We start from the raw sequence: 56,112 nt of genomic DNA on the forward strand, positions 1-56,112 counted from the left end.
GGGTGCGGTCAACCAGTTGCAGATCGTCGGCGAACGCGCGGGCGTGCACGTGTTCGCGCCGCACCCCGGGGTGTCTCCGGACGGTGCGCACCTCGAGCAGATGACGGCGGGCGACCCGGTCGCGGTGGCCTCGGCCGGGTTGGCCGAGGCCAGGGCCAAGCACTACGACGTCGTCATCGTCGACACCGCGGGCCGGCTGGGCATCGACGAGGAACTGATGCGTCAGGCCGCCGCCATCCGTGCCGCGGTCAACCCCGACGAGGTGTTGTTCGTCCTGGACGCGATGATCGGCCAGGACGCGGTGACCACCGCGGACGCGTTCCGCGAGGGCGTCGGCTTCACGGGTGTGGTGCTGACCAAGCTCGACGGCGATGCCCGCGGCGGCGCCGCGCTGTCGGTGCGCGAGGTGACCGGCGTGCCCATCCTGTTCGCCTCGGCGGGGGAGAAGCTGGAGGACTTCGACGTCTTCCACCCCGACCGGATGGCCAGCCGGATCCTCGGCATGGGCGACGTGCTGACCCTCATCGAGCAGGCCGAGCAGGTCTTCGACGCCGAGCAGGCCGAGGCCACCGCGGCCAAGATCGGCAGCGGCGAGCTCACCCTCGAGGACTTCCTCGAGCAGATGCTGGCGATCCGCAAGATGGGGCCGATCGGCAACCTGCTCGGCATGCTGCCCGGCGCCGGACAGATGAAGGACGCGCTGGCCGCCGTCGACGACAAACAGCTCGACCGGGTGCAGGCGATCATCCGCGGCATGACGCCGCAGGAGCGCTCCGATCCGAAGATCATCAACGCCTCCCGGCGGCTGCGGATCGCCAACGGGTCGGGGGTGACGGTCGCTGAGGTCAACCAGCTCGTCGACCGGTTCTTCGAGGCCCGCAAGATGATGTCGTCGATGGCCGGTCAGATGGGCATGCCGTTCGCCCGCAAGAGCAACCGCAAGGCCGCCAAGGGCAAGAACAAGAAGGGCAAGAAGGGCGGCAAGGGGCCGACGCCGCCGAAGGTGCGCAACCCACTCGGCGCCGGGATGCCGGGCATGCCGCCGGGCTTTCCGGACCTGTCGAACATGCCCAAGGGCCTCGACGAGCTGCCCCCCGGCCTGGCCGACATCGACCTGTCGAAGCTGAAGTTCCCGAAGAACTGATGGCGGCACCTCCCGCGCTGCACATCCGGGCCCGGGCGCTGCCCGACGGTGAGCCCGTCGAATGGTGGGTGGTCTATGAGGGCTCGCCCGACGAGCATGGGCCGCGCGGCAGGCTTTCCGCCGAGCCGGTACCCGGCGCGGAGACCGTCTTCGGGGCAGACGGGTTCGGCGGCTGGGTGATGCCCGGCCTGGTCGACGCACACTGCCACGTCGGGCTGGGCGCCGGTGGCGCGATCCCGATGGACGAGGCCGTCGCCCAGGCCGAGACCGAGCGCGGCGTCGGCGCCCTGCTGCTGCGCGACGCCGGATCGCCGATCGACACCCGCGGCTTCGACGATCGTCCCGATCTGCCGCGCATCATCCGTGCCGGGCGTCATCTGGCCCGCCCGAAGCGCTACCAGCGCGGCTTCGCGATCGAACTCGAGGACGAATGGCAGCTGCCCGACGCGGTGGCCGCCCAGGCCCGCTGGGGGGACGGCTGGGTCAAGCTGGTCGGCGACTGGATCGACCGTGACCTCGGCGATCTGGCGCCGCTGTGGTCCGACGACGTGCTGGCCACCGCGATCGACGCCGCGCACGCCAACGGTGCCCGCGTCACCGCGCACGTGTTCGGCGAGGATGCGCTGCCCGGTCTGATCAGGGCCGGCATCGACTGCATCGAGCACGGCACCGGGCTGACCGAGGACACTGTCGACCTGATGGTCGAGTACGGCACCGCGCTGGTGCCCACACTGATCAACATCGAGAACTTCCCCGGCATCGCGGCCGCCGCGGATCGCTACCCCCGCTACCAGCGGCACATGCAGGCACTGCACGCCACGTGCGTCGATCGGATCGGTGCGGCCCGGGAGGCCGGCGTGCCGATCTTCGCCGGCTCCGACGCGGGAAGTGCGGTCGCGCACGGCCGGATCGCCGAGGAGGTGCAAGCCCTCAAGGGCATCGGCATGACACCCACCGACGCGCTCGGTGCGGCCTGCTGGGATGCCCGTGCGTGGCTGCGCCGTCCCGCGCTCGAGCACGGCGCCTCGGCCGATCTGGTGTGCTACGCCGACGATCCGCGCACCGGCACCGCGGTGCTGGCGAATCCCACTCTGGTGATGCTGCGCGGCGTCATCTACTGAGGAACCGCGGCCCCTGCGGTCGCTGAAAGCGCCATCGCCGAAAGCGACACCGACTGGCCAAAGAACACTTCATGCGGCATGCGCCCGTCCAACAGCGGGCATTTCGATTGGTATCTCGCGAATTGTGAGACTGTCAAGCTGAACTTGCGGTGTCGTGACAGGCAACAGGGGGCGCGCAATGAGCCGAGACATGATTCTGATTCATGGTTCATCAGAAGTTGGAGACCAGTTGGTCGAGATGCGCCGTCACTTTGAACAGCGTGGCTGGACCGTCTACACGCCAACCCTGCGCCACCATGCCGAGAGCATGCCAGAACAAGCCGAGCTGGTGGCCGGTGTGAGCCTGAGTGACTACGTCGCAGACCTGACCGAGCTCACCCGCACACTCGACATGCCTTTGATCGGGGGATTCTCGTTTGGCGGCTTGGTCGCGCAACTCGTGGCGCTCGTACCCCGCACCGGGGGCTGTTTTGCCTCGCGCCGTCACCGGCTCCGGGTATGCGTGCTCCGTTGGCGTCGGTGCTGGTCCTCGGTGGTCACTTCTTGCGGCCCTTCCCGTGGCGCCAACCTGTGCGCCCAATGAGTTGGGGGATGTGGCGTCGCTTCGTCGCGAACGCACACGACGAACACTCGGCGCGGGAGCTATACGACGCACACTTGCGGTGCGATTCGGGCCGTGCCTATTGCGAATTGGGGTTCTACTTCCTGGATCGCGGTCGTGCGGCGCGCATCGACTATGGGGCGGTAACTGGCCCGGTGCTCGTCACCGGCGGAACTCAAGATCGCATGATTTCCACCGAAGTTCCCCGGCAAACGGCCGCGCGCTATGCAAACGGCAAATTTGTCGAGGTCTGCAGTGCCGACCATATGCAGATTTTCGGCCCATCTCTTGCCGAGGTGCTTGACCACATCGACCAGTGGATAGATGAGAACAACTTGGCCACTCAATCGCATCCCTAGCGACCGAGGCATCGCCGTGCGTCTTTTGGTGGCGATGCCATCGCCGAAAGCGCCGTTGCCGAAAGTGCACCCACGGCCGTGCTCGGGTGCCCAATCACAGCCGTGGGTGCACGTTCGCGGTTCAGGGCTGGCGGAAACCCCAGTCGAACAGGCCGATCGCCTGACCGTAGAGGTCGCCGGTGCCGTACATCTGCACGACCACCAGTCGCCGGTTGCCGCGCTGGGCGGCACCCACGTAGGTCTTGCGGGCCAGGTTGGTGTAGCCGGTTTTGCCGGCCAGGTCTCCGGGGTAGCGGCTGAGCAGCTCGTTCTGGTTGTGCAGGGTCTTGCCCGGGAACTGCGCCGACGGCGAGCGCATGATGTAGGCGATCAGCGGGTACTTCAGCGCCGCCCGCAGGATGACCGCCAGATCGTGCGGGGTGGTCACCGACTCCCAGCCCGGGCCGTCCAGCCCGGACGGCGAGGACGCGCGGGTGCTGCGCGCGCCGAGCAGCGCGGCCTTGCGGTTCATCGCGGCGACCGCGACCGGCCGGCCGCCCAGCATGTCGGCCAGCATGTTGGCCGCGTCGTTGCCCGACACCATCAGGATCGCCTCGAGCAGCTGGCGGGTGGTGTAGGCCTGGCCGGGCGTCAGCCCCACACACGAGCATTCGACCTCGGTGTGCGACTCGTTGGCCCGCGCGAAGTTGTCGGGCCGCAGATGATCGAGCACCACCATCGCGAGCAGCACCTTGATCGTGCTGGCCGGTGCGTACCGGCCGTACGGGTCGCGGCTGGCCAGTACCCGGCCGGTGTCGAGGTCGGCCAGCAGCCAGGCCTGGGCCGGCCCCTGCGGAAGCGTCTGCGCGGCGGCGGGCTCGAGGTCGGGCTGCGCCGACGCGGGTGCGGCGGGAAGCCACGCGGCGGGCAGCGCCACGCTGAGGGCGAGCGCCAACCCGGCGATTCCTCGTCGCACGGTTGGCGAGGCTAGTCGCGCCAGGACTCGCCCAGCGCGCGATCAGATCTCCATCGGGTATCGGGGCCGCTGCCTGCGGCCGGCCTCAAAGTTGGCCGATGCCCGCGCCGGGGCCCAGCGCGAACCCCCAGTCGAGCAGACCGGCCGCCTGGTCCCAGTAGGTGGGCCCGCCCTCCCTGACCAGCCCGTGCATCATCACGACCACCAGCCGCCTGCCGTTGCGCGCAGCGCCGCCGACGAACGTCTTCTGGGCCAGATCGGTGTATCCGGTCTTGCCGCCGAACGTGCCCGGGTAGCGGTGCAGCAGCTCGTCCTGGTTCACCAGCACCCGGTCGCCGGTCTTGGTCGGGAACACCGCGGTCGGCTGCGCGGTGAGCTGAGCGAACACCGGGTTGGCCATCGCGGCCCGGAAGATGACCGCCAGGTCGTGCGGTGAGGACCAGATGTCGATGCCCGGACCGTCGATGCCCGACGGCGACCCGGCGTTGGTTCCGTAGGCGCCGACCAGCGAGGCCTTGGCGTTCATCTTCATCAGCGCGACGTCACGACCGCCCAGCATCCTGGCCAGGGTGTTGGCCGCGTCGTTGCCCGACACCAGCAACAGGCCCTCCAGCAGTTGGCGGGCCGAGTAGGTCAGCCCGGGAGCCACACCGGCGCAGTTGCACTCGACCTTGGTGTCGGACTCGTCGGCGACGATCGTGGTGTCCAGCGGGAGCTCGTCGAGCACCGTCAGCGCGAGCAGCACCTTGATGGTGCTCGCCGGGGCGTACTGGCCGTACTCGTTGCGCCCGGCCAGCACCCGGCCGGTGTCCATGTCGGCCACGACCCAGGCCTCGGCGGGTCCCTCGGGGACCGGGACCGAACCCGCGGGCTGGTTGATGCCGGTCACGGGCGCGGCCGCCGCGGTCGGCGCCGCGCCGTCCTGCAGGCCCGCGCCGACCAGGCACAGGGTGGCCGTCACGGCCGCGAGGAACCTTGTCATGTCGGGGGAGCCTAATCGGGTCCGCCGATCGTGTTCAATCGGTGCATGCTCAGCCTCGAGGAGATCTCCGACCGGTTCGAGATTCAGCAACTGCTGGTCGACTACTCCACCGCGATCGATCAACGGCGATTCGACGACCTGGACGCGGTGTTCACCGCCGACGCCTACATCGACTACCGGGTGTCCGGTGGCGTCGACGGACGCTTCCCCGAGGTCAAGGCGTGGCTGAAGGAGGTGCTGCCGAACTTCCCCGCCTACTACCACATGCTGGGCAACATCGATGTGCGCATCTCCTACGATCCGGCTGGTGACACCGCCACGTCGCGGGCGATCTGCTTCAACCCGATGGTGATGGGCGGGGATCAGGCCCAGAGCCCCGCCCAGATCTATTTCGTCGGAATCTGGTACGTCGACGAGTTCGTCCGCACCCCGGCCGGGTGGCGGATGAGCAGGCGCGTCGAGGAGAAGTGCTTCGACAAGCTGGTGTGAGGGCTCAGCGCACCACCCGGCGGGCCACCGCGCCGGCCGCCTTCTTGATCCGGTCGGACAGGTACACCGACACCGCGACGTTGAAGATGTCCTCGCGCAGCCGGGTCAGCGTGGAGGCGGTGATCAGCCAATGCCCGTCGACCTTCTCGTAGGTCTCGTGGTAGTGGCCGTAACCCCGCAGATTCACCCCGGGTGCGAGCCGGACCACGTCCTCGAGGGCCCACACCGCCCGTGCGGTGGTCGGCGAGGTGAGGTCGATCTCCGGGGCGTGCACCTGGTGCACCGTCGCGTTGTCCCCGAGGCTCTTGCGGGTGAACGCCACGAACTCCTCGGCGCCGACGATGACCTTTCCGCCGGACGCGGACGTGTCGCTGTGGAAATCATCGGAGAACAACGACCGCCAGGCCAGCCAGTCCTTGGTGTCGAGGAGGCGGCAGTATCGGGCCTTGAGCTTCTTGATCTCCTCGATCTCCAGCAGCGTCGCAGGCAGGGCGGTCCGATCTGCGGCGGGGTCCATCGGTGCAGCGTGACACCGGCGCCCGTGGATGTAAAGCGGACCTGGGGCCAGGCGGCGACGATTTCCGCCGGTGGGGCCGGTTCTGGCACAATTGGCGGCTGTCCGCGTACGACCCGCTCGAAGCGATCCAACCGCTGAGTGCTTGTACGCCGGTCACACACGTAAGGCAAAACCGGGTCCCGGCATCCCGCCGCGATCGCTGAATTGCAGCGTGGCAATCACAGGAGAACCGCTTCATCATGGCTGTCAAGATCAAGCTCACCCGGCTTGGCAAGATCCGCAACCCCCAGTACCGCATCGCCGTCGCCGACTCGCGCACCCGCCGCGACGGCCGCTCCATCGAGGTCATCGGCCGGTACCACCCGAAGGAAGATCCGAGCCTCATCGAGATCGATTCGGAGCGCGCCCAGTACTGGCTCGGCGTCGGCGCCCAGCCCACCGAGCCCGTGCTGCAGCTGCTCAAGATCACCGGTGACTGGCAGAAGTTCAAGGGTCTGCCCGGTGCCGAGGGCACGCTGAAGGTCAAGGAGCCCAAGCCCAGCAAGCTGGATCTGTTCAACGCCGCGCTGGCCGAGGCCGACGGCGGGCCGTCCAACGAGGCCACCACGCTCAAGAAGAAGAAGGCCCCGGCCAAGAAGGCCGAGCAGGCCGAGCAGGCTCCAGCCGATGAGGCCCCGGTCGCCGACCAGGCTCCTGCCGCCGACGAGGCCCCGGTCGCCGACGAGGCTCCTGCCGCCGACGAGGCTCCTGCCGCCGAGCAGGCCGACGCCGCGTCCTCGGACAGCTGAGCCCGACGATGAGCTCCGTTGTGGTCGACGCCGTCGAGCACCTGGTCCGCGGGATCGTCGACAACCCCGACGACGTGCGGGTCGACATGGTGACCAACCGGCGTGGACGCACCGTCGAGGTGCACGTCCACCCGGAGGACCTGGGCAAGGTCATCGGGCGCGGCGGGCGCACCGCGACCGCGCTGCGCACGCTGGTGGCCGGCATCGGCGGCCGCGGCATCCGCGTCGACGTGGTGGACACCGACCAGTAATTCGATGGACCTGGTAGTCGGGCGCGTCGCGAAAGCACACGGCGTCACCGGCGAGGTCGTCGTCGAGGTCCGCACCGACGATCCCGACCGCCGGTTCGCGCCCGGTGCGACGCTGCGCGGCCGCGTCGCACGCGGCAGCGCAGAGCACGAGTACGTCGTCGAATCGGTGCGCGAGCACGGCGGCCGGCTGCTGGTGCGGTTGGCCGGCGTGGCCGACCGCGACGCGGCCGACACCCTGCGGGGCACACTGTTCGTCGTCGACTCGGCGGACCTGCCGCCCATCGAGGATCCCGACGAGTTCTACGACCACCAACTCGAGGGCATGGCGGTCTCGACGACCGCGGGTCTGCCGGTCGGCACGGTGACCGAGGTGCTGCACACCGCCGCCGGTGAGCTGCTGGCGGTACGCGACGGCGACGGGCACGAGGTTCTGGTGCCCTTCGTTTCGGCGATCGTGGCGTCGGTGTCGGTGGCCGATCGGGCCATCGTGATCGACCCCCCCGAGGGTCTGCTCGAGCTGTAGGGATGCCGTTGTGCGCATTGATGTGGTGACGATCTTCCCGGCATTCCTCGAGCCGCTGCGGCAGGCGTTGCCGGGCAGGGCGATCGAGGCGGGCATCGTCGAGGTGGCCGTGCACGACCTGCGTCGCTGGACCCACGACCTGCACCGCTCGGTGGACGACTCGCCCTACGGCGGCGGACCGGGAATGGTGATGAAGGCCCCGGTGTGGGGCGAGGCGCTCGACGAGATCTGTTCGCCGGAAACCCTTCTGGTGGTGCCGACACCGGCGGGCAGGCTGTTCACCCAGGCGCGGGCGCAGGCCTGGACCGCCGAGTCGCACCTGGTGTTCGCCTGCGGCCGCTACGAGGGCATCGATCAGCGGGTGGTCGACGATGCCGCGCGGCGGATGCGGGTCGAGGAGGTCTCGATCGGTGATTACGTGCTGCCCGGCGGTGAGTCGGCGGCGTTGGTGATGATCGAGGCCGTGGTGCGGCTGCTGCCCGACGTCCTGGGCAATCCCGAGTCCCACCAGGATGATTCGCATTCGCAATCGGTCGGCGGCCGGCTCGAGGGGCCGAGCTATACGCGGCCCGCGAGCTGGCGCGGGCTCGACGTGCCCGATGTCCTGCTCTCCGGCGATCACGCCCGGATCAGCGCGTGGCGACGCGATCAGGGGCTGCAGCGCACCCGCGAGCGGCGCCCCGATCTGCTCGACGGGTCAAGCGATGAGAACTAGATCTTGCCGTCGGGGAACATGGTGCGCACCGCCTGGGTGATCGTCGCGCGCGCGGTGTCGGCATCGGTGGCCTGCATCGACCCGATCACCATCACGTAGCGGCGGTCCGGTCCGATCACGCCGGTGGAGAGGTGCATCCAGTCGGCGCCGACGCAGCACATCCAGCCCTGCTTGACCGCGACGGGATCCCCTGGCAACCCCTCGGGGATGCCGAAGCGCTGCGGATAGACACCCCCGGGCACCATCCCGTCGGGCGCCATCGGCGTCGAGTGGGCCAGGTCGTTCAGGATGATGCCGGCCTGCTGCCGCGGCAGCCCGCCGGTGCCGGCGAGCAGCATGTCGTAGTAGCGCACCAGGTCGGTTGCCGTGCTGGTGGTGTTGAACCACCGCCCGTTGCCCGGGGGTCGGGTCTGTCCGAGCCCGTAGCGGGCCACCACGCGGTCGATGATTGCGCTGCCGCCGCTGCGGTTCCAGAACACCTCGGCGGCGCTGTCGTCCGAGGAGCGCAGCATCACGTCGAACATCTCGCGGTCGTCCGGGGACAACGTGGTCTCGCCGTTGGCGACCTGCAGCAGCAGATCGTCGGCGATGAACAGCTTGACCACCGACGCGATCGCGATGGACATCCCGTTGCCGTTGGTCACCAGTTCGCCGGTGTTGCGGTCGAGCACCGCGGTGGTGATCTCGGCTCCCGCGTCGGCCGCCTCCGCGGTGGCCCGCTGCTCGCGGTCGGCCAGCCCGGAGAAGGTGGCGGCCGGCTGGTCGGGCGGGGCCTCCGGGAGCGGGGCCATCGTGCCCAGCGGGGCGACCACGGTCAGCTGAGGGCCCGACGGCGCCGGAGGGGGGCTGCCGTACACGGTCGCCTCGCAGCCGGCCAGGCATGCGACGACGCCGACCAGGGCCGCGGTGGTCCCGGCCAGCCGCACGGGCCGTTGCCTCACATGTCCTCCAGAAGTGCTGGGGCCGCTGGTGCCCGCGAGCTATAGGGTAGCGGCTGAATACCCCCGATGCGCTGGGCTTACGACGTGGCCGTGGCCACCTTGCGGGGTCCGTCCCGCCACCGCCGACGGCGGATTTCGGGGATCCGGCCTCCATCTGGCACAATTGGGCAGTTGTCTGTGCACGGCCGGGACGACACCGCAACGGCGTCGACGCCGTCGCTGTCGCTCCGCTGCACGACGCGCCCCAGACGCCCGAAACACCATCGGCACCCCACGCGCCCCCGGCGCGTGCCCGGAGCCGCCAACACCAAGGAAGTGTCACCGATGAACACGCTGGATTTCGTCGATCAGACTTCGCTGCGCGACGATGTCCCGGACTTCGGCCCCGGCGACACCGTCAACGTCCACGTGAAGGTCATCGAGGGCTCCAAGGAGCGCATCCAGGTCTTCAAGGGCGCGGTGATCCGTCGTCAGGGCGGTGGGGTCCGCGAGACCTTCACCGTGCGCAAGGAGAGCTACGGCGTCGGCGTCGAGCGCACCTTCCCGGTGCATTCGCCCAACATCGACCACATCGACGTCGTCACCCGCGGCGATGTGCGTCGCGCGAAGCTCTACTACCTGCGCGAGCTGCGCGGCAAGAAGGCCAAGATCAAGGAAAAGCGCTGAGCTCACCGGGTGGGCCGGTCCCGACGGCGCGCTCGTTACGCTGAACCCCGTGACCGGAACTTCCGAACCCGACGACTCGTCCGCCGAGCGCACGCTCGAGAGCCCCGATCCAGCGACCCCCGAAGCCGCCGACGCCGACCAGGAGTCGGGCACCGACGGCAAGACCAAGAAGAAGCGCGGAGCCGTCCGCGAGTTCGTCATCCTGGTCAGCATCGCGCTGGTGCTCTACTACGTGATGCTGACGTTCATCGCGCGGCCCTACCTGATTCCATCGGAATCGATGGAGCCCACGCTGCACGGCTGCACCGGCTGCGTGGGGGACCGGATCATGGTCGACAAGCTGACCTACGACTTCTCGTCGCCGAAGCCCGGTGACGTCGTCGTGTTCAAGGGACCGCCGAACTGGAGCATCGGCTACAAGTCGATCCGGTCGGACAACACCGCGGTGCGCTATCTGCAGAACGCGCTGTCGTTCATCGGGTTCGTGCCGCCCGACGAGAACGATCTGGTCAAGCGGGTCATCGCGGTCGGGGGTCAGACCGTGGAATGTCGCGCCGACACCGGGCTCACCGTCAACGGCAGACGACTCGACGAGCCGTACCTGGACCCCGCGACGATGAACGCCGACCCGGCGGTCTATCCGTGTCTGGGCAACGAGTTCGGCCCGGTCACGGTGCCCGAGGGCCGGCTGTGGGTGATGGGTGACAACCGCACCCACTCGGCGGATTCGCGCGTCCACTGCACCAATCTGCCCGAAGACGCGCAGCGCGGCCTGATGTGCACCGGTGACCCGATGGCGGGCACGATTCCGGTGGAGAATGTCATCGGCAAGGCCCGGTTCATTGCGTGGCCGCCTTCTCGGTGGGGTGGCGTGAACTCGGTGAACCCGCAGACCTGACAGGAGACCCGACACGTGCCCTCTGCGTGGCCCCCGAGAGCGGTTATCCGCAGATCCTCGGGCCTGCGCACCCTCGAATCCGCTCTCTACCGCGCCGGACTCGGCCCGGTCGCCGGCGTCGACGAGGTGGGTCGCGGTGCCTGCGCCGGCCCGTTGGTGGTCGCGGCATGCGTGCTGGGTCCCAACCGGATGGACAGCCTGGCCGCGCTCGACGACTCCAAGCGGCTCACCGAGGGCGAGCGTGCGCGACTGTTTCCGTTGATCAGGCGTTATGCGCTGGCCTACCACGTGGTATTCATCCCCTCGGAGGAAGTGGACCGCCGGGGGGTGCACGTGGCGAACATCGAGGGCATGCGGCGAGCGGTGGCCGGGCTGACGATCCGGCCCGGGTACGTGCTCTCCGACGGCTTCCGGGTGCCGGGGCTGCCGACGGCGTCGCTGCCGGTGGTCGGCGGGGATGCCGCGGCGGCCTGTATCGCGGCGGCCAGCGTGTTGGCCAAGGTCAGCCGGGACCGCCTGATGGTGGCCATGGACGACGAACACCCCGGGTACGGCTTCGCCGAGCACAAGGGGTACAGCACCCCCGCGCACGGCGCGGCCCTGGCCCGCCTCGGGCCGTCGCGCCAGCATCGGTATTCGTTCATCAACGTGCGGCGCCTGGTCACCGGGGACGGACCTGATGCATCGAATACCGCGAACCGGGAACCCGGAGAGCATGCCGAACCGGGGTGCGAGAAGATGAGCTCCATGAATCGGGTGGATTCCGACCTCGATCCCGACGTCTATGAAGGACAGCTGAGCCGATGAGTGCCGAAGATCTCGAGAAGTACGAAACCGAGATGGAGCTCTCGCTCTACCGCGAGTACAAGGACATCGTCGGGCAGTTCAGCTACGTCGTGGAGACGGAGCGGCGGTTCTACCTGGCCAACAGCGTGGAGATGGTGCCGCGCAACTCCGAGGGCGAGGTCTACTTCGAACTGCGCCTCGGCGACGCCTGGGTGTGGGACATGTACCGGCCGGCCCGCTTCGTCAAGCAGGTCCGGGTGATCACGTTCAAGGACGTCAACATCGAAGAGGTCGAGAAGCCCGAGCTGCGCCTGCCGGAGTAGCGTGGGGCCACGTCAGGGCTGACGGACCGCGATGCCCCTCAGCAGGGTGTCGCGGACGAGGATCAGCGAATCGCGGGTGCCGATCTCGTCGAGGATGTTCTCCGGGATCCACTGTTCACCGATGACACACCGGGCCAGCATGTCGGTGGTGCGGCTCAGCGCGCGGATCTCGCCGGACCGGATTCCCTCGGACAGTATCGATTTCATCTGCCGGACCCGGGTGGCGAACGACCAGGTGGGGCTGGGGGTGTCCGGTGGCGACTGACGTAGCCACGCCAGTTGGATGCGGAACTCGTCGGGAAACGCGTCGAGCGCGTTGATGTTGAGCCAACTGAGCGCGTCGAGCTTTTCCAGCGTCGTGGAATCCGAGCGCACGATTTCCGCCCACGCTCCGCCCACCTTGTGACTGAACTCGAGCATGATCGACATCAACAACTCGTCCTTGGAGCCGATGATGCGGTAGACGGTCCCCGTCCCGAGGCCGGCCGCCGACGCGATGTCGCGGATCGTCGTCATCTCGTAGCCGCGGCGGCCGAACTCGGCTCGCGCCACCGCACGCACGTGTGCCGCCTTGAGGTCCTGGTCGTCCTCGTGGTCGACCCAGCTCTGGATCACCCGCTCGGCGGCCGCGAACGCCTCGGAGCGGTCGAGAACACCGTCCAGCGGGACCTGCTGCGCCAGGCCGTGAAGGACGAGGCGGCACTTGAGATCGGCCATCTCGTCGGTCGACGCCTTGTGGCGGATGACGTCGAGGCCGACGTGCAGCATGCTCTGGCAGAGGCGGTCGGCCAACGTGGGCAGGTCCAGGTCGGGCCGGATCGAGCCGCGCCACCGCCCGGCCCTCAGCGTCTGCAGCATCGCGGCCTGGATCTTGGTCGGCGGGCGCCTGGTCAGCTCGACAAGCTCCGGGTCGGTGCTCGGGCCTTCGTAGAAGGACATCTGCAGAGCCGCCCGGTGCTCGACCGCACAGCGGGCGATGTCGCGGCCGAGATCGTTGATCTGCTCCTCGACCGAACGCGCATCGGGCTCGTCGAGTCGCGCCAGGGCGACGTCACCGATGCGGTCCAGGTCTGCGTGATACCGCCGGATGAGTTCGACGAGTATTGCTTCCTTGGAGTCGAAGTGGTGGTAGAGGCTGCCGGCGAGGATGCCCGCGGCATCGGCGATCTGCTGTAGTGAGGTTCGCAGGCCCGATGTGGCGATGACCGTGTTCGCCGTCTTGAGGATCTCGGTGCGACGCGTCGCGTCGGCCGGGGAGGAATCGGGCACGGCGGCAAGTCCGGCGGGTCGCCGGCGATTCTTCGAACCCGGTCGGGAGCGCCGATCGGCGGCGCCGGCGTCGGACATGCTCACCGGCAGATCCTATCTGTGCGTGGCGGTTGCGCAGGGACGCCGAGAACGGCGGGTGAAGTGGTCATCGGCCTCGGTCCCCGGCCGCATCCGGGAACGCGACGTCGGCGTTGCCCGGCATCGCACTGATGCCACGGCGATCGCAGACCTCGAGGACCTCGTCGACGATCGACTCGGGCACGGTGAAGCCGTCGGTCGCCGACATCTGCTCCAGGTGGTCGGAAATGTCCTCGGCGGTGGGTTCGGCGTCGGCACCGGCGAGCCATCCCGGGCCCAGGCCCATGAAGACCCGAGCGTACCGGCCGGCGCAGGCCGAATAGTTGCGGTGGGAGAACCGGCACTCGGCGCTCGCCAGGAACACCACGAGGGGAACAACGAGTTCGGGACGGATCGCGCGCAGGAAGCCGGACTCGGCCAGGAACCGCTCGTCGCCGACGGTCTCGGTCACCATCCGCGAGATGCCGGTCGGCAGAACGGTGTTCGACCTGATGCCGTACCGCGCACCCTCGATGGAGATGACGTTGGACAGGCCGACCAGACCTGTCTTGGCCGCGGCGTAGTGAGCCTCGGCGGGCTGGCCGAAGTTACCCGCCGACGACGAGATGAAGACGAATCGCCTGTAGCGCTGGGTGGCCATCACCCGAAACGCCGGCTGGCTCAGGTAGAAGCCGCCGTCGAGGTGCACCGACAGCATGCGGCGCCACTGCTCGGGGGTCAGTCGGTCGAACGGGACGCTGTTGAAGATTCCGGCGTTGCTGATCACGGCATCGAGCCGACCGAAGGCCTCGACGGCGGTGTCGACGATCGCCTGGCCACCCTCGGGGCTGTCCACCGAATCGTGAGAGGCGACGGCCCGACCATCGGCCGCGGCGATCTCCTCGACGACGCGGTCTGCCACCGCCGGATCGGATCCTGCTCCGTGCATCGTGCCGCCGAGGTCGGTCACGACGACCGATGCGCCACGGCGCGCCAATTCCATCGCGTAGAGCCTGCCGAGTCCCCGGCCCGCGCCGGTGACGATGACGGCCTGGCCGTGGAAATCGATCATGATGCAACGCTCCGCACGAGTTCCCCGCCGACGCAACGGAGATGGCCGACCGGGACACCGCTCTGGCTGATTGACTGCGACTCCAGCGGACTCTACGGTGGAACAGATATTTGGTCAAGAATCCCGCGGGTGTGGCGGGTGGAGGTCGAGTGGACGACGATTCCGACACCGGCGGGCTGGCGCCGCTCGCGCTGCTGGCCTCCGCGCTGGCCGGCCACCCGGTGGCGGTGTCGCCGACCGAACCGGGCGATCCGTCATGGACCGACGGGCAGACGATCTTTCTCGATCCCGGCGCGGCCCACCCGGCCAATTTGCAGTCGGTGGCCATCCACGCCTCGATGATCTGCGCCGGCAGCCTCGACGCGCAGATCATGGGTTCGATTGTGCGCCAGAAGCATCTGGCCCGGCGCTATCTCGTCGTCGAAGGTCATCGGGCCCTTGTCGCCAACGCTGCGATGTTGCCGCCGAGCCTGACCGGGATGGCCGACCCCGGCGTGGCCGCGCTGAGCGGATCGGCCGCGCAGTCATTGTGGATCGCACGCAACCGCGTCGACCTGGCCGAGCCGCCGGCCGGCTTCGGCGTGCTGCGACCCAGGAAGGTGCTCGCCGCAAGCGCTGCCGCAGCGAAGACAGACGAGCACCAGGTGGCCGGGCACGTGCCACGACGGCAGAATCGGCACCGGCTCGAGGAACTCGGTGACGACGCCGTCGACGACTCCGACGACCCGGACCTGTTCAGCAGCCCGGTCGGAGGCGGGGGTTTCATCGGCAAGTGGCTGAGCAGACTCCTGTCGCATGCCAGGGTCGGTGGTGGCCGGCGTGGAGGTCCCCCGGGCGCGGACACCCCGACCCACCGGACGAACTCGGCGAACCGCGGGGCGTACGCGGTCGCGTCCCTCGCAGCTGTGTCCGCCGGCGAGCCCGCCGACGTGACGACCGACGGACTGCGCTATCCCGAATGGGATTTCGGCCGTGGCAGGTACAAGCCCGATTGGTGCACCGTGCGGGAAGTCCCGCCACGAATCAAGGCATCGGCCACACCGCGCATCGACGGAGCCGTGGCCGTCCGGCGCCCGCTGGCGCGTCTCGGTATGGGCCTGCACCGTCGACATCGGCAGCCGCAGGGGGACGACATCGACGTCGATGCCGCCGTCGAGGCGCGGGTGGACGTGCGGGCCGGATCGGCGCCGGGGGAGGCGGTCTATCTCGACAGTCTGCGCCGGCAGCGGGACCTGTCGGTGCTCCTCCTACTCGACGTTTCGGGATCGGCCTCGGAGCCGGGGACCGCGGGCCGCACGGTCCATCAGCAACAGCGCGCTGCGGCGGCCCATCTGACGGTTGCGTTGCACGATCTCGGTGACCGTGTGTCGCTGTACGCGTACTACTCGCAGGGGCGCACTGATGTCAGCATGATCCCGGTCAAGACGTTCGACGAGCACCTCGACAGCCGGGTCATCCGGCGACTGAACAGCTTGGAGCCCGGTGCGTACTCGCGGCTCGGTGCGGCGATCCGGCACGGGTCTGCGGTGCTGGAGCGCCGCGGTGGCACATCGCGACGCCTGCTCGTCGTTCTCTCCGACGGTCTGGCATATGACCACGGCTATGAGCGCGGGTACGGCGCCGCCGATGCGCGCCGCGCCCTGTCGGAGGCTCGTCGGCGCGGCGTCGGGTGTGTCTGCCTGACCATCGGCGCCGGCACCGACACCGATGCCCTGCGCCGGGTGTTCGGCAGTGCCGCGCACGCCACGCTGGCCGCGCCCGATCAGCTCGCAGAGGTGATCGGGCCGATGTTCCGGTCAGCGTTACGGGCATGCGAGGTGCGTCGCCGTACCTCCCCGGCCACAAACGATTCCGGTGGGCGAAAGGTGTGCTGATGACGGACCGCTCGGACCTGGTCGATCGCACCGGCGCCGATGCGCAGGCAAGAACCGGCCGCCCGTACTACGCGGCGGTCGGCAACGAGGAAGCGGTGTTCAAGGCCGCCCACCGGCAGGGCCTGTCGCTGCTGCTCAAGGGCCCCACGGGTTGTGGCAAGACCCGCTTCGTCGAGGCGATGGCGCACGACCTCGGCCGCCCCCTGATCACGGTCGCCTGCCACGACGATCTCACCACCGCGGATCTGGTGGGCCGCTACCTGCTGCGCGGTGATGAGACGGTCTGGGTGGACGGACCTCTGACGCGGGCGGTGCGGGAGGGGGCGATCTGCTATCTCGACGAGGTGGTCGAAGCACGCCAGGACACCACCGTCGTGCTGCATCCGCTCGCCGATCACCGCAGGCAGCTTCCGATCGAGCGACTCGGCGTCACACTCGATGCCGCAACGGGGTTCGGCCTGGTGGTGTCCTACAACCCGGGCTACCAGAGTGTGCTCAAGGACCTCAAGGACTCCACACGCCAGCGCATGGTCGCCATCGAGTTCGGCTTTCCGGCACCGGACGTGGAGGTGCGGATCGTCGGCCACGAAGCGGGTGTCGACGAATCGGTCGCCGCGGCACTCGTGAGATTCGGCCAGGCGATCCGGCGCCTGGAGGCGGGCGGTTTGCGGGAAGTCGCCTCGACACGGGTGCTGATCGCCGCCGGACGCCTGATCGCAGAGGGCCTGACCCCGGTCGCGGCCGCCACCGCGGCGATCGCGGGACCACTCACCGACGACACGGTGGTGGGTCGGGGCCTGCGGGAGATGGTGGAGGTGTATCTCGGCGACGAAGTGCCGGTAGGTGATTGACGCTGCCCGGACGCGCCGCTATCGTCTGAACAAATATTAGGTTTGCTCCGCCAGGGATCCTCTCACCTGGTTCGATGGAGGTCAGATGTCCTACGAAAGTACGGCTGAACCCATCAAGGTCGGCTACCTGATGGACTTCACGCTGCCGCCGGGATTCCCCGAGGAACTGTTGGCGTCCTTCACCCAGACCTTCGATCTGATCTTTTCCGAGGCGGTCGAGCAGGGTTTGATGGACCGGCCGGTGCAGATGATCTACCGCGAGGTCGAAGGGCTGCCCAAGGGTTCGGTGAAGGCGGTGATCGACGCCTACGGCGAACTGGTCGACGAGGGCTGCCTGGTGGTGTTCGGGCCGAACATCACCGACAACTGCGTCGCGGTGCGCGAGGCGATCGAGGAGCGGTTCAGGGTTCCGGCGATCAGCGTCACCGGTACCGACGACTGGTTGGGTGAGTGGACCTTCGCGTTCCCGCAGGGTTCCATGACCGATGAGCCGATCTTCCTCGCCGACCTGATGGCCAAGCGGGGGCTCGCCGAGATCGGTGTGCTGGTGGAGCGCAGCCTCATCGGCGAGAGCTACCTGAAGAACCTCCGAAGCGCCTGTGCCCGCAAAGGTATTCGGATCGCCGCCGAAGTCTCGATCGCGCAGACGGCACAGGACATCAACGCCGCGGTGCAGACGCTGCACGAGGCCAAGGCCGAGGCGATCGTGCACCTCGGGTTCGGTTTCGGCATCGTTTTGATCAATCCGGCGCTCGAAGCGGTGGGCTGGGACCCGCCACGGTTCACCACGACCGCGTTCCAGAACGCCTGGGTCAACCCGATCATGTGGAACGCCTTCCTCGGCTGGATCGGCGTCGACCAGTACGACGAGGAGAACCCGATCGGCCAGGACTTCCTGGACCGCTACGCAGAGAAGTACGCCGGGAGCCGCCCCGAGTACTGCGTGACGGTGGTGAACCGCGATGTTGCCACCACCCTGGTGCAGGCTTTCGCCGATGCACATCCACTGAGCCCGCGTGGGGTCAAGGAGGCGCTGGAGCGGGTCAAGATGCTGCCGGCGGCCTCGGGTGCGCCGGGCACCCGGGTGTCGCTCGGAAAGTGGACCCGCCGCGCCTGGATGGGGGCCGGTTACCTGGTCGCCCGCGAGCTCGACGCCGACGGCGTCAACTCGCACCTGGTCGATCGCTTCGGAGCGGAGGGCTGATCGATGACCACACGAGAATCCAGGCCGGATGAGGTTCGAGCCGATGCAGCGGGTCCGGTCCGCACCGGCCCGAACTGGGGTCGGTGGATCGCGCTGTTCGCGTGGCTGGGATTCCTCGGGTTGTTCGCCGCCGTGGGGCGCGTTGCCGTCGACCCGCGGGTGGCGAACCCGAACGTCGAGGGGCGGCCCCGCCCGGTCGAGTTCCTGACCGGGTTCGATCACTGGCAGCTCGTCCCGCAGATCGGTGCGGCGATCATGGTGGTGGTGCTGACCGTCGTCTTCATCCGCGGCTGGCGCAGGAACCCGGGCAGCCCGGTGCTGTTGATGGTGCTGTGCACGACGCTGATCGTGTGGCAGGACCCGATCATGAACTGGGCGCCGTTCGCGGTGTACAACCCGATGTTGTTGCACTGGCCGGAATCCTGGCCGCTGATCATGATGTCGCCGACCGTCGAACCCTTCATCGTGTTCGGGTACGTGACGTTCTACTTCGGCCCGTACTTCCCGGCGATCTGGATCCTGCGCAAGCTGCAGGCGAAGTGGGGTCCACAGGCGTTCGCCTCCCGGCACCCGTTGATCAGCCTGGGCGCACTGGTGCTGGTGATCGGCTTCATCTTCGACGCCATCCTGGAGATCACCCTGGTGCGCACCGGGTTGTACATCTACTCCCAGGCGATTCCGTTCGGAACGTTGTTCCCCGGCAACACCTTCCAATTCCCGCTGCTCTGGGAGTCGCTGTCGGTCACCTTCGTGATGGTCCCAGCCGCCATCCTGGTGTACCGCGACGACACCGGAAAGTCGGTCGCTGAAAAGCTCGCGGCGAAGGCCAAACTGTTCCCGACGAAGCCGGTGCTCGGCACCTTCCTGGTGATGTTCGCGATCATCAATGTCTCCTACTTCGCATACGGGGCCTGGTTCTGGGCGATCAAGGCCTCCGGAGCGGCGACCTCGGTCGCCTGTCCTTGGCCGTTCCCCGAGGCGAAGGTGTACGACCCGCAGGGTTACTACGAACGGGAGGGCGCCGAAGGGCCCTACTCGGTGGGCAAGTGGGCCACCTGGCAGAGCGGGGTTCCCAACGGCCGCCCGGACGTCGAGCCGCCGCCGCCGGGCGAGGGTGCGTGCGCCACCGATGACTGAGGCCCGCGCTGTCGTCATCACCGGCGCGTCACGGGGACTGGGCTTCGCGTCGGCCGTGCGTCTGTATCGCGAGGGCTGGCGGGTGGTTGCGGCGATGCGGACACCCGAGCGGGGGATGCCGCTGCTGCGGGAGGCGATCAGGCGCGGCGGGGCTGCCGAGGACCCGGCCCGGCTGGTCGGTGTCCGGCTCGACCTCACCGACCCGGCCTCGATCGCGGCGGCGGCCAAGGAGATCGAGGCCGTCGTCGGGGCGCCGTACGCGCTGGTGCACAACGCCGGGATCTCCGCGGCGGGAACCGTCGAAGAGGCCGATGTCGAGCTGTGGCAGAACATGTTCGAGACGCACGTCATCGGCCCCGTTGCGCTCACCAAGGCACTGCTACCCGGGATGCGCGCGGCGGGGGAGGGTCGCATCGTGCTGGTGTCCAGCGCCGGGGGAGTTCGCGGACAGCCCGGCATCGCGCCCTACTCGGCGGCCAAGGGCGCGCTCGAGCGGTGGGGCGAGTCGATGGCCGGCGAGATCGCCCCGTTCGGTCTGGGGGTCACCGTGCTGGTGGCGGGTACCTACGACACCGACATCATCACCGATGCGGGCACCACGGACGACCGTGATTTCGGCGGGCCCTATGCACGGCTGCACACCACGATGAACACGCGGGGTCGCTTCGCGATGAGCTTCGCCCGGCCACCGGAGAAGTTCACCGACGGGCTGGTGCGCGTGCTGGAAGACGATCGCGCGTTCCGGCGCCGCGGTATCGGCCCGGATGCGTCGATACTGTTGGCGGCCAACCGGATTCTTCCGGCCTCGGGCATGCACCAGGTGTCCCGGATCGTCATGGGTATACCGCGGTTCGGCGCGATGCGGGACGGCGTGTGGCCGTTGACGGTCGCCCAGCGGGCGATGGTCCTCGCGACCAAGGTGCTGCCCCGGCCCGTCATGAACCGTCTGGCGGAGATTGCCACGAAACGAGCGGCTGCCAGACAGGCCGCCCAGCAGGAAGGCACAGGCAATGGCTGACACAGCGAAGGTCACCCACGAATCCCGGATGCTGATCGACGGCGAGCTGGTCGACGGCGCGGCGGGAACATTCACCAACGTCAACCCCGCCACCGAGGAGGTGCTCGGCGAGGTCACCAACGCGTCTGCGGCCGATATGCGCCGGGCGATCGACGCCGCGCGAGCGTCCTTCGACCAGACCGACTGGTCGACCAACCGGCAGTTGCGCAAGCGCTGCCTCGAACAGCTGCACGACGTCATCGCCGGCGAGCTCGAAGAACTCCGAGAGGAGCTCATCCTCGAGGTGGGGGCGCCCCGGGCCGTGACGTACGGGCCCCAGCTCGACGCGCCGTTCGCCGACGGGCTGAAATACCCGGCCCGGCTGATCGATACGTTTCCCTGGGAGACCGACCTGGGGGACGCGCTGGTCTCGGTGACCGGAGTCAACACCCGGCGCAAGGTCTGGCGCGAGCCGGTCGGAGTGGTCGGCGCGATCGTGCCCTGGAATTTCCCGTTCGAGGTCACCATCAACAAATTGGGGCAGGCCATGGCGGCGGGGAACACCGTCGTGCTCAAACCCGCACCCGACACCCCGTTCAACGCGACCCGGCTGGGCCGGCTCATCGCCGAGAAGACCGACATCCCGGCCGGTGTCGTCAACGTGGTCCCGGCGGCCGACCATCTCGTCGGCGAAGAGCTGACGATCTCACCGAAGGTCGACATGATCTCGTTCACCGGCTCGACGGCCGTCGGCAAGCGCATCATGGAGAAGGGCGCGGCCACCATGAAGCGGCTGTTTCTAGAGCTGGGCGGCAAGTCCGCGACGATCGTGTGCGACGACTTGGACGAAACAGCCTTCGCGACGGCTTGTCTGCTCGGCATCGGACCGCTGATGCACGCCGGGCAGGGTTGCGCGGCGCCCACCCGGATGCTGCTGCCGCGCTCCCGGTATGACGAGGGCGTGGCGATCCTGAAGGGCATCTACGAGAACGTCGCCGCGGCAGACCCGCAGGATCCGGGAACCATTTGCGGGCCGGTGATCTCGGCCAAGCAGCAGTCGCGGATTCTCGGCTACATCCGCAAGGGCGTCGACGAGGGCGCCACCCTGCTGGTCGGCAGCACAGAACCGCCGGCCGAGTTCGACAGGGGATTCTGGGTCAGCCCGACCCTGTTCACCGATGTCGACAATGCGATGACGATCGCGCAGGAGGAGATCTTCGGCCCGGTGCTCGCGGTCATCCCCTACAAGGACGACGACGACGCCGTGCGGATCGCCAACGACAGCGTCTACGGCCTGGCCGGCAACGTCGTATCCGCCTCACTGGAGCGCTCACTGGCCATCGCCGGCCGGTTGCGCGCGGGATTCATCGGCCTCAACGGCACCGTCGGCTACGGCGCCGACACCCCGTTCGGCGGATACAAGGACAGCGGTGTCGGGCGGCAGAACGGTGTCATCGGATTCGAGCAGTACACCGAAGTCAAATCGGTTGCCTACCCGGCCGAGCAGGCCTAGCAGCCCAAGGAGGAAGCTTTGCCCCAGCTATTCGACGACCTCGAGGACTTCGGGTCGTTCGACGACGCAGTGTCCGGCGACGTCCGCGATCCGTTTCCCGAACTGGCTCGCCTGCGGCGGGAGGAGCCGATCCAGCGGATCGACACGTCGGTGATGCCCGGCGAGGAGGGCAAGCCGGTCTTCATCGTGTACCGCTACGAGGACGCGCAGCAGATGCTGCGGGACAACGTGACGTTCTCCTCGTCCGGCGTCATCGCCGCCTTCGGACCGGTGCTCGGCGAACGCGTCATGCTTGGCATGGACGAACCCGTGCACGGCCGGCTGCGCAGCCTGGTATCGAAGGCCTTCACCCAGAAGTCGTTGGCGCGCTGGGAAGACGAACTCGTCGGGCGCGTCGGCAACGAGCTCATCGACAGGTTCGCGGCCGACGGCCGCGCCGATCTGGTCAAGCAGTTCACCTTCGATTACCCGAGCCGGATCATCGCGGGCCTGTTGGGCCTGCCGGAGCAGGACTACCCGCAGTTCCAGCGCTGGTCCATCTCGCTGCTGAGCTGGATTCTGAACCCCGAGCGCGGCCTGGCCGCGTCGGCGGCACTGTGCGACTACTTCGCCCCGATCCTGGAAGCCCGCCGGGCCCGGCCCGAGGACGACATGATCAGCCTGCTCGCCGATGCGCAGATCGACGGCGAAAAGCTGACCGACGAGGAGATCTTCTCCTTCCTCCGGCTGCTGCTGCCCGCCGGGGTGGAGACGACCTACCGTGCGCTGGGCAACCTGCTGTTCGGGCTGCTCTCCGACACCGCGCAACTGGACGCGGTCCGCGCCGACCGGTCGCTGCTGCCGCAGGCGATCGAGGAGGCGGTGCGCTGGAACCCGCCGCTGCTGACCATCACGCGGACGACGACGCGCGACACCGAGCTCGGTGGGGTGCAGATCCCGGAAGGGTGCTCGGTGCTGCCGATGCTCGGCTCCGCGAACCGCCAGGAAGATCGGTGGGACCAACCCGACGAGTTCGACATCTTCCGCACCCCCAAGAGCAATCTCGGCTGGGGCTACGGTGTGCACGTCTGCCTCGGCATGCACCTGGCCCGCCTGGAGATGCGCATCGCCGTCAACCTGCTGCTGGACCGGCTGCCGAATCTGCGCCTGGATCCCGACGGCGACGACCCGCACATCCGCGGCCAGGTCTTCCGGTCGCCGACCTCGCTGCCCGTGCTGTTCGATCCAAGGAGCGCTGCGTGAACGGTCCCGTCGACAACCCGATCGACTACGAGTCCGTCGACTACTTCACCGACGAGTCCCTCGTTCCCGACCCGTACCCCTACTTCGACCATCTACGGTCGAAATGCCCGGTGACAGAGGCGACCCCGTTCAACGTCCTGGCGGTCACCGGCTACGCCGAGGCACTGTCGGTCTACAAGAACCCCGCGTTCTCGTCATGTGTGTCGGTGGCCGGTCCGTTCTCCGGCATGCCGATCACGCCGGGGGACAGCGACGATGTGAGCGATCTGATCGAGCAGTACCGCGCCGCGGTACCGATGGCGGAGCACATCACCTCGCAGGACCCACCGTTGCACACCCGAACCCGGAGCCTGTTGAGCAGGCTGATCACGCCCAAGCGCCTCAAGGAGAACGAGGACTTCATGTGGCGGCTGGCCGATCAGCAGCTCGACACGTTCATCGACCGCGGTGCGGCCGAGTTCCTGGCCGACTACGCAAAGCCGTTCTCGGCGCTGGTGATCGCCGACCTGCTCGGTGTGCCCGACGAGGTCCACCAGGAGTTCAAGGAGGTTTTCGCCCTGGAGACGGTCGGCGAGCTGGGCAAGGAGGCGCCGACGACACACAATCCGTTGGAGTGGCTGAACGAGAAGTTCCACGGCTACATCGACGATCGCAGGCGTTCGCCGCGCGACGATGTGCTGACCGAACTGGCGCAGGCCAAGCATGAGGACGGCTCGACTCCCGACATCGAGGATGTGATCAACCTGTCGACGTTCCTGTTCGCCGCCGGAACCGAGACGACGACGAAGCTGGTGAGTTCCGCGGTGCGGATCATGGCGGACAATGCGGGGTACGAAGAGATGCTGCGCCGGGACCGCAGCAAGATCCCGGCCTTCCTCGAGGAGACGCTGCGGCTGGAGAGCCCGGTGCAATCCCACTTCCGGATGGCGCGCACCTCGACGACCATCGGTGACGTGGACGTCCCGGCCGGCACCACCGTCATGGTGTTGCCCGGGGCATGCAATCGCGACGGAAGAAAGTTCGATGCGCCCAACGAGTTCCAGCCCGACCGGTCGAACGTGCGCGAGCAGATCGCCTTTATCCGGGGTGCGCACTCCTGTCCGGGAGCCCCGCTGGCACGCTCCGAGGGCCGGATCTCACTGGAACGCATCCTCGACCGGATGAAGCACATCACGATCTCCGAAGAACATCACGGACCCATCGGGGACCGGCGGTACACCTATGAACCGTCGTTCATCATGCGCGGCCTCAGCGAACTCCACATCACGTTCAACCGCACCTGACCACACCCCTTTCGCCGAACTGGCATTCCGGCGGCGAAACAGCGAGTAGGGGCCTGCTGGAATGCCATTTCGGCGGAGATGATCGAACGAGGAGTCACATGGCCGGGAAGCTCGACGGCAAGGTCGCATTCATCACCGGAGCGGCGCGCGGGCAGGGGCGAGCGCACGCGATCGCGATGGCGAGGGAGGGCGCCGACATCATCGCCGTCGACATCTGCCGCGACATCCCCACCAATCCCTATCCGCTCGCCACGCCCGACGATCTCGCCGAGACCGAGCGGGCCGTCAAGGAGACCGGCCGCCGCATCGTCGCGCGCATCGCCGACGTCCGGGAACGCCACGAACTGCGGGACGCCGCCGACGCCGGGGTGGCCGACCTGGGCAGGATCGACATCGTCGTCGCCAACGCCGGCATTCTCCCGATGGCGATGGGCAAGCCGGACCCGATGCAGTTCGTCGACGCGTCCGACGTCGACCTGTTCGGGGTGATGAACACCGTCGCGGTCGCGCTCCCGCACCTTCCCGACGGAGCGTCGATCATCGTCACCGGCTCTACCGCGGGCATGATCCGGGGCACCACCGGCAATCCGAACATGGGACCCGGCGGGGCGGGCTACGGGTGGAGCAAGCGCATCGTCATGGAATACGTCGACGAGATGTGTCTTCACCTCGCGCCCAGGATGATTCGGGTCAACGCCATCCACCCGACGAACTGCAACACCCATCTGCTGCAGAACGACGGGATGTACAGCATGTTCCGGCCCGATCTGACCGCCGAGGGCAAGAAGGCCACCCGGGAGGATGCCGAACCGCTGTTCACGATCTTCCAGGCGATGCCGATCCCGTACATCGAACCCGAGGACACGGCCAACCTCGGCGTATTCCTGGCCAGCGACGACAGCCGCTACATCACCGGACAGCACATCCGGGTCGACGCCGGGTCGCTGCTGAAGTGGCCCAACGGGCCCGGGGGATAGCCGGTTTCGCGTATGCAAAAGGTGCCTTTCGGCCCTGGAGAGGAGCGGCAATGGGAGCGGTGATCATGCTGGGCACGTTGTTCGGCCTGATCGTGCTGATTTTCGCGCTGGTGCTGTATTTCGATCCCGAAGCGCGGGATCGGCATCGGTGACTGCCCGCTGCGACGAGCTCTCTGGAGAGGAGCCATCGATGAAGATCAGACGGCACCGATGAGCACCGGCCTGACTCCGGTGATGATCGCGGGGCTGTGCTTCGCCTATGTCGGCGGCGTCGCATTTCTCGCGGTGGGCGTGTACCTCAGCATCCGCCGGGGGCGTATCCATCCGCTGCTGCTGGTGTCCATTGCAGCGATCTCGTTCTCGTGGATCGAAGCGCCCTACGACTGGGCGATGTACGCGCAGTTCCCGCCGGCGCTGCCGCGGATGCCGTCGTGGTGGCCGCTGAACATGACGTGGGGTGGTGGGCTGCCGTCGGCGGTCCCGATCGGCTACATCTCCTACTTCGTGCTTCCCGCCGTCGTCGGTGCGGCGCTCGGCCGGCGACTGGTCCGGCGATTCGGCTGGCGCAGGCCGCAGAGCCTGTTGGTGGTCGGTCTGATCGTCGGTTTCTGCTGGGCGCTGTTCTTCAACGCGGTCGTCGGCGCCCGGCTCGGTGTCTTCTACTACGGCTATGTGATCCCCGGGCTGGCGATCTTCGAGGGAAGCAGGCATCAGTATCCGATCTACGACGCGATCGCGATGGGTGTGCAGATGATGGTCTTCACGTACCTGCTCGGCAGGACGGACTCGCAGGGCCGCAACGTGATCGAGGTGTGGGCCGACCGGCACTCGGCGAGCCGGCTCGGGTCGGCGCTGCTGTCGATCGTCGCCGTCGTCATTGTCGGGCACGCGTTCTACGCGGCGGTGTTCGCTCCGCACCTGGCCACGAAGCTCGGCGGCTTCGTCACCGAGGGGCCCTCCGAGCAGCTGTTCCCGGGAATCCCGAACCAACCGAGATAGGCAACACCGTGACCACCGACCCCGCCGTCGAGCTGTACTACGACCCGTTCGACTACGCCATCGACGACGATCCCTACCCGGTGTGGCAGCGGATGCGCGCCGAAGCGCCCTTGTACTACAACGAGAAGTACAACTTCTTCGCGCTGAGTCGCCATGACGATGTCGCAGAAGCGCTTCCGGACTGGCAGACCTATCGGTCCGGGCGGGGCACCACCGCCGACATCCTGTTCAGCGGGATCGAGGTGCCGCCCGGCATTCTGCTGTTCGAGGACCCGCCGCTGCACGACCTGCACCGGCGGCTGCTGTCGCGCGTGTTCACGCCCCGCCGGATGCTCGCCGTGGAGGATCTGGTGCGCGAGTTCTGCTCGACTGCCCTGGATCCCCTGATCGGCACCGAGGGGTTCGACTTCGTCGCCGATCTCGGCGCCTTCATGCCGATGCGCACCATCGGCTATCTGTTGGGTATCCCCGAGGAGGGACAGCAGCAGATCCGGGATCTCAACGACGCCCTCATCGCGGTCGCTGCCGAGCAGGGCGACTCCGGCGATATCAGCCCGACGGTCTTCCAGCAGTCGATCGCGATGTTCGCCGACTACATCGAATGGCGCGCGTCGCACCCGTCCGAGGACCTGATGACCGAGTTGCTCAATGCCGAGGTGGAAGAAACGGACGGAACCCGTCGTCCGCTGGAACGCACCGAGGTTCTGGCCTACACCGCGATGATCGCCGGCGCCGGCAACGAGACCACCGCCAGGCTCATCGGATTCATCGGCGAACAGCTCGCGTTACATCCCGACCAACGTCACGAACTCGCCGCCGATCCTTCGCTGATTCCGGCGGCCGTGGAGGAGACGCTGCGCTACGAGGCGCCGTCGCCGGTGCAGGCGCGTTACGTCGCCCGGGATGTCGAACTCTACGGGCGCGACGTGCCGGAGGGGTCCTACATGTTGTTGCTCAACGGTTCGGCCAACCGCGACGAGTCACGCTTCGCCGATCCCGATCGCTTCGACATCCACCGGACCGGAGGGCATCTGAGCTTCGGCCAGGGGCTGCACTTCTGCCTCGGCGCGGCGCTGGCTCGGCTCGAGGCCCGGGTGGCGTTCGAGGAAGTTCTCGCGAGGTGGACCGACTGGAACGTCGACTACAACAACGCGAGCAGAGCCCGGACATCCAGCGTGCGTGGCTGGGCGCGGCTTCCGGTGCACACTGGGTGACGCTGGGTCAGCCGGGTGCCGCCGCCCGCTCCGAGGGCAGATTCTCCTGGCTGGCCGCCCAGGACGCCAGCAGCTTGAGCCCGTCGGCGGTAGGGGTGCCCGCTGCGGCGGTGTAGATGTTGAGCTGCAACCCGGGCTCGGCCGGAAGCTCCATCGCCTCGAAGTCGAGATCGAGCTGACCCACCACCGGATGCCGCAGTCGCTTGCGGCCCGACCGGTGGAACCGGACGTCCTGCGAGGCCCAGCGCTGGCGGAACAACTCACTGCGGGTGGACAATTCACCGACCAAAGCGATCAGTTCCTCGTCGTTCGGGTTGCGGCCGGCCTCCATCCGCAGCATCGCCGCGGCGTCACGGGCAACCTGGTCGTAGTCGACGAAGAACTCCTCGGCCTCCACCGGATTCAAGTAGACGAACCGGGTGGTGTTGGCCAGCCGGCGCGGATCGGCCAGCACCGGCGAGTACAACGCGCGGGCCAGCTGATTCATCGCCAGCACGTCGTGGCGGCCGTTGCGGATCCAGGCCGGGGCGTCGGTGATCGCGTCGAGAACCTGCTGCAGTGCCGGGCGGATGGTGGCGGTGGTCTTCCGTTGGCGGCGGCCCCGCCCCGATCCCGACTCGCGGGCGAGTGCGAACAGGTGGTCACGTTCGGCTTCGTCGAGTTGCAGCGCCGAGGCCAGCGAGTCCAGCACGCCCTCTGACGCGCCCGCGAGGCTGCCGCGCTCCATTCGTACGTAGTAGTCGACCGACACGCCCGCGAGCATCGCCACCTCCTCGCGGCGCAACCCCTTGACCCGTCGATTGCCACCGTAGGCGGGCAGGCCGGACTGTTCGGGGCTCAGGCGGGCGCGCCGCGAGCTCAGGAACTCGCGGATCTCGCTGCGCAGGTCGATCGTGCCCATGACTCCACGGTAGGCGGGGCGGCCCGGCCGTGGGGAGTACTGCGGATACCCCGCGCCAAGGGTGTGCCGCGCGCTCGTCACGCGGTGTTCGACTCGAGCGCGACCGGCTGCTGTGGGAGCAGCCGAATGCCCGGCGTTCGGATCACGGCGACTGCGACGACGGCGGACACCAGGATCAGCACGCCGTAGCACAGCGCGATCACGTCCAACGGCAGGGAGACGGCCAGCCGGCCGGCGATCAGCCCCGGAATGGCCGCCCCACCGTAGGAGACCAGGAAGATCGTGGCCAACAGCCCAGCCCGGTCGGCGGGTGCCGCGTCGTCCAGCATTGCCCGGGTAGCGCCGGTGTTGGCCGCACCCATCGCGAGGCCGGCCGCGAGGCTGGCCACCAGGAACGGCCCGATCAGCTCGGCGTGCAGCGCGGCCAGAATCGCCGCGGTGGCGAGCACGAACAGCGCCAGGCCCCACCGCACCGCACCGGTCGGCCGCAGCCGGCCGGTGACTGACCCGCCGAGCGGGCTCAACACCATGACCGAGGCGAATACGACGGCGGCGGTCAGGTTGTTGTCGGTGCCGAGATGGTCCGCGGTCAGTGTCGGCGCGAAGGCCTGGAAGAACCCGCCCAGCGACCACGTCGCGACGAACACGGCGCCGATGGCGACCAGCAACCGGCCCCCACCTCGGGGGACGCAGATCCTGGGCCGCAACGACGCCGGCGCCCCTGGCCTGCGTGCCGCGGTTTCCGGGCACAGGGCGAGCAGGACGGCACAGACCACCAGAACAGCGGCCACGATGGCGAAGACCAGCACCCGCGGAGCGGGCGCGTACTGCACCAGCGCGCCGGAGATCAACGCGCCCAACGGGATCGCAAAGGGTGGCGCATTGCTGGCCACCATCGGGGCAAGCCAGCGCGGGCGTGACGGCGCGGTGTCGATGACGTAGGCCCCGACGGCGCTGGAGGCGATGCCGCAGGCCAGGCCCTGCAACGCCCGGGCGATCAGCAGCGCGGTCAGCCCGTCGATGCGCATGAGCACCAGGCAACCGGCCACGGCGCTGAGCACCGCGGCGGCCGCCATGGCGCGCCGACCCAGATGGTTGGACAGTCTGCCCAACGTGAGCAGCGACACGGCGGTGACGCCCAGGTAGGTGACGGTGGTCAGTGCCAGTCCGGAGTTCGTGGCGCCGTTCTCGACCCGAAACGTGTTGTAGAGCGGGATCGCCGTCCCGGAAGCGAGGAACACCATGACGAGCGTGGTTGCGGCGGTCGCGAACGCGACCGATTCCGGCAGCCGAGGCCACCCGGTCGACCTGCTCAAGCCGTTTCTGATCACGTGCCCTCTTCGTCGTCGGCGCCCTTCCAGCATCGACGTCCGCGCGGGGGCGGGGGAGTCACTGATGATCCAGGCACTGGCAGTACCCCGATAGAGAGGGACTCCCACCCCGGTGCGCAACGGCGTTTGATGAAGACATCGAACGAAGGAGGACGCGACGTGAAGCATGTGAAGCTGCGGGACCTGGAGGTATCACGCATCGGCCTGGGTGCCATGGGCATGTCGTTCGGCTACACCGGCGCCGGCGCCGACGACGCCGAGTCGATCCGCACCATCCACCGGGCGCTCGACCTCGGTGTCACATTCATCGACACCGCCGAGATCTACGGCCCCTACACCAATGAGGAGCTCGTCGGGCGGGCGCTGAAAGGGCGGCGCGACGGCGTCGTCGTGGCCAGCAAGTTCGGCATGATCTCGCACGCCGGCGGCGGTCCGGGCCATCTCGACAGCAGCCCGGCCAACATCCGCACCGCCGTCGAGGGATCGCTGCGCCGCCTCGGCACCGACCACATCGACCTCTACTACCAGCACCGGGTCGACCCCACCACTCCCATCGAGGACACCGTCGGGGCGCTCGCCGAACTGGTCGGCCAGGGCAAGATCCGGCACATCGGCCTGTCCGAAGCCGGAGTGGGCACCATCCGCCGCGCCCATGCGGTGCATCCGGTCACCGCCCTGCAGTCCGAGTACTCGCTGTGGACGCGCGACCCCGAGCCCGCCGTGCTGCCGGCCCTTCGCGAACTCGGGATCGGTTTTGTGCCGTATTCCCCACTGGGGCATGGCTTTCTCACCGGCACGATCCAATCGATGGATGACCTCGATGACGGCGACTGGCGCAAGACCAGTCCCCGGTTCATGGGGGAGAACTTCGACCGCAATCGCCGCATCGCCGACGAGGTCGCCGCGGTGGCGGCGCAGATCGGCGCCACCCCGGCACAGGTCGCCATCGCGTGGATATTGACCAAGGGGGACCAGTTCGGCGTGGGCATCGCTCCGATTCCGGGGACCAAACGGGTCAGCCGGGTCGAGGAGAACGTCGCCGCGGACGCCGTCACGCTGACCGATGAACAGGTCGACACCTTGAACAATCTGACGCCGCCGGTCGGAGATCACCACAACGAGGCGCAGATGGCGATGATCGACCGCTGACCGGAAGCGAGGAGACACCGTGAAAGCGGCAATCTTCAACGGGCCAGGCAAGATCGACGTGAGCGAACGCCCCCGACCCGACGATCCAACCGGGCAAGGTCTTCTATTTCACCACCGACCTCGACGGCATCGCCGAGGCCTACGCCACGATGGACGAGCGGCGCGCCATCAAGTCGCTGATCAAGGTCGGCGGCCCGCGCTGACGCCCCGGCCAACGGGGCGGCATCGACGGTCACGAGGATTTCCTACACTGACCCCGTGACCGACGCCGTGACCGAACCCGCCCGCCCGCTCGCCGGAGTGCGCATCGTCGAGATCTCCAGCTTCGTCGCGGTGCCGCTGGCGGGCATGACGCTGGCCCAGCTGGGCGCCGAGGTGGTGCGGGTGGATCCGATCGGCGGCGCCGCCGACTACCGTCGCTGGCCGTTGACCGAATCGGGCGAGAGCATCTACTGGGCCGGGCTGAACAAGGGCAAGCGGTCGCTGGCCGTCGACATGCGCTCCGAGGAGGGTCAGCAGCTGATCTGCCGGTTGATCGCCGACAGCGGGGTGTTCATCACCAATGTCGCCGGTAGGCAATGGCATTCCTACGATGCGCTGAGCGCGCTGCGCCCGGATGTGATCCACGTCGAGGTGTCCGGGCGGGCCGACGGTGGCACCGGAGTCGACTACACCGTCAACGCCGCGATCGGGTTCCCGCTGGTCACGGGCCCGGCCGGGTTGGCCGCCCCGGTCAACCACGTGCTGCCGGCCTGGGACGTCACCTGCGGGATCTACACGGCGCTGTCGGTGGTCACCGCGCTGCGGCACCGCGACGCGACCGGGCACGGCCAGCGGATCAGCATCCCGCTGGAGAACGTCGCGCTCGCTACGGCGGGTAACCTGAGCCTGCTCACCGAGGCGATGGTCAACGGCACCTCCCGGCAACGCATCGGCAACGCCGTCTACGGCACCTACGGCCAGAACTTCACCAGCAGTGACGGTGTCGCGTTCATGGTCGTGGCGCTGACCGGCCGGCACTTCCGTGATCTGACGTCGCTGACCGGAACCGCCGAAGCCGTTGCCGCCCTGGCGGAATCGCTGGGCGCCGACTTCTCCGACGAAGGCGAGCGATACCGTCACCGCGACGCGCTCAGCGGTCTGTTCGCCGAATGGTTCGGCGCCCACACCGGCGCCGAGGTCAGCGCATCGCTGGCCCGGACATCGGTGCTGTGGGAGCGCTACCAGTCGTTCGGCGAGACGGCCGTCGATCCCCGGGTGACTGCCAACCCGCTGTTCACCGAGCTGGACCAGCCACGGATCGGGCGTCACCTGGCCGCGGGCCTGCCGGTGGCGATCGACGGCGAATACCCGGCGGCCGTTCCGGCTCCGGCCCTCGGGGACGACACCGCCGCGGTGCTGGGCGAGTGGTTGTCGATGAGCCCCGCGCAGATCGATGCACTGCTGACCTCGGGCACCGTGTCGTGAGCACCCTGCTCGGGTTGCTCGACGTGTCCGAGATCGGCGAGGACACCTGGCGGGGACGGGGCAGCGGGCCGGACGGAAAGCGTACCTACGGAGGCCAACTCGCGGCCCAGAGCCTGGCCGCGGCGTGCCGCACGGTGGACCCGGGCAAGGCTCCGACCGCCATGCACCTGCAGTTCCTGCGCGGCGGCGACGCCGGCGACCCGGTCGACTACCGGGTCGAGCGGGTGTACGACGGCCGGACCGTGGCGTCCCGACGGGTCGAGGCGCACCAGGGCGGGCGGCTGCTGACCACATCCACGATCTCGTTCGCCGCTGCGCTGCCCGGCCCTGAACACGGCCACCTGGCGCCGCCGGAAGACCCCGATTCGCTGCCGGCCACCGGGCCCGCGGGGCCCGCACCGTCGCTGCCACTCGACGAACTGGACATCAGGTTCGTCGATGTGGGATCCGGCGAGGACTTCGTCCGGCGGCAGTGTTGGCGTGCAACGGTTCCGCTGCCGGCCGACCTGCTGGTGCACACGTTGATCGCCGTGTACGTCACCGACGTGTACCTGATGGACCCGGCGCTGCACGTGCACGGCCACTCGATGCGCTCACGCACTCACCGCAGCGCCACCACCGACTGGTCGGTCTGGTTTCACCGCCGGGTGCACGCCGACCGGTGGAACCTGCTGGAGTCCCGGTCGCCGGCCGCCGCGCGGGGCCGCGGTGTGGTGAGCGCCGTGCTGATCGGTGCCGACGGCGACATCGCCGCCACCCTCGTGCAGGAGGGGCTCATCGCCGAGCGGGAGTGAACCGCCCGCTCACATGCGGTAGTAGCGGCTACGGACGAAGCTGTAGGCGCCGAATGCGGCGATCCCGAGCGCGGCGATGATGAGCAGGAACTTGCCGAACGGTGCCTGGCCCAGCGTCTTGACCGCTGCATCGATACCGGACGCCTTCGACGGGTCGGCCTGCAGGGTCGCGACGATGACGAGGATCCCGGCGCCACCGAGGACGAGGCCCTTGGCGGTGTAGCCGGCGACCCCGGTGGCTACCACGACGGGTCCGCCGGACACCGTCAACTCGTCGAGAAACTTCTGGGAGATGCCCTTGTAGACGTGGTAGCAGCCGACGGCCAGCACACCGAGGCCCACGGTGATCAGCAGCGCCTTGCCCCATGCCGAATGCATCAGCTCTGCGGACATCCCAGCCTTCTGCTGACTGCCGGACTGCCCACCGCCCATCGCGAACCTCGCTGCGGACAACGCGATGCTGAAGTTCACCAGCGCCAGGGCGATCGACTTCGCCCGCTTCCATGCCGGGCGGTCGCCCTTGCCGCCCTTGCCGCCGCTGTGCTCGTCGGGTTTGGCCCCGAGCACCGCCTCGGCGATGCGCCACAGACCGAGTGCTGCCAGGCCGGCGGCCGCCGCCCACAACACGAGCATGCCGCCCGGCTGGGCGGCCAGGGTGGCCAGCGCGCCGGACTGGTCGGCGTTGCCGCCGCCCCCCAGCGCCAGTCGCACCACGATGTAGGCGATCAGCAGGTGCAGGACGCCGCTGGCGGCGAAGCCGACCCGCGCGGTGTATTCGAACGCGCCGCTGTCCGTCGCGCGATCGGCGACGCCGCGCAGCGACGCGGAGCTGGTTCTGGTGGCCATGACGTCCTCCCGGTCGACCGATGGCCGCCCTATACCCGCATTTCGACGACGCCGAAACCACCGGCGCCGATCCGACGCCCGCCCTGGGGATGAATCCGCAGTTGGGGATGAAGGGGCCGGGAGGCGGGCTTGCTGTCGTGGCGAAGCCGCAAGGTCGACACCATGACGAGAACAGACGACCGCGCACGGGTCGGCGCGTTGGGTGAACAGCTGGCCGCCGACTTTCTGATCGAGTCGGGCCTGCGCGTGCTGGCCCGCAACTGGCGGTGCCGCCACGGCGAGCTGGATCTGATCGCCGCCGACGACACCACGCGCACGGTGGTGTTCGTGGAGGTGAAGACCCGCACCGGCGACGGGTACGGCGGGCCCGCCCAGGCGGTCACACCGGTGAAGGTGCGCCGACTGCGGCGGCTGGCCGGGCTGTGGCTGGCCCAGCACGGCGGGGGCTGGGCCGGCGTACGCATCGACGTGATCGCGATCAGGCTCGGGCGGCGCGAACCGGAGATCACCCACATCCAGGGGGTGGGGTGATGGCGCTGGGCCGGGCCTATTCGGTGGCCGTGCACGGCGTGGACGGGGAGATCGTCGAGATCGAGGCCCACATCACCGGGGGCCTGCCCGGGGTGCACCTGGTCGGGCTGGGCGATGCCGCGTTGCGGGAGTCGCGGGACCGGGTGCGCGCGGCGATCACCAACTGCGACTTCGACTGGCCGCAGACCCGGCTGACGCTGGCCCTCTCGCCGGCGACGCTGCCGAAGATGGGTTCGGTGTACGACCTGGCACTGGCCACCGTGGTGCTCTCGGCGCAGGGCGGGGTGTCGTGGCCGCGGCTGGAGAAGACCGTGCTGCTGGGGGAGCTGGCCCTCGACGGCCGGATCCGGCCCGTCAAGGGGGTGCTGCCCGCTGTGCTGTGCGCGCAGAAGCAGGGTTGGCCGGCGGTGGTGGTGCCGATCGACAACCTGGCTGAGGCCAGCCTGGTCAGCGGAATCGAGGTGTGGGGAGCCCGCAGCCTCGGGCAGCTACGGGCGTGGCTGGCCGGCAAGGGCGATCTGGACGGCCGCCTCGACAATCCGCCTGCGAGCCCGGGCACCGCCATGGACCTCGCCGATGTGGTGGGGCAGTCCGCAGCCCGGTACGCGGTCGAGGTCGCCGCCGCCGGCGCCCACAACCTGATGATGACCGGACCGCCCGGGGTGGGCAAGACCATGCTGGCGCAACGTCTTCCGGGCCTGCTGCCGGCGCTGTCGTCCGAAGAGGCGTTGGAGGTCACCGCGATCCACTCGGTGGCGGGGCTGTTGACCGGGGAGTCCCCGTTGATCACCCGCCCACCGTTCGTCGCGCCGCACCACACGTCGAGTGTTGCGGCCTTGGTCGGCGGGGGATCGGGGATGGCCCGGCCGGGAGCGGTCAGCCGTGCGCACCGCGGCGTTCTGTTCCTCGACGAGTTCGCCGAGATCAACACCAACGCGCTGGAGGCTCTGCGAACGCCGTTGGAAGACGGCGAGATCCGACTCGCACGCCGACAGGGGGTGGCGCGGTATCCGTCGCGATTCCAGTTGGTGCTCGCGGCCAATCTCTGTCCGTGCGCACCTCCGGACCCCCGGGACTGCGTGTGCGGCGCCGCCGAGCGGCGACGCTACCGAAGCAAGCTGTCCGGGCCGCTGCTGGACCGTGTCGATCTGCGCGTCGAGATGCACGCGTCGCGGGCAGGAACCTTCAGCGCGGGCGACGGTGAACCGACCGCCGTTGTCCGAGAACGGGTCTTGGCTGCCCGCAGGGCGGCCGAGGAGCGCTGGCGACCGCACGGCATCGCGACCAACGCCGAAGTGAGTGGGGCACTGCTGCGCCGCAGGTTCGCCCTCGATGCGGCTGCGACGGCCCCGCTGCGGACCGCGGTCGACCGCGGAGCCCTGAGCATCCGCGGCATGGACCGCACGGTGCGCGTTGCGTGGACCCTGGGCGACCTGGCCGGCCGCTCGTCGCCGAACAAGGAGGACGTCATGCGCGCGCTGGCATTCCGGCAGGCGGGGATGCACTGATGGACAGCGCAACCCGCCGGGCCTACGCGTATCTGTCCCGGGTCGCCGAACCGCCGAACCCACGGCTGGCGAGTCTGGTCGCCGAGTTCGGGCCGGCGGACGCCGCCGACCGCATCCGCCGGCGGGCGGTCACCGACACACACCTGACCCGGGCGACCGAGGCCCGTTGCCAGATCGACTGTGCTGAAGACGATCTCGCCACGCTCGACCGGATGGGGGGTCGTCTGGTCAGCGCCGAGGACGACGAGTGGCCGGCCCTGGCGTTCGCCGCGTTCCCCCGGATCGACTCGAACAAGCCGCAGGCCCATCCGCCGTTGGTGCTGTGGGTCGCCGGTCCGGCCCGCATTGACGACATCGCGGATCGAGCCGCCGCCATCGTGGGCACCCGGGCGGCCACCTCCTACGGCGAACATGTCGCCGCCGAGCTGGCGGCCGGGCTGGCCGAGCGCGACGTGGCGGTCGTGTCCGGCGGCGCCTACGGCATCGACGGCGTGGCGCACCGCGCGTGCCTGGCGGCCGACGGGCGGACCGTTGCCGTGCTGGCCTGCGGGATCGACGTCCCGTATCCGTCCGGGCACTCGGCGCTGTTGCACCGGATCTCCAGAACCGGGTTGATCGTCAGCGAGCATCCGCCGGGGGTTCGGCCCACCCGGAGACAGTTCCTGGCCCGCAACCGGCTGGTCGCGGCACTCGGCGGAGCCACCGTCGTCGTCGAGGCCGGGATCCGCAGCGGTGCGGCCAGCACCGCGGCCTGGGCGCAAGCACTCGGCCGGCCGGTGGGTGCGGTGCCGGGTCCGGTGACATCGGCCGCCTCTGCGGGATGTCACGCGTTGATCGCGTCCCGAGCGGCGGTTCTGGTGACGCGGGCGGGCGAGGTCGTCGAGTTGGTCGGCCGCATCGGCGAACTGGCCCCCGAGCAGGCTCGCCCGGTCAACGAACTCGACGACCTGTCCGAGGACGAGCTCACCGTCTACGAAGCGTTGCCGCGGCGCGGCAGTCGCACCGTCGACGAGATCTCGGTCACCGCCGGGATGCCGGCCACCGCGGTACTCGGCCCGCTGACGATGCTGGACGTGCGCGGGTTGGTCACTCAGGTGGACGGCTGCTGGAAGTTGGCCAAACGATAGCGGCCTGCGGTCACACCGGCGCTCGTATAGTCGGATCGACGGCCGGACGATGTGGAGGATTGACCAAGTGGCAGGACGTCCCGTACACACCTTCGAGGTGGTGCGCACCGAACAGTTGACCCCGCACATCGTTCGTGTCGTGCTCGGCGGCTCCGGGCAGGGGACGGGTTTCGACACGTTCACCCCCAACGACTACACCGACGCCTACGTCAAGCTCGTTTTCGTCGATGACGACGTCGACGTGACCGCGCTAGAGCAGCCGCTGACGCTGGACAGCTTCAATGCGCTGTCCGAGCATCATCGCCCGGTCGTGCGCACCTACACCGTGCGCCGGGCCGATCCGGAGAACCGTGAGATCACCATCGACTTCGTCATGCACGGCGAGCACGGCGTCGCCGCACGCTGGGCGGGGTCGGCCCGACCGGGTCAGCGGCTCTTCGTCATGGGACCCAACGGTGCCTACGCGCCCGACCCGGCCGCCGACTGGCACCTGATGGCCGGTGACGAGTCCGCGCTGCCCGCGATCAGCGCCGCACTGGAAGCCCTGCCCGCGGATGCGGTCGGCAAGGTGTTCATCGAGGTGCCCGGACCTGAGGACGAGGTGGCGCTCACCGCGCCCGCCGGGGTTCAGGTGTTCTGGATCTACCGGGGCGGCCGGGCCGACCTGGTGCCCGAAGGCGACGCCGGCGACCACGCCCCGTTGATCGAAGCGGTCCGGGAGACGGCCTGGCTGCCCGGTCAGGTCCAGGTGTTCATCCACGGCGAGGCCCAGGCCGTGATGCACAACCTGCGGCCCTACATCCGCAAGGAGCGCGGCGTCGACGCCAAGTGGGCGTCCTCGATCTCCGGCTACTGGCGGCGCGGCCGCACCGAGGAGACCTTCCGGCAGTGGAAGCGCGAACTGGCGGAGGCCGAGGCGAAATAGGCCTGCCGCCGGCCCCACCGGTGGCACGCTGGGGCCATGACCTTCGGTAACTACCAACTCGAGATCTACCTCCAGGGCCTGTCGGGCATCCTGCCGACGCTGCCGATGGATTACGCCGGGTGGGAGGCCAAGGCCGAGGTCGCCATGCCGCCGTCCATCTGGTCCTACGTCACCGGAGGCGCGGGCGACGAGAACACCCAGCGTGCCAACCGCACCGCCTTCGATCGGTGGGGCCTGATACCACGGATGCTGGTCGGGGCCAGCGACCGCGACCTCGGCATCGAGCTGTTCGGCATGACGCTGCCCTCGCCGCTGTTCATGGCCCCGGTCGGGGTGGCCGGGCTGTGCACGCAGAATGGGAATGGTGACCTGGCCGCCGCCCGCGCCGCCGCGCGCACCGGTGTCCCGATGGCGGTGTCCACCCTGACCGAGGATCCGCTGGAGGCCGTCGCCGCCGAATTCGGCAACACCCCCGGCTTTTTCCAGCTGTACACCCCGACGGACCGCGACCTGGCGGCCAGCTTGGTCGGTCGTGCCGAAGCCGCCGGGTACAGCGCGATCATCGTCACGCTCGACACCTGGATCCCGGGCTGGCGCCCGCGCGACCTGTCCATGTCGAACTTCCCGCAGCTGCGTGGCCGATGTCTGGCGAACTACACCAGCGACCCGGTCTTTCGGGCCGCGCTGGGCCAGCCGCCGGAGGAGAACATGCAGGCCGCCGTGCTGCACTGGGTGGGGCTGTTCGGTAATCCACTGACCTGGGACGACCTGCCGTGGCTGCGGTCGCTGACCGGCCTGCCGCTGGTGCTCAAGGGGATCTGCCATCCCGACGATGTCCGGCGGGCGAAAGACGGTGGCGTGGACGGCATCTACTGCTCCACCCATGGCGGACGCCAGGCCAACGGCGGTCTGCCGGCGATCGACTGCCTGCCGGGGGTGGTCGAGGCCGCCGACGGTATGCCGGTGCTGTTCGACTCCGGCATCCGCAGCGGCACCGACATCGTCAAGGCGATCGCCCTCGGCGCGACGGCAGTCGGCATCGGCCGCCCGTACGCGTACGGGCTGTCGATCGGCGGCGAGGATGGCCTGGTGCACGTGCTGCGCTCGCTGCTGGCCGAGGCCGACCTGACCATGGCCGTCGACGGCTACCGAAGCCTGGCCGATCTCACCCCGGACACGCTGCGGCGCGTCACCTGAACCGTGGCGGCGGGGTCTGCCACCGTAGGGGCGTGCAGGCGATCCTCGAGGAGTTCGACGAGTACCTGGCGCTGGAACGCGGCCGCTCGGAGCACACCCGGCGGGCCTACCTGGGGGATCTGCGCTCGCTGCTGGAATTCCTCGACGAACGCAGCCCCGACGGCGGCCTGCGCTCGTTGAGCCTGCCGGCGCTGCGCTCCTGGCTGGCCGCCCAGGCCGCCACCGGAGCCGCCCGCTCGACGCTGGCCCGTCGCACGTCGGCGGTCAAGACCTTCACCGCGTGGGCACTGCGCCGTGGACTGCTCGCCGAGGACCCGGCGACCCGCCTCCAGGTGCCCAAGGCCCGGCGCTCGCTGCCCGCGGTGCTTCGCCGCGACCAGGCGGTCGACGCCATGGACGCCGCGAAGTCCGGTGCCCAACAGGGAGACCCGCTGGCCCTGCGGGACCGCCTGATCGTCGAGATGCTCTACGCCACCGGGATCCGGGTCAGCGAGCTGTGCGGGCTGGACATCGACGACGTGGACACCTCCCGTCGGCTGCTGCGGGTGCTGGGCAAGGGCAACAAACAGCGCACGGTGCCCTACGGCGAACCCGCGCAGGCCGCGCTGACCGCATGGCTGGACACCGGCCGTCCGGCCCTGGCCACCTCCGGATCGGGTCCGGCGTTGCTGCTGGGCGCCCGCGGGGGAAGGCTGGACCCCCGGCAGGCGCGCACCGTCGTGCACCAGACGATGGCCGCCGTCGCGGGCGCCCCCGACATCGGACCGCACGGTCTGCGCCACAGCGCGGCCACCCACCTGCTGGAGGGCGGCGCGGACCTGCGGGTGGTGCAGGAACTGCTGGGCCACTCGACGCTGGCCACCACCCAGCTCTACACCCACGTCACCGTGGCTCGGCTGCGCGCCGTCCACGACCAGGCCCACCCGCGGGCCTGAGGCCCGCCGGGCCTGCGCCCAAGGTGGTGCGACGCCGGCCACCCGGTCTGCACGGCCGGCGGGGGCGGGCCGGTTTGAGCCGGATCGGCGTGGACGCCAGCAACCCCAGCGGATCGACGTAGTCGGCCCGCGCGGCCGGACCCCACATCGCGCCCCAGTGCAGGCAGGCCGCTGCGGGGCAGCCCGGATGCCCGGCCACCAGCACCCCGATCGGCATTCCCGCACCCACCGACTGCCCCCGTCGAACGCCGGGTCGCACCGGCTCGTAGCTGGTGCGCAGCCCGCCCGGGTGAGCGATGGACACCAGCGGCCGGCCGGCCAGCACGCCGGAGAACACCACGGTGCCGCCGCCCGCGGCATACACCGGTTGCCCCTCGACGCCGGCGAGGTCGACCCCGCGGTGGCCGCGCTGCCAGTCGGGCGACGGGGCGGAAAAGTCCCGGACCACCGTCGGCGACGGCCGCAGCGGCCAGCCGAGTCGCCCGGTGTCGGCCCGTGCCGGGGCCGCGAACGTCAACGCCGCCGTCGCAGTGAAGGCCAGCGCCGCCGTCGTGACGAGCGCCAATATCCGCATCTGCCCAGTTCAGCGCACCGAGCGAGGTGAACACCAGACCCGTTCGAGTTGCCTGTGGATGGTCGGGGAGCCACCCGCAGGCATGGTCGCTGAGTGGTAAAAGCACCCTGTTACGGCGTGTAAACTGCTAACCGCAGCTCGCTTCCGCGGGCTGACTTCGCGCGTCTGCAGCACGAGCCCATCGGTTCGTCACCTGTATGCCGGGCGGTCCCGCTCGAGATTTCCGCTCAGGATCTCTCGGATGGGTCCGGCATCGAAGCAGTCGCCAGGGTCCGGCTCACCCGATGCCGGACGACAACCGATAACTGAAGGTAAGGCACACGACCATGGCTGTCGTAACCATGAAGCAGCTGCTCGACAGCGGCACCCACTTCGGGCACCAGACCCGTCGCTGGAACCCCAAGATGAAGCGGTTCATCTTCACCGACCGCAACGGCATCTACATCATCGACCTGCAGCAGACGCTGACCTACATCGACAAGGCGTATGAGTTCGTCAAGGAGACCGTCGCCCACGGTGGCTCCATCATGTTCGTCGGCACCAAGAAGCAGGCCCAGGAGTCCATCGCCGAGGAGGCGACCCGCGTCGGCATGCCCTACGTGAACCAGCGCTGGCTGGGCGGCATGCTCACCAACTTCTCCACCGTGCACAAGCGCCTGCAGCGCCTCAAGGAGCTCGAGGCGATGGAGCAGACCGGTGGGTTCGAGGGTCGCACCAAGAAGGAAATCCTGATGCTGACCCGCGAGAAGAACAAGCTCGAGCGCAGCCTCGGTGGTATCCGCGACATGCAGAAGGTGCCCAGCGCCGTGTGGGTCGTGGACACCAACAAGGAGCACATCGCCGTCGGCGAGGCCCGCAAGCTGGGCATCCCCGTCATCGCGATCCTCGACACCAACTGCGATCCCGACCTCGTCGACTACCCGATCCCGGGCAACGACGACGCCATCCGCTCTGCCGCGCTGCTGACCAAGGTGATCGCCTCCGCGGTGGCCGAGGGCCTGCAGGCCCGCGCCGGTGCCGGCGCCGACAAGCCGGAGGCCGAGTCGGCCGAGCCGCTCGCCGAGTGGGAGCAGGAGCTGCTCGCGGGTGCCACCACGTCGCCCGAGGCGGCCGGCGAGACCCCCGCCCCCACCCAGTAGAAGATCGTCGTATCTGTAGCGAAAGGCTGACATGGCTAACTACACCGCTGCCGACGTCAAGCGCCTTCGGGAGCTGACCGGCGCCGGAATGCTGGACTCGAAGAACGCGCTCGTCGATGCCGACGGCGACTTCGACAAGGCTGTCGAGCTGCTGCGCATCAAGGGCGCCAAGGACGTCGGCAAGCGCGCCGAGCGCGCCACCGCCGAGGGCCTGGTCGCGGCCAAGGACGGCGCCCTGATCGAGCTCAACTCCGAGACCGACTTCGTCGCCAAGAACGCCGAGTTCCAGGCCGTCGCCGACCAGATCGTGGCGGCCGCGGCCGCCGCGAAGGCGACCGACCTGGACGCGCTCAAGGCTGCGAAGGCGGGGGATACCACCGTCGAGCAGACCATCGCCGACCTGTCGGCGAAGATCGGCGAGAAGCTCGAGCTGCGTCGGGTGGCGTACTTCGACGGCACGGTCGAGACCTACCTGCACAAGCGGGCGGCCGACCTGCCGCCCGCGGTCGGGGTGCTCGTCGAGTACACCGGCGACGACAAGAGTGCGGCGCACGCCGTCGCGCTGCAGATCGCCGCGCTGAAGGCCAAGTACCTCACCCGTGAGGACGTGCCGGAGGACATCGTCGCCAACGAGCGGCGCATCGCCGAGGAGACGGCCCGCAACGAGGGCAAGCCCGAACAGGCGCTGCCCAAGATCGTCGAGGGCCGGGTCACCGGCTTCTACAAGGACGTCGTGCTGCTCGACCAGCCGTCGGTGTCCGACAACAAGAAGACCGTCAAGGCGCTGCTCGACCAGGCCGGCGTGACCGTGACCCGGTTCGTCCGGTTCGAGGTCGGCCAGGCCTGATGACGATGCCGGGTGAGGTACGAGCCCGGAGGAGGAATCGGGCCAATCAGGCTCAGGCCTAGACCGCGAGCAGACGCAAAGGTCCCCGCACGCCTGGAAACCACTAGCGTGTCGGGGACCTTTCGCGTCTGCCGACCCCGGGCCACCTGGGCGGTACGCTTTGGTACCGTCGTGCCATGGATCGTATCAACGCCTTCGGCGACGACGCCCTGGGTGACCTGGACGCCGTCGGCCTGGTGGACGCCCTGCGGGCCGGCACGGTATCGGCCGCAGAGCTCAACGACGCCGCGATCGCCCGCACCGAAGCGGTCAACCCCGCCCTCAACGGACTGGCCTACGAAGCCTTCGACCGGGCGCGGGAGCGGGCCCGGCTGAAGCGACCCTACGGCGGTTTCTTCGACGGGGTGCCGTCGTTCATCAAGGACAACGTCGCCGTCGCCGGGATGCCGACGATGGAGGGCACCGACGCGTGGGACCCGCGGCCGGCCGCCGAGGACGGCGACTTCGCCCGAGCGTTCCTGGCCACCGGCCTGATCCCGCTGGGCAAGACCCAGCTCTCGGAGTTCGGTTTCAGCGCGGCCGCCGAGCATCCGCGGCTCGGGCCGGTGCGCAACCCGTGGAACACCGCCCACATCGCCGGGGCGTCGTCGTCCGGGTCGGGCGCGTTCGTGGCGGCCGGAGTGGTGCCCATCGCGCACGCCAACGACGGCGGTGGCTCGATCAGGATCCCCGCCTCCTGCAACGGGCTGGTCGGCCTCAAGCCGACCCGCGGCCGGCTCCCGTTGGACGCGAACATGCGTCAGATGCCGCTGCGGATCGTCGCCAACGGTGTGGTGACCCGCTCGGTGCGCGACACCGCGGCGTTCTACCGGGAGATGGAACGCATCGTCGCCGACCCCAAGCTGCCGCCGGTCGGCGACGTCACCGGGCAGAGCGAGCGGCGACTGAACATCGCGGTGTGCACCCAGTCGATCCACCGCGAGGCCGCCGCCGAGGTGACCGAGCTGACACTGAAGACCGCGGCGTTGCTCGAGGGACTCGGGCACCGGGTCAGCGTGATCGACAACCCGGTGCCCCGCCGGTTCATGGACGACTTCCTCTTGTACTGGTCGTTTCTCGCGTTCGCGCTGGTGCGCGGTGGCCGGCGCACGTTCGGCGAGAGTTTCGACCGCAGCCGCCTGGACAACCTCACGCTCGGGCTCGAACAGCACGCGGCACGCAATCTGCACCGGCTGCCGACCGCCACCGCGCGGCTGGCCCGGGTACGACGGATCATGTCGCGAGCGACGGCGGACTACGAGGTCGTTCTGACGCCGACGCTCGCCGATGTCACGCCGCGGGTCGGTCACCTCGATCCCACCGCGGACTACCCGCAGATCATCGACCGGCTCATCGAGTGGGTGGCGTTCACCCCGTTGCAGAACGCGACGGGTGATCCGGCTATCTCGTTGCCGCTCGCGGAATCCGCATCGGGGCTTCCCGTCGGCATGATGTTCGCCGCCGACCGCGGTGCGGAATCCACGCTGCTCCAACTGGCCTACGAGCTCGAGCAGGCGCAGCCCTGGGCCAACCTCCACCACTGAACTGTGTCGAGATCGCCCCTGGGCCGCAACGGAATCCGTCGGTCCGGCGACACAGCGCCGTAACGGGACCACGGTCCTGTTAACCGCGCGGACACGGGGGGTGGCGTTTGGTGAAACTTTCCGAACCCACCATCGCTTGTTGTGGAGACCAGTCAGGTCAGCAACACGCCCACGCAAGGTCGATCACCGCAGATCCCCACCGGTTCACAGAACACGTTCATGTGCCTGGTTCGGTTCGCGCTGGCCAACATTCGGCGCCGCCCCGAGCGGTTCATCCTGTCTGTCCTGGGCATCGCGCTGGCGATAGCGTGCGTGACGATCGTTCGGACGATCTCGTCGAGTTTCGCGATCACCGGCGCCGACTCCATCACCGACGTCCTCGGAGGGGGACAGTTGTGGGTGGTGCCGGCGGCCGGTGTGCACTATGACCCGTCGGCTCAGGCGCTGATCGCCGATGGTCCGGCGCCGGCGATCACCATCCCGGACGGATGGACCGGGACCCGGACCCTGTCGGGGCTCACCGATGTGGGCGGTCAGTCGGTCGCTTTGCGTGGCGATGACGAAGTCTCCAGTGGCACAGCAATTGTGGGATCCGGCCTCGCCGAACGTCTCGGCCTCTCCGAGGGTGACCGGGTGGTGGCGGGCGGGCGCAGCCTGCAGGTCGGTGTCCGTGGCGACGGCCAGTCGATGACGGTGGCCACCGGGCTGGCCCGGTCCATCGTCGGCGACAACGGCTGGTGGGTGGTGGCGGCTCCGCCGGACCAACAGCAGCGCCGCGACCTGGGGCAGCACTTCAGCACCGCGACCGGGCTGCCGTTCACCGTCGACCCGGCGCAGCAGCCCGATCCCGGCGGCGCCGGGCTGATCTACGACACGGTCGGTGGATCGGGTCCGCTGACGTTCGAACAGAACTACTCGGCCCTGTTCTCCGGCAAGGTCACCGGCTCGGCGCTCGGGCTGATCTCGACGATCGGCCTCGCACTGGGGTTCGTCATCGCGGTGTCGTCGTTTCTGGCCGCGGTGACCGAGCGCCGGCGCGAGTTCGGCATCATGTCCAGCATCGGCCTCGCCGACGAGGTGCTGTACTTCTTCCTCGTCGAGTCGGCCCTGGTGTTCGTGGTCGCCTACCTGGTCGGCATCATCGCCGCCGGCATCGCTGTGGCACTGGTGATTCCGGGAATCGCGACGGTGACCGCGTGGTTGCAGGGCGCCGCGATGACGGCCATGTTCCTGCCGGCGATGGCCATCATCGGTGCGCTGGTGCCGGTGCACCGGCTGTTGCAACAGCGGCCGGTGTCATTGCTCGGGGACCGGTAGCCGTGGTGTGGCGGTCGACATCGAGAAAGGGCTGATGGTGCGCAAAGGTCTGGCATACGGCTGGCTGGCCGCCCGGCGGCGGGCCGGGGAGATGGTGCTGCCGGCGGTGACCACCGCGACGGGCGCTTTCCTGGTGGTCATCGTCTTGGGCATGTCCGAGGGGATCCGCAGCCAGTCGGCGGCGCTGGGGCACGCCGACGAGATCGGCCGCGCGGTCGTGTTGATCGCCGTCACCGTGCTGCTGGTCGGGGTGGCCGAGGTCGCGGTGGCGACCACCCGCACGGTCGCGCACCGCACCCGCGAACTCGGGGTGCTCGGCGCCAACGGGGTGCCCCGCAAGCCGGTGGTGGCCGCGCTGTTGGTCGAACCGGTGATCTCCGCGGTCGTGGGTGCGATCGCCGGTGCGCTGCTGGCGGTGCTCACCGGGGTGGTGCTGGGGATGACCGGGCTGGTCGCCACCGGGGTGTCCTACGGCGGGCTGGCGATCGGCACCGCGATCGCGATCGTGGTCAGCATCGTCGCCGCACTGGCCACCAGCATCGTGCCCACCTGGAAGGCCGCCTCACGGCCGCCCATCCGTTCGCTGGCAGCAGGAGGCTGACCCATGACCACGCTCGACGAATCGGCAGGGACCGCAGCGGCGGTCGGCGCCGGCGGCAAGGCGCCGGTGATCGAGATCTCCGACGTGTGGAAACTGCACAAGCTGGGTGACGAGGTCGTCAAGGCGTTGATCGCCGCCGAACTGACCGTGATGCCCGGCGAGTTCGTCTGCCTGATGGGCCCGAGTGGCAGCGGAAAGTCGACGCTGCTGAACATCATCGGAGGACTGGACCGGCCGACGAAGGGCAGCGTCAAGATCGCGGGCAAGGACACCGCGCTGCTGACCGAGAGCCAGTACGCGGCGCTGCGTCACGACACCATCGGGTTCATCTTCCAGAGCTACAACCTGATCCCGTTCCTGTCGGCGGTGGAGAACGTCGAACTGCCGCTGATGTTCGAGCCCTACGACCGCAAGATGCTGCGCAAACGGGCGGTCGAGTTGCTCGAGCTGGTCGGGCTCGGTCACCGGATCAACCACCAGCCGACCAAGATGTCGGGCGGCGAGCAGCAGCGCACCGCGATCGCGCGGTCGCTGATCAGCAACCCGACCCTGGTGCTGGCCGACGAGCCGACGGCCAACCTCGACCACCGCACGGGGGAGACGGTGGTGCGCATGCTGCGCGACCTGTGCTCGACCATGGGCGTCACCGTGGTTGCCAGCACCCATGACCCCACGGTGGCCGACGAAGCGAGCCGTGTCGTCCGGATGAAAGACGGACAGATCGTCAACTGACCAACCAAGTTGGTCCCCAACACATGTGGGAGACAAGCGAATGACACAAACGGAGCCCGCGCCGCCGGCGGATCGCGACAAGTTGATGACCACCGAGCTCGTCCCCGAGCAGATCCTGCCCAAGGTGATGAGCACGTTCGGTCTGACGGCCGCCTACGTCTTCATCATCTGCTGGATCACCGGCTCGTCGGTGATGGCCACCGGCGGCTGGACCGCCATCCCGATGTGGGTGCTCGGCATCCTGACGTTCCTGGTCCCGGCGGGCATGGCCGTCGTGGAACTCGGCAATCTGTGGCCGGGTCAGGGCGGCGTGTACATCTGGGCCACCCGCACGATGGGCGAGACGTGGGGGTTCATCGGCGGCTACCTGTCGTGGGTACCGGTGATCCTCAACGCCGCATCGTCGCCCGCGGTGGTGCTGTCCTTCCTGTTGCTGGCCTTCCACTCCGAGCTGGGCGTGACGACGAGCGTCATCCTGCAGCTGGTGATCCTGTGGACGGTGATCGGGCTGGCCCTGGCGAAACTCGCGGCCAGCCAGCGGATCATGAACGTGGTCTTCGTCGTGTTCGGCATCCTCGCGCTGACGATCTTCATCGCCGGCCTGCTGTTCGCGGTGAAGCACGGCTCCGCGACCCCCTTCAGCTGGTCGGATGCCCTGGTTCCGAACTTCGCGGTGGCGGGCTTCCTCTACGGCACGGTGCTGCTGTACCTGCTCGGTGTCGAGACGCCGTACAACATGGGCGCCGAGTTCCTGTCGGTGCGCAAGAGCGGTCCGCGGATGATCCTGTGGGGGTCGACGGCCCTGGTGGCGATCTACCTGCTGACGACGCTCGGCACGATGATGGCACTGCCCACCGACGAGATCGACGCCGTCACCGGTGTGATCGGCATGCTGGACGTGGCCGGTTTCCCGGGCCTGATGGAGATCTGCGCGATCGTGCTGGCGTTGGTGATCATCGTGGCGCTGATGACCTACCAGGTCGCCTACTCGCGGCTGATCTTCGTCTCGGGGTTGGAGCGCCACCTGCCGCGGATCTTCACCCACCTCAACCCGAGGACGCGTAATCCGGTGTCCGCCATCCTGATCCAGGGCGTGATCTCGTCGCTGATCCTGGTCGGGCTGTACTCGCAGAGCAGCCTGGTCAACACGACCATCTTCCTGCAGGGCGGTCTTTCCACGGTGTGGCTGATCTCCGGCTTCTTCTTCCTGTTCCCGGTGATCGTGGCCCGCAAGAAGTACGCGGATCGCTATGAGAACGAGACGTTCTGGCGCATCCCCGGCGGCATGGTCGGTGTCTGGATCACCGTGATCGTCGGCACGATCGGCACCATCGGCGGCATCTACTACTCGTTCGCGAAGTCGTGGCTGGCCAGTTCGGGTGTCGGCGATGGCGAGTGGATGATGTGGGTCGGCGGCATCAGCCTCGCGATGGTCGCGCTCGGGGTCGCCGTGTACGTGTTCGGCCGCCGGTCGGCATCGAAGATGAACCAAGAGGACGCCCTGGCCCATCTGGCGGTCCTCGACCTGAACACCGAAACGAAAACCGCGGAGGCGTGACCCGAAATGACCATGGACAGTACCGCTGTGCGGACCGACGAGGCGTCGGACAGCACCGGCTATCCGCTGGATCCGCTCAGCGGCGGCGAGATCGAGGCCACCGCCGCAATCGTGATGGAGAGCGAATACGCCACCCCGACGTTGCGCTTCGTGATGATCCAGCTCGCGGAGCCGGAGAAGACCGCGGCGCTGACGTTCGAAGGCGGGGCGGAGGTGCCCCGCCGGGCATTCGTCACCATGTACGACGGCGCGGCCAAGATGGTCTACGAGGCCGTCGTCGACCTCGGCGCCCGGGTGATCGACACCTGGACGCCGATCCCCGGGAAGTTCCCGTCCTACCTCGTCGAGCACATGACCGGAGTGGAGGAGGTGGTCCGCGCCGATCCGCGCTGGCAGGAGGCGATGCGCAAGCGCGGCGTCACCGACTTCGATCTGGCGATGATCGACCCCTGGCCGGCGGGCTACTACGGCCCCGAGGATCACTACGACTCCTCGGCGCTGATCTGCCGTCCGCTGACCTTCATGCGCGCCGCACCGTCCGAGCACGGGTACGCCCGCCCGGTCGAGGGGCTGATCGTCAAGTTCGACCTCGATGCGATGAAGGTGATCGACATCGAGGACCACGGGGTGGTGCCGCTGCCGCCGACGGCGGGCAACTACGCCGAGAAGTTCATGTTCGATCCGAACAACCGACCGGCGTTCACCGAGTTCCGCGACGACGTCAAACCGATCGAGATCACCCAGCCCGACGGGCCGAGCTTCACCGTCGACGGGTGGAAGGTGCAGTGGCAGAAGTGGTCTCTGCGCATCGGGTTCAACCCGCGTGAGGGCATCACGCTGCACGAGGTCACCTACACCGACCGCGGACAGACCCGGCCGATCATGTACCGGGCATCGCTGGCGGAGATGGTGGTGCCCTACGGCGACACCTCGCCCACGCACTGGAACAAGAACGTGTTCGACATGGGTGAGGTCGGGATGGGCTTCTCGGCCAACCCGCTGACCCTGGGTTGTGACTGCCTCGGCGAGATCTACTATTTCGACGGCACGGTCAACGACTCGATGGGCAACGCGGTCACCATCCCGAACGCGATCTGCATGCACGAGGAGGACTACGGGATCTCCTGGAAGCACACCGACTTCCGTACCGAGGAGGTCGAGGTGCGCCGGTCGCGACGGCTGGTCATCTCGATGATCTGCACGGTGGGCAACTACGAGTACGGGTTTTTCTGGTATCTGTACAACGACGCCTCCATCGAGGTCGAGGTCAAGCTCTCCGGCGTGCTGACCACGGGTTCGGTGCCCGAGGGTGAGACGCCGCGGTGGGGCAAGATGGTGGCCCCGAACATCTATGGCCCGAACCATCAGCACTTCTTCAACTTCCGGCTGGACATGAGCATCGACGGCGCGGGAAACACTGTCTACGAGGTGGATTCGATCCCGGAGCCGGACCCCGAGCTCAATCCGCACCACAACGCCTGGATCACCCAGGACACCCTGGTGGCCTCGGAGGCCGAGGGCGCGCGGGACTGGAACTGGGAGACCGGCCGGTACTGGAGGGTGTCCAACCCGTCCAAGCTCAACGAGCTCGGCCAGCCGGTGGCCTACAAGCTGCTGCCGCGCGAGGTCGTGCCGGTGATGGTGCAGAAAGGGTCGTTCATCTACGACCGGGCCCGGTTCGTGCAGCACAACCTGTGGGTGACCCGCTACCACGCCGACGAGAGGTTCCCGGCCGGCGACTACATGTACCAGTGCGCCGAGGCGCAGGGGCTGCCGCGGTTCATCGCCGACGACGAGCCGCTCGAGGACACCGACGTCGTGCTCTGGTACACGGTGGGCGCCCACCACGTCGTTCGGCCGGAGGACTGGCCGGTGATGCCCTGTGCCTACACCGGGTTCCACCTCAAGCCGATCGGCTTCTTCGACGGCAACCCGGCGCTGGACCTCCCGCCGTCGCCGCCGAAGGCGTGCCACGCGCACTGAACGGCCTGAGTGGCGGAAATGAAGAGCTGAGACCCCGCGAGCGCGCGGTGTCGCACGGCCGGCGCGGCGCGCCGCCGTGCGGACACGCGCGCTGGGGAAAGGTGAGGCGGACCCGACGGTGGTCGTGTGGCCGCGATGAGGCAGGATGGCAGGAGCCGTCCGCGGCACCTCAGGGGGCGGTGATCGCATGCGAGAACCGCAAAGGAGTTCGATGGCGGAACCCACCAACCCCAACGGTGCAGGCTCGGCCTCCCCGATCAGGGCCGTGTACAACCGCGTGCTGCTCAAGCTGGGCGGCGAGATGTTCGGCGGTGGCGAGGTGGGCCTGGACCCCGACGTGGTCGCCCAGGTCGCCCGCCAGATCGCCGAGGTGGTGCGCAGCGGAGTGCAGGTCGCGGTCGTGATCGGCGGCGGCAACTTCTTCCGCGGCGCCCAGCTGCAGCAGCGCGGCATGGAGCGCACCCGTTCGGATTACATGGGCATGCTCGGCACCGTGATGAACAGCCTTGCGCTGCAGGACTTCCTCGAGAAGGAAGGCATCCAGACCCGGGTGCAGACCGCCATCACGATGGGCCAGGTCGCCGAGCCCTACATCCCGCTGCGGGCCCAGCGGCACCTGGAGAAGGGCCGCGTCGTCATCTTCGGGGCGGGCATGGGCCTGCCGTACTTCTCCACCGACACCACCGCCGCGCAGCGCGCGCTGGAGATCGGCGCCGAGGTGGTGCTGATGGCCAAGGCCGTCGACGGGGTGTTCACCGCCGATCCCCGGGAGCATCCCGATGCCGAGATGCTCACCGCGATCAGCCACCGCGAGGTGATCGACCGGGGCCTCAAGGTGGCCGACGCGACCGCGTTCAGCTTGTGTATGGACAACGGAATGCCGATCCTGGTGTTCAACCTGCTCACCGATGGCAATATCGCGCGTGCGGTTGCGGGTGAGAAGATCGGAACGCTGGTCACCACCTGAACAGGGTGGTGACCGGATCAGCGTGAGCGGCGGGCGGTCGGTCCGGCGCGAGCGACAGCGACGGGAGACGGCATGCTGGGCGAGCGACAGCGACGGGAGATAGCGCAGTGATCGACGAAACGCTTTTCGATGCCGAGGAGAAGATGGAGAAAGCCGTGGCCGTGGCGCGCGACGACCTCGGGTCGATCCGCACCGGCCGCGCCAACCCCGGCATGTTCAATCGCATCACGGTGGACTACTACGGCGCCTCCACCCCGATCACGCAGCTGTCCAGCATCAACGTCCCCGAGGCGCGGATGGTCGTGATCAAGCCCTACGAGGCCGGCCAGCTCCGCAACATCGAGGACGCGATCCGCAATTCCGATCTGGGGGTCAACCCGACCAACGACGGGAACATCATCCGGGTGGCCGTCCCGCAGCTGACCGAGGAGCGGCGCCGCGACCTGGTCAAGCAGGCGAAGGCCAAGGGTGAGGACGCCAAGGTGTCCGTGCGCAACATCCGCCGCAAGGCGATGGAGGAGCTGAACCGGATCAAGAAGGACGGCGACGCCGGCGAGGACGACGTGAACCGCGCCGAGAAGGACCTCGACAAGACCACCCACCAGTACACCAACCAGATCGACGAGCTGGTCAAGCACAAAGAAGGCGAGTTGCTGGAGGTCTGAGCGTGACCGAACAGCAATCGACTCCCGTGGCACAGCAGCCGGTGAACCCCCCGACGACGAAGAAGACGTCGCGGGCCGGGCGAAACCTGCCCGCCGCGATCGCTGTGGGCGTGCTGCTCGGAGCGATGGCGATCGGCACCCTGCTGTTCGCCCCGAAGTGGTGGCTGCCGCTGCTCGCGTCGGCCATCGCCATCGCGACACACGAGGTGATCCGGCGGCTCGGCGAACACGGCTACGCGCTGCCGACCGTGCCGCTGCTGGCCGGCGGGCAGGCGATGATCTGGCTGACGTGGCCGTTCGGCGCGGCCGGCCTGCTGGGTGCCTACGGCGGCACCGTCGTCGTCTGCATGGTGTGGCGCCTGCTCGGCCAGGGGCTCGGGAGCCGGCCGGTCAACTACCTGCGCGACATCGCCGCCACGGTGCTGCTCGCCACCTGGGTGCCGATGTTCGCGGCGTTCACGGCGCTGCTCATCTTCGCCGACAACGGCGGCGTCCGGGTGTTCATCGTGATCGCCACCGTGGTGTTCGCCGACATCGGCGGCTACGTGGCCGGGGTGCTGTTCGGCAAGCATCTGATGGCCCCCGCCATCAGCCCGAAGAAGTCATGGGAGGGGCTCGGCGGCTCCCTGCTGTTCGGTGTCACCGCCGCAGTGCTCTCGGTGGCGTTCCTGCTCGGCAAACCGGCGTGGGTCGGGGTTCCGCTCGGCCTCATGCTGGTGATCACCGGCGTCCTCGGCGACCTGGTCGAGTCGCAGATCAAGCGCGATCTGGGCATCAAGGACATGGGCACCCTGCTGCCCGGCCACGGGGGACTGATGGACCGCATCGACGCGATGCTGCCGTCCGCCGTCGCGGGCTGGATAGTCCTGACGCTGCTGGCCTGACGGTCGGGAGCCGGTGCGGCCGCCCCGGGATGAGATACTGGGCCTGCCCATGCCCGACCCGTTGCCCCTGGTTTTCGATGCACCGCGACGCGCCATGCCGCCGCGGCACTTCGCCGACCTCGACGACGACGCGCGTGCCGCCGCCGTCGCCGAGCTGGGCCTGCCCGCGTTCCGCGCCAAGCAGCTGGCCAACCAGTACTACGGCCGGCTGATCGCCGATCCGGCGCAGATGACCGATCTGCCCGCCGCGGTGCGCGAGCAGGTCGGCGCCGCGCTGTTCCCCGCGCTGCTGTCGCCGGCGCGCGAGATCGAGTGCGACGCGGGGGAGACCCGGAAGGTGCTGTGGCGGGCGGTGGACGGCACCACCTTCGAGTCGGTGCTGATGCGCTACCCGGACCGCAACACGGTCTGCATCTCGTCGCAGGCCGGCTGCGGCATGGCCTGCCCGTTCTGCGCGACGGGCCAGGGCGGGCTGAAGCGCAACCTGTCCACCGCCGAGATCCTCGAACAGGTGCGCTTCGCGGCCGCCGAACTCCGCGAACGCGATGGCGGGCGCCTGTCCAACATCGTGTTCATGGGCATGGGCGAACCGCTGGCCAACTACAACCGGGTGGTGGCCGCGGTCCGGCGCATCACGGCCGCCCCGCCGAACGGCTTCGGGATCTCGGCGCGCTCGTTGACCGTGTCGACGGTCGGGCTGGCGCCGGCGATCCGCAGGCTCGCCGACGAGCGGCTCAACGTCACGCTGGCGCTGTCCCTGCACGCCCCCGACGACGAGCTTCGCGACACCCTGGTGCCCGTCAACAGCCGGTGGAAGGTCGGCGAGGCAGTCGACGCGGCCCGCTACTACGCCGACGTGACCGGGCGGCGGGTGTCGATCGAATACGCGCTGATCCGTGACGTCAACGACCAGCCGTGGCGGGCCGACCTGCTGGGCAAGCTGCTGCACCGCACGCTGGGCCCGCTCGCGCACGTCAACGTCATTCCACTGAACCCGACACCCGGCAGCGAGTGGGACGCCAGTCCCAAACCCGCCGAGCGCGAGTTCGTCAAACGGGTGCGGTCACACGGGGTGTCCTGCACGGTCCGCGACACCCGCGGCCGCGAAATCGCGGCGGCCTGTGGTCAATTGGCGGCCCAGGGCTGAACTGGGCCGCGAGCCCCACGTTCTGCAGACGCCTCCCGCACTTTCCCGGCACAACGTGGGTCTCGTGCCGGCGGGGCGTCAGGACGGCGCGTTGACGAACCAGACGTTCTCCTCGACCAGGCGCTTGCTGCGCCAGCCCTCATCGGTACGTACCAGCTCGTGGTGGTAATAGCCGCCGCAGGAGGATGTTTCGGTCATCCCGGGTAGCTGCATCGGGTTGTAGAACATCGCGCGCACCGTCGCGGTGTCACCGCCGGGCCCGAAGTCGCACTCGATGTTGGTGATGTAGTGCATGCTCCACGGGATCGCGCCGAATCCCGCGGCCAGCCAGTCGGCGACCTCGTCGCGGGACCCGGCGGCGGCACCGGCCGAGCTGTAGTCGATGTGGGCGTCGTCGGCGAACACCGAGCGGTAAAGCGCCCAGTCCTTGCTGTCGACCGCGCGGGCGTAGCGGTTCAGCAATGCCCTGATCTCCAGCTCGTCGGCGATGCGCTGCGTGTCCATCACCCCATCACCTCCAGTCGGAGCTTGTCGATCCGCCAGCCGGACGGAGTCCTGACCAGCTCGTCGTGCCAGCGCCCGCAGAAGAACGTCATGTCTTCGGCGGCAGGCAACCGGACGGCGTTGAACCACATGGCGACAACGTGTGCGTCGGCGCCGTCGATGCGCGACTCGACGTTGGTGAGGTAGTGCATGCCGATCGCCATTCCCTCCCCGTGGCGGGACAGGAACTTCACCGCATCGTCGACGGTGCCCACGACCAGCCCGGCGGCCGAGTAGTCCACCCGTGCATCGTCGGTGAACATCGCGCGGTAGGCCGGCCAGTCCTTGGCGTCCACGGCGGAGCAGTACCGGGTGATCAGCGCTTCGATCTCGATCTCGTCGCCGAGCGGCTGGACCTCCGGCAGATCGGTCGTCACCTGATTCACGCCTCCGGTCATTACGGCATGCCGATGGTCTTGCCGTGCAGGTATTCCTTGTAGCCCTCTTCGCCGTTGCGGTAGCCCAGCCCGCTCTGCTTGGTGCCGCCGAACGGGCTGTCGATGCCGAAGTGGCTCTTGCCGTTGATCGTGACGTTGCCGGTGCGCATCCGCAGGGCCACGGCGAACGCCCGGTCCACGTCGCCTCCGCTGACCTCCCCGGACAGCCCGTAGATGGTGTTGTTGGCGATCTCGACGGCATCGTCGTCGGTGTCGTAGGGCGTGACGGTGAGCACCGGCCCGAAGATCTCCTCCTGGGCGATCTGCGAACCCGGGTCGACATCGGCCAGCAGGGTGGCCTGGGTGTAGTAGCCCACCGGCAGGTCCTCCGGGATGCCCCCGCCGGTGACCAACCGGGCCCCGGAGTCGATGCCGCTGCGGATCAGGCCGAGCACCTTCTGTCGCTGTGCCTCGCTGATCTGCGGGCCCTGCATGTTGCCCGGGGTCCACGGGTCGCCGACCGGGAAGCCCTCCATCATCGACTTGAGAGTCTCGAGGCCCTCCTCGTAGCGGCTGCGCGGCAACAGGATCCGGCTGGGCAGGATGCAGCTCTGGCCCGACATCACGCACGCCATCATCGCGGCGAGCGGCAGCGCCGAGTTGAAGTCGGCGTCGTCGAGCACGATGTGGGCCGACTTGCCGCCGAGCTCGAGCAGTGTCTTCTTCACCGTCGGTG

58 protein-coding genes (2 of these 58 cut by a window edge) are annotated in these 56,112 nt (G+C 68.7%); 45 read left to right on the forward strand and 13 right to left on the reverse strand.

Going from position 1 to position 56,112, the window contains the following annotated elements:
* The 4 genes from ffh to JDV09_RS01275 form a co-directional block, all read left to right on the forward strand.
* A protein-coding gene (gene ffh / locus JDV09_RS01260; protein ID WP_221367277.1) for a signal recognition particle protein crosses the window boundary here: on the forward strand, window positions 1–1,144 show its 3' portion. Its footprint begins 422 nt before the window's first position; 1,144 of the gene's 1,566 nt are visible here — the last part of the coding sequence; its start codon lies beyond the left edge, outside the window; it ends in the stop codon at window positions 1,142–1,144.
* Entirely contained in the window at window positions 1,144–2,265 is a 1,122-nt protein-coding gene (locus JDV09_RS01265) for an amidohydrolase family protein (RefSeq protein WP_221367278.1), read from the forward strand. The genes ffh and JDV09_RS01265 overlap by 1 nt, the downstream gene beginning before the upstream one ends.
* A gap of 190 nt (window positions 2,266–2,455) precedes the next feature.
* Window positions 2,456–2,848: an alpha/beta hydrolase gene (locus JDV09_RS01270; RefSeq protein ID WP_221367279.1), complete on the forward strand. Its 393-nt coding sequence runs from the start codon at window positions 2,456–2,458 to the stop codon at window positions 2,846–2,848.
* An 8-nt stretch (window positions 2,849–2,856) separates the two neighbouring features.
* Window positions 2,857–3,225, forward strand: coding sequence for an alpha/beta fold hydrolase (locus JDV09_RS01275; protein ID WP_221367280.1), 369 nt, complete (start codon window positions 2,857–2,859; stop codon window positions 3,223–3,225).
* 121 nt (window positions 3,226–3,346) lie between these two features.
* Here the strand turns inward: JDV09_RS01275 and JDV09_RS01280 are convergent, their stop codons facing one another.
* Window positions 3,347–4,180 (reverse strand): D-alanyl-D-alanine carboxypeptidase family protein, encoded by an 834-nt coding sequence (locus JDV09_RS01280; protein WP_221367281.1) that lies wholly within the window; start codon window positions 4,178–4,180, stop codon window positions 3,347–3,349.
* 85 nt (window positions 4,181–4,265) lie between these two features.
* Window positions 4,266–5,162 (reverse strand): D-alanyl-D-alanine carboxypeptidase family protein, encoded by an 897-nt coding sequence (locus JDV09_RS01285; protein WP_221367282.1) that lies wholly within the window; start codon window positions 5,160–5,162, stop codon window positions 4,266–4,268.
* Between the two features lie 45 nt (window positions 5,163–5,207).
* Here JDV09_RS01285 and JDV09_RS01290 point away from each other — a divergent pair, with 45 nt between their 5' ends.
* Complete coding sequence (locus JDV09_RS01290; protein ID WP_221367283.1) at window positions 5,208–5,651, forward strand: nuclear transport factor 2 family protein; 444 nt, start codon at window positions 5,208–5,210, stop codon at window positions 5,649–5,651.
* 4 nt (window positions 5,652–5,655) lie between these two features.
* Here JDV09_RS01290 and JDV09_RS01295 read toward each other — a convergent pair whose 3' ends face one another.
* On the reverse strand, window positions 5,656–6,168 hold the full coding sequence (locus tag JDV09_RS01295) for a nuclear transport factor 2 family protein (protein ID WP_221367284.1): 513 nt from the start codon (window positions 6,166–6,168) through the stop codon (window positions 5,656–5,658).
* Between the two features lie 239 nt (window positions 6,169–6,407).
* On the opposite strand from JDV09_RS01295, the gene rpsP reads away from it, so the two are divergent.
* From rpsP to trmD, 4 genes are read left to right on the forward strand one after another with little or no spacing between them, the layout of a single operon-like run.
* Window positions 6,408–6,956: a 30S ribosomal protein S16 gene (gene rpsP / locus JDV09_RS01300; RefSeq protein ID WP_221367285.1), complete on the forward strand. Its 549-nt coding sequence runs from the start codon at window positions 6,408–6,410 to the stop codon at window positions 6,954–6,956.
* 8 nt (window positions 6,957–6,964) lie between these two features.
* Window positions 6,965–7,207 carry an RNA-binding protein gene (locus JDV09_RS01305; protein WP_005148848.1) on the forward strand — a complete coding sequence of 81 codons (243 nt, stop codon included), beginning with the start codon at window positions 6,965–6,967 and terminating at the stop codon, window positions 7,205–7,207.
* A gap of 4 nt (window positions 7,208–7,211) precedes the next feature.
* On the forward strand, window positions 7,212–7,730 hold the full coding sequence (rimM, locus tag JDV09_RS01310) for a ribosome maturation factor RimM (protein WP_221367286.1): 519 nt from the start codon (window positions 7,212–7,214) through the stop codon (window positions 7,728–7,730).
* A gap of 10 nt (window positions 7,731–7,740) precedes the next feature.
* Window positions 7,741–8,445, forward strand: coding sequence for a tRNA (guanosine(37)-N1)-methyltransferase TrmD (trmD, locus tag JDV09_RS01315; RefSeq protein WP_221367287.1), 705 nt, complete (start codon window positions 7,741–7,743; stop codon window positions 8,443–8,445).
* Here trmD and JDV09_RS01320 read toward each other — a convergent pair.
* Window positions 8,442–9,386: a serine hydrolase gene (locus JDV09_RS01320; RefSeq protein ID WP_372452820.1), complete on the reverse strand. Its 945-nt coding sequence runs from the start codon at window positions 9,384–9,386 to the stop codon at window positions 8,442–8,444. The genes trmD and JDV09_RS01320 overlap by 4 nt on opposite strands.
* A 324-nt stretch (window positions 9,387–9,710) precedes the next feature.
* On the opposite strand from JDV09_RS01320, the gene rplS reads away from it, so the two are divergent.
* Genes rplS through JDV09_RS01340 form a run of 4 tightly spaced genes read left to right on the forward strand, consistent with a single transcriptional unit; the run spans window position 9,711 to window position 12,059 of the window.
* Window positions 9,711–10,052, forward strand: coding sequence for a 50S ribosomal protein L19 (gene rplS, locus JDV09_RS01325; protein WP_221367288.1), 342 nt, complete (start codon window positions 9,711–9,713; stop codon window positions 10,050–10,052).
* A 40-nt stretch (window positions 10,053–10,092) separates the two neighbouring features.
* Window positions 10,093–10,950: a signal peptidase I gene (gene lepB, locus JDV09_RS01330; RefSeq protein WP_255604687.1), complete on the forward strand. Its 858-nt coding sequence runs from the start codon at window positions 10,093–10,095 to the stop codon at window positions 10,948–10,950.
* A gap of 15 nt (window positions 10,951–10,965) precedes the next feature.
* A complete protein-coding gene (locus JDV09_RS01335) occupies window positions 10,966–11,757 on the forward strand; it encodes a ribonuclease HII (RefSeq protein WP_221367290.1) in 792 nt (263 codons plus the stop codon).
* Window positions 11,754–12,059: a DUF2469 domain-containing protein gene (locus JDV09_RS01340; RefSeq protein ID WP_221367291.1), complete on the forward strand. Its 306-nt coding sequence runs from the start codon at window positions 11,754–11,756 to the stop codon at window positions 12,057–12,059. The genes JDV09_RS01335 and JDV09_RS01340 overlap by 4 nt, the downstream gene beginning before the upstream one ends.
* Window positions 12,060–12,071: 12 nt before the next feature.
* Here the strand turns inward: JDV09_RS01340 and JDV09_RS01345 are convergent, their stop codons facing one another.
* Together JDV09_RS01345 and JDV09_RS01350 are read right to left on the reverse strand one after the other, a co-directional pair.
* Window positions 12,072–13,406, reverse strand: coding sequence for a TetR/AcrR family transcriptional regulator (locus JDV09_RS01345; RefSeq protein ID WP_221367473.1), 1,335 nt, complete (start codon window positions 13,404–13,406; stop codon window positions 12,072–12,074).
* Window positions 13,407–13,473: 67 nt separating this feature from the next.
* Window positions 13,474–14,457: an SDR family NAD(P)-dependent oxidoreductase gene (locus JDV09_RS01350; protein ID WP_221367292.1), complete on the reverse strand. Its 984-nt coding sequence runs from the start codon at window positions 14,455–14,457 to the stop codon at window positions 13,474–13,476.
* Between the two features lie 149 nt (window positions 14,458–14,606).
* Between JDV09_RS01350 and JDV09_RS01355 the strand changes: the two genes are divergently transcribed.
* The 11 genes from JDV09_RS01355 (at window position 14,607) to JDV09_RS01405 (ending at window position 27,748) form a co-directional block, all read left to right on the forward strand.
* Window positions 14,607–16,331 (forward strand): nitric oxide reductase activation protein NorD, encoded by a 1,725-nt coding sequence (locus tag JDV09_RS01355; RefSeq protein WP_308123966.1) that lies wholly within the window; start codon window positions 14,607–14,609, stop codon window positions 16,329–16,331.
* Window positions 16,331–17,182 carry a CbbQ/NirQ/NorQ/GpvN family protein gene (locus JDV09_RS01360; protein WP_221367293.1) on the forward strand — a complete coding sequence of 284 codons (852 nt, stop codon included), beginning with the start codon at window positions 16,331–16,333 and terminating at the stop codon, window positions 17,180–17,182. The genes JDV09_RS01355 and JDV09_RS01360 overlap by 1 nt, the downstream gene beginning before the upstream one ends.
* An 85-nt stretch (window positions 17,183–17,267) precedes the next feature.
* Complete coding sequence (locus JDV09_RS01365) at window positions 17,268–18,386, forward strand: ABC transporter substrate-binding protein (protein ID WP_221367294.1); 1,119 nt, start codon at window positions 17,268–17,270, stop codon at window positions 18,384–18,386.
* A 3-nt stretch (window positions 18,387–18,389) separates the two neighbouring features.
* On the forward strand, window positions 18,390–19,523 hold the full coding sequence (locus JDV09_RS01370; RefSeq protein WP_221367295.1) for a spirocyclase AveC family protein: 1,134 nt from the start codon (window positions 18,390–18,392) through the stop codon (window positions 19,521–19,523).
* The gene (locus JDV09_RS01375; protein ID WP_221367296.1) at window positions 19,516–20,541 is read left to right on the forward strand and encodes an SDR family oxidoreductase; all 1,026 of its coding nucleotides are present in this window, start codon (window positions 19,516–19,518) and stop codon (window positions 20,539–20,541) included. The genes JDV09_RS01370 and JDV09_RS01375 overlap by 8 nt, the downstream gene beginning before the upstream one ends.
* Complete coding sequence (locus JDV09_RS01380) at window positions 20,534–22,033, forward strand: aldehyde dehydrogenase family protein (RefSeq protein ID WP_221367297.1); 1,500 nt, start codon at window positions 20,534–20,536, stop codon at window positions 22,031–22,033. The genes JDV09_RS01375 and JDV09_RS01380 overlap by 8 nt, the downstream gene beginning before the upstream one ends.
* Window positions 22,034–22,051: 18 nt before the next feature.
* A complete protein-coding gene (locus tag JDV09_RS01385) occupies window positions 22,052–23,275 on the forward strand; it encodes a cytochrome P450 (RefSeq protein ID WP_221367298.1) in 1,224 nt (407 codons plus the stop codon).
* On the forward strand, window positions 23,272–24,558 hold the full coding sequence (locus tag JDV09_RS01390; RefSeq protein ID WP_308123967.1) for a cytochrome P450: 1,287 nt from the start codon (window positions 23,272–23,274) through the stop codon (window positions 24,556–24,558). Before JDV09_RS01385 ends, JDV09_RS01390 begins: the two co-directional genes overlap by 4 nt.
* A 98-nt stretch (window positions 24,559–24,656) precedes the next feature.
* The gene (locus JDV09_RS01395; protein ID WP_221367299.1) at window positions 24,657–25,535 is read left to right on the forward strand and encodes a mycofactocin-coupled SDR family oxidoreductase; all 879 of its coding nucleotides are present in this window, start codon (window positions 24,657–24,659) and stop codon (window positions 25,533–25,535) included.
* A 210-nt stretch (window positions 25,536–25,745) separates the two neighbouring features.
* Window positions 25,746–26,534, forward strand: a complete 789-nt coding sequence (locus tag JDV09_RS01400; protein WP_221367300.1) for a spirocyclase AveC family protein — start codon at window positions 25,746–25,748, stop codon at window positions 26,532–26,534.
* An 8-nt stretch (window positions 26,535–26,542) separates the two neighbouring features.
* Window positions 26,543–27,748, forward strand: a complete 1,206-nt coding sequence (locus JDV09_RS01405) for a cytochrome P450 (RefSeq protein ID WP_221367301.1) — start codon at window positions 26,543–26,545, stop codon at window positions 27,746–27,748.
* Between the two features lie 7 nt (window positions 27,749–27,755).
* Here JDV09_RS01405 and JDV09_RS01410 read toward each other — a convergent pair whose 3' ends face one another.
* Both JDV09_RS01410 and JDV09_RS01415 read right to left on the reverse strand, forming a co-directional pair.
* On the reverse strand, window positions 27,756–28,649 hold the full coding sequence (locus JDV09_RS01410) for a helix-turn-helix transcriptional regulator (RefSeq protein ID WP_221367302.1): 894 nt from the start codon (window positions 28,647–28,649) through the stop codon (window positions 27,756–27,758).
* Between the two features lie 77 nt (window positions 28,650–28,726).
* Window positions 28,727–29,965, reverse strand: a complete 1,239-nt coding sequence (locus tag JDV09_RS01415; protein ID WP_221367303.1) for an MFS transporter — start codon at window positions 29,963–29,965, stop codon at window positions 28,727–28,729.
* A gap of 174 nt (window positions 29,966–30,139) precedes the next feature.
* Here JDV09_RS01415 and JDV09_RS01420 point away from each other — a divergent pair, with 174 nt between their 5' ends.
* The 3 genes from JDV09_RS01420 (at window position 30,140) to JDV09_RS01430 (ending at window position 33,390) form a co-directional block, all read left to right on the forward strand.
* A complete protein-coding gene (locus tag JDV09_RS01420; protein ID WP_221367304.1) occupies window positions 30,140–31,129 on the forward strand; it encodes an aldo/keto reductase in 990 nt (329 codons plus the stop codon).
* Between the two features lie 258 nt (window positions 31,130–31,387).
* The gene (locus JDV09_RS01425; protein WP_221367305.1) at window positions 31,388–32,596 is read left to right on the forward strand and encodes a CoA transferase; all 1,209 of its coding nucleotides are present in this window, start codon (window positions 31,388–31,390) and stop codon (window positions 32,594–32,596) included.
* The gene (locus JDV09_RS01430; protein ID WP_221367306.1) at window positions 32,593–33,390 is read left to right on the forward strand and encodes an acyl-CoA thioesterase; all 798 of its coding nucleotides are present in this window, start codon (window positions 32,593–32,595) and stop codon (window positions 33,388–33,390) included. The genes JDV09_RS01425 and JDV09_RS01430 overlap by 4 nt, the downstream gene beginning before the upstream one ends.
* Before the next feature lie 9 nt (window positions 33,391–33,399).
* Here the strand turns inward: JDV09_RS01430 and JDV09_RS01435 are convergent, their stop codons facing one another.
* Window positions 33,400–34,236, reverse strand: coding sequence for a DUF1206 domain-containing protein (locus JDV09_RS01435; protein WP_221367307.1), 837 nt, complete (start codon window positions 34,234–34,236; stop codon window positions 33,400–33,402).
* A 162-nt stretch (window positions 34,237–34,398) separates the two neighbouring features.
* On the opposite strand from JDV09_RS01435, the gene JDV09_RS01440 reads away from it, so the two are divergent.
* The 6 genes from JDV09_RS01440 (at window position 34,399) to JDV09_RS01465 (ending at window position 40,459) form a co-directional block, all read left to right on the forward strand.
* The gene (locus JDV09_RS01440) at window positions 34,399–34,767 is read left to right on the forward strand and encodes a YraN family protein (protein ID WP_221367308.1); all 369 of its coding nucleotides are present in this window, start codon (window positions 34,399–34,401) and stop codon (window positions 34,765–34,767) included.
* Window positions 34,767–36,275: a YifB family Mg chelatase-like AAA ATPase gene (locus tag JDV09_RS01445; protein WP_221367309.1), complete on the forward strand. Its 1,509-nt coding sequence runs from the start codon at window positions 34,767–34,769 to the stop codon at window positions 36,273–36,275. Before JDV09_RS01440 ends, JDV09_RS01445 begins: the two co-directional genes overlap by 1 nt.
* Entirely contained in the window at window positions 36,275–37,402 is a 1,128-nt protein-coding gene (gene dprA, locus JDV09_RS01450; protein WP_221367310.1) for a DNA-processing protein DprA, read from the forward strand. The genes JDV09_RS01445 and dprA overlap by 1 nt, the downstream gene beginning before the upstream one ends.
* A 67-nt stretch (window positions 37,403–37,469) precedes the next feature.
* The gene (locus JDV09_RS01455; RefSeq protein WP_221367311.1) at window positions 37,470–38,327 is read left to right on the forward strand and encodes a siderophore-interacting protein; all 858 of its coding nucleotides are present in this window, start codon (window positions 37,470–37,472) and stop codon (window positions 38,325–38,327) included.
* A 36-nt stretch (window positions 38,328–38,363) separates the two neighbouring features.
* The gene (locus tag JDV09_RS01460; RefSeq protein WP_221367312.1) at window positions 38,364–39,524 is read left to right on the forward strand and encodes an alpha-hydroxy-acid oxidizing protein; all 1,161 of its coding nucleotides are present in this window, start codon (window positions 38,364–38,366) and stop codon (window positions 39,522–39,524) included.
* A gap of 32 nt (window positions 39,525–39,556) precedes the next feature.
* Complete coding sequence (locus JDV09_RS01465) at window positions 39,557–40,459, forward strand: tyrosine recombinase XerC (protein ID WP_221367313.1); 903 nt, start codon at window positions 39,557–39,559, stop codon at window positions 40,457–40,459.
* On the opposite strand, the gene JDV09_RS01470 is transcribed toward JDV09_RS01465, so the two are convergent.
* Window positions 40,407–41,033 carry a M23 family metallopeptidase gene (locus JDV09_RS01470; protein WP_221367314.1) on the reverse strand — a complete coding sequence of 209 codons (627 nt, stop codon included), beginning with the start codon at window positions 41,031–41,033 and terminating at the stop codon, window positions 40,407–40,409. The genes JDV09_RS01465 and JDV09_RS01470 overlap by 53 nt on opposite strands.
* A 326-nt stretch (window positions 41,034–41,359) precedes the next feature.
* On the opposite strand from JDV09_RS01470, the gene rpsB reads away from it, so the two are divergent.
* The 12 genes from rpsB to rlmN all read left to right on the forward strand — a co-directional run bounded on the left by rpsB (window position 41,360) and on the right by rlmN (window position 54,456).
* Complete coding sequence (gene rpsB, locus JDV09_RS01475; RefSeq protein WP_221367315.1) at window positions 41,360–42,172, forward strand: 30S ribosomal protein S2; 813 nt, start codon at window positions 41,360–41,362, stop codon at window positions 42,170–42,172.
* A 31-nt stretch (window positions 42,173–42,203) separates the two neighbouring features.
* Complete coding sequence (tsf, locus tag JDV09_RS01480; protein ID WP_221367316.1) at window positions 42,204–43,019, forward strand: translation elongation factor Ts; 816 nt, start codon at window positions 42,204–42,206, stop codon at window positions 43,017–43,019.
* A 176-nt stretch (window positions 43,020–43,195) separates the two neighbouring features.
* On the forward strand, window positions 43,196–44,602 hold the full coding sequence (locus JDV09_RS01485) for an amidase (RefSeq protein WP_221367317.1): 1,407 nt from the start codon (window positions 43,196–43,198) through the stop codon (window positions 44,600–44,602).
* A 141-nt stretch (window positions 44,603–44,743) separates the two neighbouring features.
* Window positions 44,744–45,919, forward strand: coding sequence for an ABC transporter permease (locus JDV09_RS01490; RefSeq protein ID WP_221367318.1), 1,176 nt, complete (start codon window positions 44,744–44,746; stop codon window positions 45,917–45,919).
* Window positions 45,920–45,953: 34 nt separating this feature from the next.
* On the forward strand, window positions 45,954–46,520 hold the full coding sequence (locus JDV09_RS01495) for an ABC transporter permease (protein WP_221367476.1): 567 nt from the start codon (window positions 45,954–45,956) through the stop codon (window positions 46,518–46,520).
* Window positions 46,521–46,523: 3 nt separating this feature from the next.
* Window positions 46,524–47,252, forward strand: coding sequence for an ABC transporter ATP-binding protein (locus JDV09_RS01500; RefSeq protein WP_221367319.1), 729 nt, complete (start codon window positions 46,524–46,526; stop codon window positions 47,250–47,252).
* Window positions 47,253–47,292: 40 nt separating this feature from the next.
* Window positions 47,293–48,810 carry an APC family permease gene (locus JDV09_RS01505; RefSeq protein WP_221367320.1) on the forward strand — a complete coding sequence of 506 codons (1,518 nt, stop codon included), beginning with the start codon at window positions 47,293–47,295 and terminating at the stop codon, window positions 48,808–48,810.
* Window positions 48,811–48,816: 6 nt separating this feature from the next.
* A complete protein-coding gene (locus JDV09_RS01510) occupies window positions 48,817–50,793 on the forward strand; it encodes a primary-amine oxidase (RefSeq protein WP_221367321.1) in 1,977 nt (658 codons plus the stop codon).
* 211 nt (window positions 50,794–51,004) lie between these two features.
* Window positions 51,005–51,760 (forward strand): UMP kinase, encoded by a 756-nt coding sequence (gene pyrH, locus JDV09_RS01515; protein ID WP_221367322.1) that lies wholly within the window; start codon window positions 51,005–51,007, stop codon window positions 51,758–51,760.
* Window positions 51,761–51,867: 107 nt separating this feature from the next.
* Window positions 51,868–52,425 carry a ribosome recycling factor gene (frr, locus tag JDV09_RS01520; protein ID WP_221367323.1) on the forward strand — a complete coding sequence of 186 codons (558 nt, stop codon included), beginning with the start codon at window positions 51,868–51,870 and terminating at the stop codon, window positions 52,423–52,425.
* Window positions 52,426–52,427: 2 nt separating this feature from the next.
* A complete protein-coding gene (locus JDV09_RS01525) occupies window positions 52,428–53,309 on the forward strand; it encodes a phosphatidate cytidylyltransferase (protein ID WP_221367324.1) in 882 nt (293 codons plus the stop codon).
* 49 nt (window positions 53,310–53,358) lie between these two features.
* Window positions 53,359–54,456, forward strand: a complete 1,098-nt coding sequence (gene rlmN, locus JDV09_RS01530) for a dual-specificity RNA methyltransferase RlmN (RefSeq protein ID WP_221367325.1) — start codon at window positions 53,359–53,361, stop codon at window positions 54,454–54,456.
* 78 nt (window positions 54,457–54,534) lie between these two features.
* Here rlmN and JDV09_RS01535 read toward each other — a convergent pair whose 3' ends face one another.
* The 3 genes in view from JDV09_RS01535 to JDV09_RS01545 are tightly spaced (at most 20 nt apart) and all read right to left on the reverse strand, a layout consistent with a single transcriptional unit that may run on beyond the window.
* Window positions 54,535–54,960, reverse strand: coding sequence for a nuclear transport factor 2 family protein (locus JDV09_RS01535; protein WP_221367326.1), 426 nt, complete (start codon window positions 54,958–54,960; stop codon window positions 54,535–54,537).
* The gene (locus tag JDV09_RS01540; protein ID WP_221367327.1) at window positions 54,960–55,376 is read right to left on the reverse strand and encodes a nuclear transport factor 2 family protein; all 417 of its coding nucleotides are present in this window, start codon (window positions 55,374–55,376) and stop codon (window positions 54,960–54,962) included. Before JDV09_RS01540 ends, JDV09_RS01535 begins: the two co-directional genes overlap by 1 nt.
* Window positions 55,377–55,396: 20 nt before the next feature.
* Window positions 55,397–56,112: the final stretch of an aldehyde dehydrogenase family protein gene (locus JDV09_RS01545; RefSeq protein WP_221367328.1), read on the reverse strand. 766 nt of this gene lie beyond the right edge of the window; only the last 716 of its 1,482 coding nucleotides appear in the window; its start codon lies off the right edge, out of view; the stop codon is at window positions 55,397–55,399.

The sequence above is a fragment of the Mycolicibacterium xanthum genome (genome assembly GCF_019710635.1).
Lineage (GTDB): Bacteria > Actinomycetota > Actinomycetes > Mycobacteriales > Mycobacteriaceae > Mycobacterium > Mycobacterium xanthum.

What these genes read in the sequence shown, in the direction of transcription:
- rplS (WP_221367288.1), top strand. Translation starts at nt 9,711, where the DNA reads ATGAACACGCTGGATTTCGTCGATCAGACTTCGCTGCGCGACGATGTC.
- JDV09_RS01470 (WP_221367314.1), bottom strand. Translation starts at nt 41,033, where the DNA reads ATGCGGATATTGGCGCTCGTCACGACGGCGGCGCTGGCCTTCACTGCG.
- JDV09_RS01445 (WP_221367309.1), top strand. Translation starts at nt 34,767, where the DNA reads ATGGCGCTGGGCCGGGCCTATTCGGTGGCCGTGCACGGCGTGGACGGG.
- JDV09_RS01340 (WP_221367291.1), top strand. Translation starts at nt 11,754, where the DNA reads ATGAGTGCCGAAGATCTCGAGAAGTACGAAACCGAGATGGAGCTCTCG.
- rpsP (WP_221367285.1), top strand. Translation starts at nt 6,408, where the DNA reads ATGGCTGTCAAGATCAAGCTCACCCGGCTTGGCAAGATCCGCAACCCC.
- dprA (WP_221367310.1), top strand. Translation starts at nt 36,275, where the DNA reads ATGGACAGCGCAACCCGCCGGGCCTACGCGTATCTGTCCCGGGTCGCC.
- JDV09_RS01435 (WP_221367307.1), bottom strand. Translation starts at nt 34,236, where the DNA reads ATGGCCACCAGAACCAGCTCCGCGTCGCTGCGCGGCGTCGCCGATCGC.
- JDV09_RS01270 (WP_221367279.1), top strand. Translation starts at nt 2,456, where the DNA reads ATGATTCTGATTCATGGTTCATCAGAAGTTGGAGACCAGTTGGTCGAG.
- JDV09_RS01395 (WP_221367299.1), top strand. Translation starts at nt 24,657, where the DNA reads ATGGCCGGGAAGCTCGACGGCAAGGTCGCATTCATCACCGGAGCGGCG.
- JDV09_RS01380 (WP_221367297.1), top strand. Translation starts at nt 20,534, where the DNA reads ATGGCTGACACAGCGAAGGTCACCCACGAATCCCGGATGCTGATCGAC.
- JDV09_RS01370 (WP_221367295.1), top strand. Translation starts at nt 18,390, where the DNA reads ATGACCACACGAGAATCCAGGCCGGATGAGGTTCGAGCCGATGCAGCG.
- rpsB (WP_221367315.1), top strand. Translation starts at nt 41,360, where the DNA reads ATGGCTGTCGTAACCATGAAGCAGCTGCTCGACAGCGGCACCCACTTC.
- rlmN (WP_221367325.1), top strand. Translation starts at nt 53,359, where the DNA reads ATGCCCGACCCGTTGCCCCTGGTTTTCGATGCACCGCGACGCGCCATG.
- JDV09_RS01485 (WP_221367317.1), top strand. Translation starts at nt 43,196, where the DNA reads ATGGATCGTATCAACGCCTTCGGCGACGACGCCCTGGGTGACCTGGAC.
- JDV09_RS01290 (WP_221367283.1), top strand. Translation starts at nt 5,208, where the DNA reads ATGCTCAGCCTCGAGGAGATCTCCGACCGGTTCGAGATTCAGCAACTG.
- JDV09_RS01275 (WP_221367280.1), top strand. Translation starts at nt 2,857, where the DNA reads ATGTGGCGTCGCTTCGTCGCGAACGCACACGACGAACACTCGGCGCGG.
- JDV09_RS01535 (WP_221367326.1), bottom strand. Translation starts at nt 54,960, where the DNA reads ATGGACACGCAGCGCATCGCCGACGAGCTGGAGATCAGGGCATTGCTG.
- JDV09_RS01500 (WP_221367319.1), top strand. Translation starts at nt 46,524, where the DNA reads ATGACCACGCTCGACGAATCGGCAGGGACCGCAGCGGCGGTCGGCGCC.
- JDV09_RS01510 (WP_221367321.1), top strand. Translation starts at nt 48,817, where the DNA reads ATGACCATGGACAGTACCGCTGTGCGGACCGACGAGGCGTCGGACAGC.
- JDV09_RS01265 (WP_221367278.1), top strand. Translation starts at nt 1,144, where the DNA reads ATGGCGGCACCTCCCGCGCTGCACATCCGGGCCCGGGCGCTGCCCGAC.
- JDV09_RS01365 (WP_221367294.1), top strand. Translation starts at nt 17,268, where the DNA reads ATGTCCTACGAAAGTACGGCTGAACCCATCAAGGTCGGCTACCTGATG.
- JDV09_RS01360 (WP_221367293.1), top strand. Translation starts at nt 16,331, where the DNA reads ATGACGGACCGCTCGGACCTGGTCGATCGCACCGGCGCCGATGCGCAG.
- JDV09_RS01295 (WP_221367284.1), bottom strand. Translation starts at nt 6,168, where the DNA reads ATGGACCCCGCCGCAGATCGGACCGCCCTGCCTGCGACGCTGCTGGAG.
- JDV09_RS01505 (WP_221367320.1), top strand. Translation starts at nt 47,293, where the DNA reads ATGACACAAACGGAGCCCGCGCCGCCGGCGGATCGCGACAAGTTGATG.
- tsf (WP_221367316.1), top strand. Translation starts at nt 42,204, where the DNA reads ATGGCTAACTACACCGCTGCCGACGTCAAGCGCCTTCGGGAGCTGACC.
- JDV09_RS01345 (WP_221367473.1), bottom strand. Translation starts at nt 13,406, where the DNA reads ATGTCCGACGCCGGCGCCGCCGATCGGCGCTCCCGACCGGGTTCGAAG.
- pyrH (WP_221367322.1), top strand. Translation starts at nt 51,005, where the DNA reads ATGGCGGAACCCACCAACCCCAACGGTGCAGGCTCGGCCTCCCCGATC.
- JDV09_RS01410 (WP_221367302.1), bottom strand. Translation starts at nt 28,649, where the DNA reads ATGGGCACGATCGACCTGCGCAGCGAGATCCGCGAGTTCCTGAGCTCG.
- JDV09_RS01285 (WP_221367282.1), bottom strand. Translation starts at nt 5,162, where the DNA reads ATGACAAGGTTCCTCGCGGCCGTGACGGCCACCCTGTGCCTGGTCGGC.
- JDV09_RS01350 (WP_221367292.1), bottom strand. Translation starts at nt 14,457, where the DNA reads ATGATCGATTTCCACGGCCAGGCCGTCATCGTCACCGGCGCGGGCCGG.
- JDV09_RS01440 (WP_221367308.1), top strand. Translation starts at nt 34,399, where the DNA reads ATGACGAGAACAGACGACCGCGCACGGGTCGGCGCGTTGGGTGAACAG.
- JDV09_RS01305 (WP_005148848.1), top strand. Translation starts at nt 6,965, where the DNA reads ATGAGCTCCGTTGTGGTCGACGCCGTCGAGCACCTGGTCCGCGGGATC.
- JDV09_RS01495 (WP_221367476.1), top strand. Translation starts at nt 45,954, where the DNA reads ATGGTGCGCAAAGGTCTGGCATACGGCTGGCTGGCCGCCCGGCGGCGG.
- JDV09_RS01375 (WP_221367296.1), top strand. Translation starts at nt 19,516, where the DNA reads ATGACTGAGGCCCGCGCTGTCGTCATCACCGGCGCGTCACGGGGACTG.
- JDV09_RS01460 (WP_221367312.1), top strand. Translation starts at nt 38,364, where the DNA reads ATGACCTTCGGTAACTACCAACTCGAGATCTACCTCCAGGGCCTGTCG.
- JDV09_RS01400 (WP_221367300.1), top strand. Translation starts at nt 25,746, where the DNA reads ATGAGCACCGGCCTGACTCCGGTGATGATCGCGGGGCTGTGCTTCGCC.
- rimM (WP_221367286.1), top strand. Translation starts at nt 7,212, where the DNA reads ATGGACCTGGTAGTCGGGCGCGTCGCGAAAGCACACGGCGTCACCGGC.